Here is a 52,888-nt window from a genome sequence, read left to right as displayed (position 1 = left end):
ATATAAAAGTAAAATGATGTTGAATAGATACTGGGGAGTGGTAGTTCAGTTGGTTAGGCTTTTTATTGGAGAGCTTAGCGGCCAGTCACGCCGGGGACGTGTCGCTTTCAAGGTTAATAGAAAGTCCAGTTAACGTACCCACTATACTTTTTTACATATGTATAAAAGTTGAATGATGCTGAATAGACACTGCGAAGTGGTAGTTCAGTTGGTGAGGCTTTTTATTGGAAAACTTAGCGGCTAGTCAAGCCGGAGGACGTGTCGCTTTCAAGGTTGATAGAAAATCCCATTAACGCAGCCACGATTAAAAACTAATTAAAAGATTAGGGCTTCTTTACGTTGGTATAAAAGTAAATGATGCAGAATCGAAGTAAGCGCTCAATGAACTAGTGATGCTTTACTCTGCATCACTCATTTCAACGAGCCACGGCATAAGATCCGACATATCATCGGCTGGATCACGTTTAGGTAATTCCGTAAATAGATACTGGAAGTAATAATACGGGTTAATGTCATTGGCGCGGCACGTCATTACCAAGCTATACAAGTTAGCACTCGCCTTCGCACCCTCGACAGACGTCGAGAACATCCAGTTTTTTCTACCTGTGGTAAACGGCCTAATGTCTCTTTCTGTGACATTATTATCGATGCTGATATCACCATCCTCAAGATAGGTGAGTAATTTAGGCCATGGCTTTTGAGTGTAGGCGATAGCTTTACCTAATGCCCCTTTGGGTAAGACATTTTGAACATCAAGCCACTCTTTAAATTCATTCAATATTGGCTCAGCTTCCTGTTTTCTTATCTTCTGCCGTTCATTTGCAGATAATCCCTTTGCCTTTCTTTCTACGCCGTAAAGTTTGGCGATGAAGTTGAGCGCTTTTTCTGGTTTTCCCGCTTTTTTAGAGGGTGACGCTTTTTGTGCATCGGTGAACTTTCTACGAACGTGTGCCATACACGCGGCTTGGGTTACGGCATCTAATGTGTCGTATACGCTATAGCCATCAGAGAGTAAGTATCCTGAGTAATCACCTAAAAAATCTTTTGCACACGTTGCTGCACGGCTTGGGTGATAATCATAGATAACTACAGGGTTTTTAATGAATTCACCACTACGGTAAACCCACATATAAGATTTGGTTTGCGCTTTTCTATCTTCTTCGCGTAACACTTGTACTGTGGTTTCATCTGCGCAGATAAGTTTTTCATTAAGCAGTCTTGATTTCATTTCATCAATGACTGGTTTCACTTTGTTACCCAACTGAACACACCAATTGGCTAATGTCGCACGACTTATATCAATGCCTGAGCGATTTAATATGTCGACCTGACGATACAATGGCAAGGCATCCACGTATTTAGCAGTCACGACTGCCGCAAAGGCGTCAGCGCTTCCCATACTTTTTGGGATCATGCTAGCGGGCTTTGGTGCGGTGATAATGTTGGATTTGGTTTGTGTTTTTTCGCATTGGCGACAAGCGTATTTAGTGCGTTCGTGGCGAATGACAGTGACCTTTTGAGGAATGATTTTAAGCTCTTCTGAGGTTTTAACCCCACATTCATGCAATGGTTCATCACAACATTCACAATAAGGTGCATTGAGTTCATGCTTGTGTATCTCACGATCAAGCTCTTTTGGTAGAGGTTTACGACCTGTTTTTTTCTTCTCATCATTCGATTTAGGGAGCGAGTTTTGCTGTTCAGCCTCATTAAAAGTACCTTTTGGTACTTTTTCACTTTGCGATGAGAAGCGCTTGGATTTATTTAGGTTTAATTGCTCAACCAAGAGTGCAACTTGAGTTTTTAATTCAGCGACTTCTTCTTGCTTGGCAACAAGCAGCTTCTCTTTGGCTTCATTTTGATTATGAAGCTCAAGTAGCATCGCTTTTAGTTGCTCAATATCATTAGGAAGATCGGTCATGCTTTAGCTCAAGGTTGTTTAATTACCCTAAGTGTGACATCGAAAAAGGATCGTTCAAGTCCAATTTGATGATCATTATCAGCGATCACACTTCTAGGTTAAATAACGGCTTATGAGCTTTGGCATGATCTAAAGTCAGTCCAGATAAAAGCCAGTTGAGTTGTTGTCTGCTAATGTGGAGCGCACCATCAATATTGGGGGTTGGCCATTTGAAAGTCCCTTTTTCTAAGCGACGATAATAAAGCCAAAAACCATTGGTATCCCAAAACAAGATCTTGAGTTTATCTCGATTGCGGTTACAAAAAATAAACCAGGCTTCACTGAATGGGTCCATTTCCAGCGTTTCGGCGACAATGAGTGATAAGCCATCAATGGATTTTCTCATGTCGGTGACACTAACGACGAGGTAAACCTTTCCTGACTGTATCATTGCAATGCATCAACCCAATATTTTATTTGTTTGGAATTAAGATTTGCTGGTAACTCGGCACGAAGGCCATTATTACATGTCAGCACCACAATATTAGACTGCTCTTGTGTTGGCTCTGTCACGATAATGGGGTGAATTTTTGTTGTGACTTCTGACTCGCTGAGTTTCTTGGACCAGTAATAAAGGGTTTGGTAGCTGATTTCGTTATCAATACAAAATTGCTTGATAGATAGGTTACTCTCTTTCTGCTGCTCTAAAATATTAGCCCAATGATCGCGCTTACTTTGCTGATTCATAATACCTCCGATTAAAAAGATACTATGACAAAGCCTGCTTAATATTGATATGTGTGGTTAGTTAAGCGCTTACGAATCGACACGGTGAAGTGGTAGTTTAGTTAGTTAGGGTTTTTATTGAAGAGCTTACGGCCAGTTAGGTCGAGGGGATGTCGATCTCGAGGCTGGGGGCATAGATAGCTTATTAGCTATTAATAGTATAGATCTTTGTAAAGTATAAAGGGTGAGATTACGAGTTTGTAGCCATAGATATAAATAATGGAGATACATAAGATGCATCTCCATTAAGTAATATATGACGAAAAAGTTAAGTATCTTTTTCCAATTTCTTTGCTTTTTCAATCATTGTTGTAATGGTAGAACCTTGAATTAAAATAGAAAAGACAACTACAGAGTAAGTCATAACAAGTATAATTTCTCTCACATCAATATTTTTCTCTGGTATCACTAAAATACCAGCTGGGATAGCTAAAGCCATTGCTAAAGCTAATCCTCCTCGAAGTCCGCCCCAAGTTAGTATATTTACAGATAGTGGGTTATATATTCTGAATCTTCTAAATCCAACATATGACAAAAAGACACTTATATAGCGGCTTGCTAGTACTAGTGGAATAGAGATTGCCATTAATATCCAATCTTCTTGATGGAATTGGAATAGAAGCATCGACATACCAATAAGAAGAAACAATACGCCATTTAAAAATTCGTCAATCAGCTCCCAAAAATTATCCAAATGGTCTTCACTTTCCTTTGAAAACCCAATGTAACGTGTCCAGTTACCGATCATAATTCCAGATACAACCATTGCTAATGGGCCTGAAACTTCAAGGATCCCAGCAAAGGCATAACCTGATGTAGGAATACCTATAGTTAATAATAATTCCATTGAATGGTCATTTGTAGAGCTTATTAGATAATGAAAAATCAGACCTAAAACAAAACCATAAATAACACCGCCAATAGCTTCTTGTAAAAATAATGCGGTTACACTGCTGACTGTTGGCGCTTCTGAGCCAAAAGCAATCGTAAATAGCGTTACGAAGATAACTAAGCCAAAACCATCATTAAATAACGATTCACCTTCGATTTGAGTTGAAATACGTTGTGGAGCATTCAGTTTTTTTACAATAGCGAGAACAGCAATAGGATCAGTTGGAGAGATAAGGGAACCAAATAATAAGCAGTAGATTAAATCAAGATTAATACCAATGAGATTGCATATTCCCCATAACGCAAAACCAATAAAGAAGGTTGAAAATAGCGTTGCCCCTAAAGCAAGTACAGTTATTTCCCATTTTTGGTCTTTCAGGTTTTGTAATTTGATTCCTAGCCCACCGGCAAATAATAAGAAACCAAGTATTCCATTTAATAGGAAGTCTTCAAAATCTATCTCAGTTAAAGTTTCGGTTGCCACTTCTCTTAGGTTAAACCAATCATTTTGCCCCGCGATAATGATCCCTAGTGATAGAATCATTGAACCAGCAGTGATAGCGATCGTAGTTTGCATTTTTCCTATCTTGCTATTAATAAAAGCAATTAGCATAGCAGCAGCTGCTAGAAAACAGAGTGTGTTATACACAGACATGGTTAACCTCTAAATATGTCATTAATGTAACAAAATGTGATTAAGGTCATTTTCCGCTCTATTTGATAAATATCAAACTTTATTTCTAATTTGTGGAAATAAATCTATTTTGGACGTCTAGATTCCTATTCTATGTGTGATAGGATTGTAAAAGAAACGTATTATGGATGAGGCAGTACCGTGGCAGGAAGCAATAAAAAAACTCAAATAGAACAACAGTTATTAAAACGTATTCTTTTGATAGATGGTGGTATGGGTACCATGATCCAAGAGTATAAGTTTGAAGAGCAAGATTATCGTGGAGAGCGCTTTAGTGATTGGCATTGTGATTTAAAGGGTAACAATGACCTTTTAGTGCTTTCTCGTCCTCAAGTTATTAAGGATATTCATTCTGCTTATTTAGAGGCGGGTGCTGATATTTTAGAAACGAATACCTTTAACTCAACAACAATCGCAATGGCTGACTATGATATGGAAAGCCTGAGCGAAGAAATGAACTTCGAAGCTGCAAGGTTAGCAAGAGAAGTCGCTGATGAGTGGACATTAAAAACACCACATAAACCGCGTTATGTTGCAGGTGTTTTAGGCCCTACAAACCGAACGTGTTCTATTTCCCCGGATGTGAATGACCCTGGTTATCGAAATGTCTCTTTTGATGAATTAGTCGAAGCCTACTCAGAATCAACTCGTGCCTTAATTAGAGGTGGTTCTGATTTAATTCTTATCGAAACTATCTTTGATACCTTGAATGCAAAAGCCTGTTCTTTTGCAGTCGAATCTGTTTTTGAAGAAATGGGTATCATATTACCAGTGATGATTTCAGGTACGATAACCGATGCTTCAGGTCGTACGCTTTCAGGACAAACAACAGAAGCGTTCTATAATGCTTTGCGTCATGTTAAACCAATCTCATTTGGTTTGAACTGTGCATTAGGGCCTGATGAATTACGTGAGTATGTGAGTGAGTTGTCTCGTATTTCAGAGTGCAGTGTTTCAGCACACCCGAATGCTGGTTTGCCTAATGCCTTCGGTGAGTATGATCTTTCTCCAGAAGAAATGGCTGAGCACGTAAAAGAGTGGGCTGAAAGTGGTTTCTTAAATTTGATCGGTGGCTGTTGTGGCACAACACCTGAGCATATCCGTCAAATGGCACAAGTGGTTGAAGGTATTAAACCTCGTTCATTACCTACACTTCCGGTAGCTTGTCGCTTATCTGGTTTAGAGCCGTTAACAATATCTCAAGAATCCCTTTTTGTGAACGTAGGTGAAAGAACTAATGTCACCGGTTCTGCTCGTTTTAAACGTTTAATTAAAGAAGAGCTATACGATGAAGCATTGAGTGTCGCTCGTGAGCAAGTAGAAAACGGCGCTCAAATCATCGATATCAATATGGATGAAGGTATGCTTGATGCTGAAGCGTGTATGGTTAAATTCTTAAACCTATGTGCTTCAGAGCCAGAGATATCCAAAGTACCGGTGATGGTTGATTCTTCTAAGTGGGAAGTAATCGAAGCGGGTCTTAAATGTATTCAAGGTAAGGGTATTGTTAACTCAATATCACTTAAAGAAGGTAAGGAAAAATTCTTACAACAAGCTAAGCTAATCCGTCGCTATGGTGCGGCTGTAATTGTGATGGCCTTTGATGAAGTAGGTCAAGCGGATACGCGTGAGCGAAAAATAGAAATATGTACTAACGCTTATAACATCTTAGTAGATGAAGTTGGTTTCCCACCAGAAGACATTATTTTTGACCCAAATATCTTTGCTGTTGCAACAGGAATCGATGAGCATAACAACTACGCTGTTGATTTTATTGAAGCCGTTGCAGATATAAAAAGAACACTTCCCCATGCCATGATTTCAGGTGGCGTATCTAACGTATCATTCTCATTCCGAGGTAATAATTACGTACGTGAAGCGATTCACGCCGTGTTCTTATATCACTGTTTTAAGAACGGTATGGATATGGGGATCGTAAATGCAGGCCAATTAGAAATTTACGATAATGTACCTGAAGATTTACGTGAAGCGGTAGAAGATGTTGTACTTAACCGTCGTGATGATTCAACAGAACGTCTACTTGATATGGCAACAGAATATCTAGAACGAGCGGTCGGGAAGGTTGAAGATAAATCGGCTTTAGAATGGAGAACGTGGTCGGTAGAAAAGCGTCTTGAACATTCTTTAGTGAAAGGAATTACTGACTTCATTGTTGAAGATACGGAAGAAGCTCGGGTCAATGCCGCTCGCCCTATTGAAGTGATCGAAGGTCCTTTAATGGACGGCATGAACGTCGTGGGTGATTTATTTGGTGAAGGGAAAATGTTCCTTCCTCAAGTCGTAAAGTCAGCACGAGTGATGAAACAAGCCGTAGCGCATTTAGAACCTTTTATTAATGCCACGAAAGATGTAGGTTCAACCAATGGCAAAATCTTATTAGCAACTGTGAAAGGTGACGTTCACGATATCGGCAAGAATATTGTTGGGGTTGTTCTTCAATGTAATAACTATGAAATCATTGATCTTGGCGTGATGGTTTCTTGTGAGAAAATTCTAAAAGTTGCGAAAGAAGAGAACGTCGATATTATTGGACTTTCTGGCCTTATTACACCATCACTTGATGAGATGGTCCATGTGGCTAAAGAGATGGATCGTCAAGGCTTTGATTTGCCACTTTTGATTGGTGGAGCAACAACTTCTAAAGCACATACTGCCGTTAAGATAGAACAAAATTACTCTCAGCCTGTGGTTTATGTTAACAACGCTTCTCGTGCGGTTGGCGTATGTACCTCATTACTTTCTGATGAACTGAAACCTGCATTTGTTGAAAAGTTAGATTTAGATTACGAGCGAGTACGTGATCAACATAATCGTAAAAAACCACGAACAAAACCCGTGTCACTAGAAAGAGCGCGAGCAAACAAAGTCGATATTGATTGGATAAGCTATACGCCTCCGGCACCTGTAAAGCCGGGTGCGCATATTATTGATGATATGGATGTTGCGACGTTACGCCAATATATTGATTGGACACCTTTCTTTATGACATGGTCTTTAATGGGTAAATACCCTGCAATTTTAGATCATGAAGAAGTGGGTGAAGAAGCGCAGCGTTTATATAAAGATGCGAATGATCTGTTGGATCGTGTAGAAAAAGAAGGTTTACTAAAAGCGCGAGGAATGTGTGCTCTTTTTCCTGCCAACAGTGTCGATGATGATATTGAAGTATATACCGATGAATCACGTACTGAGGTATTGAAAGTACTGCATAATTTACGTCAACAAACAGAAAAACCAAAAGGGTTTAACTATTGTTTATCTGATTATATCGCACCGAAAAAGAGCGGAAAGGCCGATTGGATTGGTGGCTTTGCTGTGACTGGTGGCATTGGTGAAAGAGAGCTTGCTGATGACTATAAAGCCAAAGGTGATGATTATAATGCCATTATGATCCAAGCCGTTGCTGACCGTTTAGCTGAAGCGTTTGCCGAGTATTTGCATAAAGAAGTACGTAAAGGTATTTGGGGATATTCACCAGGCGAAGATCTTTCAAATGATGATCTTATCCGTGAAAAATATCAAGGTATTCGTCCTGCACCTGGATACCCTGCTTGCCCTGAGCATACAGAAAAAGGGACATTGTGGGAGTTGATGGGTGTTGAAGAAGCAATAGGAATGTCGTTGACTTCTAGCTACGCTATGTGGCCGGGAGCCTCTGTTTCTGGCATGTATTTCTCTCATCCTGATTCTCGTTATTTTGCGATAGCTCAGATCCAAAAAGATCAGGCGGAGAGTTACGCGGAAAGAAAAGGCTGGGACATGTTAGAGACTGAAAAATGGTTAGGTCCAAATTTAAACTAATTTCTTTTTAAATTAAAAATAAAAAATCCCATTAATAAATCTATTAATGGGATTTTTAGTTTATACACTTGATATCAATTCAAGTGTAAATGGTCTGGTCCTTATTTAAATTAGTTCTATTTATTCAAATATCTCTTTATGTAGAACTTGAACTGCACGTTTTGAGTCTGATTCATTCAATAAAAAGCATAAATTATGTTGGCTTGCACCATAACAAATCATACGTAAATTGAAATCCTCTAAAGTACCGAATACTTGTTTAGCTGAGCCTTTAGAGTGACTCATTTGATTACCAATGAGCGCAACTAAGCACAAATTGTGTTCTATTTCGATTGTGCAGAGTTCTTCAAGTTCTTGCTGTGCTTCTGGTGGCAATTCAGGTGCTTTGCCACTGGTGTTTGTTTGATCAAGAGTGAGAGCAACACTGACTTCGGAAGTTGTAATTAAATCTACAGATATTTGGTATTTTGCCAAAATTTTAAACACTTCGGCAAGGAAACCGTAAGCATGAAACATATTTGGGCTATGTAATGTTACCATGGTTTGATTGCAGCGTAGGGTTAATGCTCTAAATAGTGGAGAGCTATTTACCTGCTGTTTAATCCATGTGCCGCCTTTTTCGGGTTCTTTTGATGAACCAACAAATACCGGAATTTGATGGCGAAGTGCTGGTAATAGGGTTGATGGGTGCAATATTTTAGCCCCATAATTTGCCATTTCAGAGGCTTCGCTGAAACTGATTTCAGGGATTGGTGAGGCAGCAGAGGCAATACGTGGGTCGGTTGTATAAATACCCGGTACATCGGTCCAAATCTCTAATCCACACGCATTCACTGATTCTGCAATCAAAGCGGCACTGTAATCACTGCCTCCTCGACCTAATGTTGTTGTATTCCCTTGACTATCTGAGCCAACAAAGCCCTGTGTTACAACGATATGTTTTTGGCATAGAGGTATCAGTTTTTCTCTAGCTAAACGAGTAATTTCTTCACGTTGAGGTTCACCTTTACCAAACTTGGAATCGGTGCGTAGTACGGTTCGAATATCAAAGCGAACCGCAGAATTTCCACGTTCAATCAATAGTTGAGTAAAAAGGTGGGTAGACATTAACTCACCACACGCGACAAGGTGGTCAGTAAGTTTATCGCTAGGTTGGAAAGTTGCTGCGTCAGACGCTTTTTCTATATCATCAAGGATCTCAAGAATGGCTTTTTCAGGGTAAATAGGGTCAGAAAGTTGGTCTAATACAGAAAAATGAATGGATTTTAGTTCAGAGAGGATTACTTTTTTTCTTTGGTTATCTTGTGTGCCGTTGGCGAGTTCAACTAAAAGATTAGTGACACCCGAGCAAGCACTGATAACGACAAGGTGAGTATTTTTGTTCTGTTCTATGACATAAGCGCTGCGGCTCATTGCTTCAAAATTTGCAACACTTGTTCCGCCAAATTTAGCAACATTTATAGGGTTCACTTTCCTGTCTCCCGACTACATCCAATGTGGAAATAAATGTGAAGAGTCATAGCAAAAAATAAATAGCTGCTAGAAGCTCTCCACTTAAAATTAAGTGGCAATCGTAAGGATTCAGCCTGTACGATCGATAATCTTTTCCCAATCAAGATTATCTCGGCACTGCTCTCCCTCACTTATTTGTTTGGGAGTTTGGGCTCCACAAATAAAGCTACCTAGGCAGTGCTCCTCTTCTGTGTATGTTTTATATAACAAAACATATGTTAACAATGTGCTTTTTTATGAAACAAATGTCAATCAATAGTAATGGCTTTATTTGTATTTCTCCGATTTAAAGTAAATATAAGTGTTTTATGGCTATTTTCTATAGTTAAGTCACTCTAATTACTTCGTCTAATTGAGTTTAATTATTATTGTGTCTATTCTTTAAACACCCTATATTTCAAGGAGTGAATGATGCAAAGTTTTATCCCACCAAAAAGAACCCTTATGGGACCTGGACCTTCTGATATATCGCCACAAGTATTACAGGCATTAAGTCGCCCAACGATTGGTCACTTAGATCCTCTATTCATTAAAATGATGGATGAAGTAAAAGAGCTACTTAAGTATGCATTTAAAACAGAAAATGAGTTTACCATTGCGGTTTCTGCACCAGGAAGTGCAGGAATGGAAACCTGTTTTGTTAATCTCGTGGAAGAAGGCGAAAAAGTTTTAGTTTGTCGCAATGGTGTTTTTGGCGAGCGTATGCGTCAGAATGTTGAGCGATGTGGTGGAACTGCGATTGTTATCGATGATAAATGGGGTGAGCCAGTTTCACTAAATAAAGTTGAAGAGGCTTTACTGCAACATGCAGATATAAAGATCGTCGCTTTTGTGCATGCAGAGACATCAACCGGTGTATTAAGTGATGCTGAAGCCATTTCAACTCTTGCGCGCCAACATGGCTGCTTAACTATTGTTGATGCAGTAACGTCGTTGGGTGGTGTACCATTATTAGTTGATAAATGGCAATTAGATGCGGTTTATTCTGGTTCTCAAAAATGTTTATCTTGTACTCCTGGCTTATCTCCTGTGACGTTTTCTAAGCGAGCGGTCGATAAGATGAAATCAAGAACTAAAGCTGTGCAAAGCTGGTTCTTAGATCAAAGCTTAGTCCTGTCTTATTGGAGTGGTGAAGGAAAACGAAGTTATCACCATACTGCGCCTGTAAATAGTTTGTATGCATTGCACGAATCATTATTGATGCTTAAAAATGAAGGATTAGAAGCCGCGTGGAGTCGACATGCATTTTATCATCAAGAATTAAAAGAAGGATTAGAATCGCTAGGTATTCAGTTTATGGTTGATGAAGCATATCGTTTACCACAGCTTAATGCCGTTTATATTCCAGAAGGTGTTAGCGATGTAGAAGTTAGGAGTCGATTACTGAATGAGTATAATTTAGAAATTGGCGCAGGGCTGGGTGATTTAGCCGGAAAGACTTGGCGTATTGGTTTGATGGGGTATGCGGCTAAAAAAGAAAATGTCGCATTATGTTTAAAAGCATTATCTGACGTTCTTTAGGTTACAAATACAAAAGCCGCTAAAAACGTAGCGGCTTTTTACTGTGTCTTTATTTATGATTTTATTTTTGACGTAACTTTTCGTCGAGTTGTACCAATTCAAATTTGTTATTTGGAAAGAGAAAAATGGCTTCTCTTCTAATATCTTCTGCTCTTTTTTCTTCGCCTAAAGCTTGATAAGCAATGATTAGGTTTTGATAAAAGGCTGGTCTTGGCTTGGTTTTAATCAGTTCTTTTGACCAAGTAATATAAGGCGAGATCAGTTCTGGTTTTTTGTTCATTATCCCAATGGATAGCTGAGCAGATAACACATCCCAATTAAATCTGTCTTCCCAAATCACAGGGTTAGTTACTTGATTTAAAATATCAGGGTTCATTGGTCGAGTCGTTTCAAATTTAGTTAAAACCCAATTCGTGTGAAGTGTTGAAAGCATATAAAAAACAGTGACAATTGGCAGTACTAATGAGCTGACTCTTAATGTTATTTTACTGATATCACTAATGCGGTACTTTTTATATTTACAGCTTAGTTGATCTATCCAGAACAGAAGAATGATGAACGTAAACCAGTGCAGCATAGAGTGGTAAAACGGGTACTCTAGCTGACTATGAATAAAGATCGGAGCAATTAAAGCGAGCAAAGCAAATTGTGTATCTAGTTTGCTTTTTCGTATTTTGAGTAACACCCCTCCCGCTGCAATTAATAAACCCAATATTGCAACGATGCCACCTTCTACGCCCCAGTATAGTACTTCATTGTGAGGATGATCCATTGAAGGCAACCCCGGTTTGTAGCTTGATGAAATTTGGTGTTGTTTTGCTGTATATAGGGTGTAATCAGCCTCGAAATTACCATAACCATAACCGGTAATCGGCTTTTCTAAAAACATGTCTAGAGCTTGTGGAAAGGTATACCGTCTCGGGCTTTCTAGATCCGCTTTTTGACTAATTAATGATACTTTAGATAAATTATCTTGAGACAAGTTAAATAAAACAAAGCTACCACTAAAACCAATAATTAACGCTAATACCCAAGAAAAGAAACGTTGTTTTGTACAATATTTCCACATGTATGGCGTTAATAAAATAAGGCTGAAAGCCGTCGCTAGCCAACCTGTACGAGACGCTAATACGACGATCAGTGGTAAGGTAAATAAGATCGTTGCATAAAGTAGAGTGAGTGCAATAACATTTTCACGGTATTTAATTGGTTGTCTAGCAAGGAAGTAAGAGGCGATAGCGAGCCCTGTCGCTAGAAAACTTGCCATTACATTGGGTTGTTGAAAAATACCGTAAGGGCGATTTGCTATAACGTTATAACCGAAGTTGTTCCCTTCCTTTAGAAAAAGGTATTGGATATAGCCAAAAACTGCTTCGATTAACACTGAACCGATAATACACCACAAGAGCCACTGCTTCTGTTTATTTGAAAAGGCGAACTGTTGCAGAGTAATGAAGAAAAGTAATCCAGCCCATAAACCTAAAAACTTTCCTAAAGCTAATTGAGGAGAGGCATCGTGATAGAACAGAGGAAGGGAAAGTAAGCTAACAGCGAACAATAAAACCAGAGTTAAGGTGGAATATTTAATTAGTCCCTGTTTTGCTGTATGAAATAAGGCAATTGCGATTGCAATACTGGCAGGGATCCAAGAGGCGGCATTGAATGCTAGGTGTAGCCCTGAACCTCCAGGGTTGGGTTGGAAAAAGTGAGCACAAACAAAGAAAAGGACACTTAAGCTGAATAGATAGGATTTAGTTAATGGTTTTTTAATCTTTCTAGCTTCTAATAATGTTCCTTGAGTGAGTAGCGTTGCCATGTTTCATTAATTCCTTATTACGAGCATGAGAATAAAAGTAAAGCCAACAAAATGCTGGCTTTATTCTATCTGATCCAAGCAATAAAAGGCTTAATTTTATTACTTTAGCATTGGTTTTAAGAAGCGTGCCGTATGAGACCCCTCAACTAATACAACATCTTCAGGTGTTCCCTCTGCTATGATCTCTCCGCCTCCTTGTCCACCTTCTGGCCCCAAGTCGATAATCCAGTCAGCAGTTTTAACGACATCAAGGTTATGTTCGATCACGACAATGGTATTGCCTCGCTCACGTAAGCGATGCAAGACGTTCAATAGTTGCTGAATATCGTGAAAATGCAGACCAGTTGTCGGCTCATCTAGAATATAAAGCGTTTTCCCTGTATCTCGCTTTGATAGTTCTCGAGCTAATTTAACTCGTTGGGCTTCACCGCCAGATAGCGTTGTCGCAGCTTGCCCTAAACGAATATAAGACAGCCCTACATCCATTAAGGTTTGTAGCTTTCTAGCGATAACAGGCACTGGTTCAAAGAAAGTGTGAGCATCTTCAATTGTCATTTGAAGTACTTCATCAATACTCTTACCTTTGTATTTTACTTCTAACGTTTCGCGGTTATAGCGTTTACCTGTACATACGTCACAAGGTACATAAACATCAGGTAAGAAATGCATTTCTACTTTGATTACACCATCACCTTGGCAGGCTTCACAGCGACCGCCGCGGACATTAAAACTGAAGCGACCCGGCTTATACCCACGAGAACGAGATTCTGGCGTACCAGAAAATAGCTCACGAATAGGGGTAAAGATCCCTGTATAAGTTGCAGGATTTGATCGAGGCGTTCGTCCAATTGGACTTTGATCAATGTCGATAACCTTATCAAAATACTCGATCCCTTTGATCTTCTTATAGGGTGACGGTTCTGATGTGGTGGCTCCATTTAACTGAGTATGAGCAATTTTAAAGAACGTATCGTTAATCAGTGTCGATTTACCTGAACCAGAAACCCCTGTTACACAAGTAAAAAGACCGACAGGTAATTTTAATGTCACGTTTTTTAGGTTGTTGCCTGTCGCACCAATTAATTCGACCTGTTTTTTCGGATCGGCTTTGATGCGTTCTTTAGGCACAGCGATTTCTTTAGCTCCACTTAGGTATTGACCTGTTAGTGAATCTGAATTTGAAATAATATCTTGAAAGCTACCTTCTGCAACAATATGACCGCCATGAATTCCAGCCCCTGGACCAATATCAATAATATGATCGGCACTTCTTATTGCATCCTCATCATGTTCAACAACAATAACGGTATTACCAAGATCACGAAGGTGATTAAGGGTTTTTAAGAGACGTTCATTATCCCGTTGATGAAGACCAATGGAAGGCTCATCAAGAACGTACATAACACCAACTAAACCCGCACCAATTTGACTTGCCAGACGAATACGTTGAGCCTCGCCACCAGAAAGAGTATCAGCACTGCGTGATAAATTAAGATAATTTAAACCAACATTGATAAGGAAATGCAGGCGTTCATTAATCTCCTTCATTACTTTATCTGCTATTTGAGCTTTTTGTCCTTTCAGCTCTAGTGAACTAAAAAAGGCCATTGAATCTTGAATACTCATCTCACAGATTTCAGGTAATGTTGTGTCACCAACAAATACACTGCGTGCTTCTAAACGTAACCGAGTACCATGACAACTTGAACATGATTGAGTTGAAATGTACTTTGATAGGTCGTCACGAACAGAGCTTGATTCTGTTTCTTTATAACGACGATCAAGCGTGTTTAGTATTCCTTCAAAAGGATGACGTTTAACACGAAGATCTCCGCGATCATTACTGTATTGAAATTCAATTTCTTCTGAACCAGAGCCATTAAGAATGATGGTTTGGAATTTTTTTGATAGTGATTTAAATGGTGCGAAAAGATCAAATCCGTAATGCTTGGCTAATGAACCTAACATTTGGAAGTAATAATAGTTTTTTTGATCCCAACCTTTGATCGCTCCTTCAGCAATACTTAATTTATTATCTAGAACAATGCGGTCGGCATCGAAATATTGTTGAACGCCTAGACCATCACAAGTACCACAAGCTCCTGCAGGATTATTGAATGAGAATAAGCGAGGCTCAAGCTCTGACATGCTGTAACCACAATGTGGGCATGCAAAGTTAGCTGAGAAAATTAGAGGTTCGTCTTTGGTATCATCCATATAATCGACAACCGCAATACCACCTGTCAGTTCCAAAGCGGTTTCAAAAGATTCAGCAAGGCGCTGTTTTAGATCATCTCTAACTTTAAAGCGGTCAACAACAACTTCAATGGTGTGTTTTTTATGTAATTCCAACGTTGGTGGATCGGATAAATCGCAAACCTCGCCATCAATACGAGCACGAATAAACCCTTGCGCGGCTAAATTCTCTAACGTCTTAACATGTTCACCTTTACGTTCTTTCACAATAGGAGCTAATAGCATTAGCTTTGTGCCTTCAGGCAACTCTAGCGCTTTATCGACCATTTGACTGATAGTTTGTGCGGTTAGTTCTACATGATGCTCAGGGCAACGAGGCTCCCCAATACGTGCATACAAAAGACGTAAATAATCGTAAATCTCAGTAATCGTACCGACAGTAGAGCGAGGGTTATGAGACGTTGATTTTTGTTCGATAGAAATAGCAGGAGAAAGACCTTCTATGTGGTCAACATCTGGCTTTTCCATTAATGATAAGAACTGACGAGCGTATGCAGATAAAGACTCTACATAGCGTCGCTGACCTTCTGCATACAAAGTATCAAAGGCCAAAGAGGATTTGCCTGAACCAGATAAACCAGTAATAACCGTTAGCTTATCTCGTGGGATAGTTAAACTAATGTCTTTTAGGTTATGGGTTCTTGCCCCTCTAACTTCAATTTTATCCATGGAACGCTCTCTACTTAAAGAATAACTAGAGGATAAGTATTGCACAGAGTGTTAAAACAGCAAAGGGGTACTGGGTAAAAAAACAGTGGTTTTATTAGAGGAGAGATTCTATAGGGGATATAAAAATGCCCTGTAATGAATTACAAGGCATTATTCTAGCTAGCAAATTAAAGGTTATTTTTTACCTGTTTTTTGTTTTGCAAGTTCTGACGATTTTTTGTCTTTTAAATAAACATTCTCATAGCAGTAGTTGGTTGCTTCGATATAACCTTCAACGCTACCACAGTCAAAACGCTTACCTTTAAATTTATACGCAAGAACACAGCCTGATTGAGCTTGTTTTAGTAGTGCATCCGTAATTTGGATCTCACCGCCTTTGCCTGGTTCTGTTGTTTCTAGGATCTCAAAAATATCAGGAGTTAAGATGTAGCGACCAATAATAGCAAGGTTACTTGGTGCTGTGCCTGGTTCTGGTTTTTCAACCATGTTATCTACACGATATAAATCGTCTTTGATCATCTCACCAGCAATTACGCCGTATTTGTGAGTTTCGTTATCTGGCACTTCCTCTACTGCCACAATAGAGCAGCGGAATTGTTTATACAGCGCAACCATTTGAGAAAGAACACCTTGTTCTTCATTTACGCATAAATCATCAGCAAGTACGACCGCAAATGGTTCATCACCCACTAACTCACGGCCAGTAAGAATTGCATGACCTAAGCCTTTCATTTCACGCTGGCGGATATAGGTAAAGTTAGCCGCGTCGATCAGCTCACGCACATCTTCCAGTAACTCTTCTTTATTTGTGCCACTAATTTGATGTTCTAGCTCGTAGTTTTTATCAAAATGGTCCATTAAAGAGTGTTTACCACGACCTGTTACAACACAGATCCCGTCCATTCCAGCATTAATTGCTTCTTCTACACCATATTCAATCAGAGGTTTGTTTACGACTGGCATCATCTCTTTTGGCATTGATTTGGTTGCTGGTAAAAAGCGAGTGCCGTAGCCTGCGGCAGGGAAAAGACATTTTTTGATCATCATTGAGTCCTAGATAGACAATATTTTAAATTCGTTGAAAGCCCTTTGAGCTTCATCATTATGGATGCAGTTTAGCGATTAAACATAATGAAATGAAGCGCTTTGAGTAAAACAATCATCTCGTGTAGCCATTAATGCGATTCATCTATGAATAATTAGTTAAAACTAGGTTTAATATTAAGACTGAGGAGCTGTTTTACCCCTATTTCACATCTCGATGAGGCATTATAGAAAATATAAATGCTAATTGGTTGATTTGATTAAGTACAAAGCAAGAATAGCGAAATGAGTATATTAAGTATACCCATTGTAATTAAAAGAGTGCCCTGAACTTTTTAGCCGTGTGAGTAGTTAGAATTATTTAACTGTGTCTCTATTTTAGGAGGTTATGAAATGGATTCCATCTTTAGGGGTATCAGAAATAACCTTGAACGTGTTAGACTGAAGACTACTGTATATATAACCGGGTGATATGAATATTCACCTCTAATCTATCTGGAGCAAACTATGGCCAGCCGTGGTATTAATAAAGTTATTCTTGTGGGTAACTTAGGGCAAGATCCTGAAATCCGTTACATGCCAAGTGGCGGTGCGGTAGCAAACATTACAATTGCAACGTCTGAATCATGGCGTGACAAAGCAACTGGTGAACAACGTGAAAAAACTGAATGGCATCGCGTTGCTTTATTCGGAAAATTAGCAGAAGTAGCTGGTGAATATTTACGTAAAGGTTCTCAAGTTTATGTTGAAGGCCAACTTCAGACGCGTAAATGGCAAGATCAAAGTGGTCAAGACCGTTTTACTACAGAGGTTGTAGTTCAAGGTTTTAATGGCGTAATGCAGATGCTTGGTGGCCGTGGCCAAGGCGCACCTGCTGGTGGTCAACAGCAAGGTAACTGGGGCCAGCCTCAACAGCCTACTCAGCAGAATAATGTTGCACCTCAACAGCAGCAATATCAACAAGCGCCTCAGCAGCAAGCTCAACAAGCACCTCAACCTCAATACAATGAGCCGCCAATGGATTTTGATGATGACATTCCGTTTTAGTTCGCCAAAAAATTAAAGTGTATACTCATTTACTGTTTGATTTAAGCCTCTATTTTTAGAGGCTTTTTTATTATGAGTAATCTAATCAATGAGTGATATTTATTGTTAAGTCAGGAAGTTTATTACTAATTCAACGGTTTATTATAATGAGTAGAGTCATTCAACTCTTAGAGAAAGAAAGTGTTTTGTTTAATTGAATTCGATGTTCACGCCGTTACCTTAGTGAGCTAAAGGGCCTATAGTGATGTATAATTACTCTGTTACTGAAGCTTCGTATCATAAAGAACTTAAGTAAGGTCTTTGTATTACATCTAATACGGGCTTAGAGATAGCTCAAAAATTTACATTTTAAATTGTGGCATGATTCAAAGCCAACTTTTTCAAGGAAGAAAAGTTTAATGAGAAAAACCCCTAGTTTACGGTTGAGTAACCGATTAATTTCGTTTGTAACATTAATGGTTTCAGCCGCTATTTTTATTTTATTTATTGGTGGGACGATCTCATTTAAGCAGATAGGCAATGAATATCTTGAGCACTATTTAATTGGTGTCGTTAATGTTGTTGATGAAGAGCTTCTTCAGCCAGAGGAAGCAAAATCAATGACTAAATGGCTACCTAAATTATTAAAGGCAAGCAGTGTAGTAAGCATGGAGCTATCTTCACCCACCGGTGTCGTTTACTCTTTTCAAACCTTAGCGGTTATGCCTGATAATAATTTACTATATCAAAAAACACTGCCTTTAGAACAGAATAAAGGCTATTCCATTACTTTCAAATCCGTCCCTCCTTATAGTGCTTTTACTTATTCTTTAGGGGCGTTATTTTCAATTACAGCTGCGATTGCCGTCATTATCGTCTCATTATTGTGGGGCGTCGTCTGGTTAAGAAAACAACTGCATGGTTCAGAATTATTAGAAGAACGTGGGCGTATGCTACTGGCAGGAAAGCTAGATGATTACGCCATAGGTAATGAAGAAGAGTGGCCAGCAACAGCAAGCTTGGCTCTTGATAACGTGATTGCTGAGTTGAAAGATGCAAGAAAAGAGCGTAGCCGTTTTGATACATTTATACGCACGCATACCTTCCTTGATCAACTTACAGGTTCGGCAAATCGAGTGTTATTTGACAGCAAGTTAGAGTCAACTCTGCAAGAGTCAGAAAGCCAAGGGGTTCTGTTATTATTACGTATCAATGGTTGGGAAGAATTAATTGAAGAAAGTGGAAATGCAGCTGGAGATGAACTCATTGTCGAGATAGGGAAGCAATTAAACAATGTAATGCAACGTTACAATGACAGTGTTCTTTCTCGCTATTATCAATCTGATTTTGCGCTTCTTATTCCACAGCAATCACTAAAAGAAGCAAAAGTTTTAGCTTCACAATGTTTAAAAGTGATAGAAAAAATTATTCCACCTAAAAGCCTAGATATTGATAATTGGTGCCATATTGGTGTCAGTATGTATGTGAGTGGGGAGAGACGAGGTCGCTTGATGGATGAGCTTGATATGGCTCATCGTAGTGCATTATTACAAAACAATAATAGCTGGTCATTGTTTAAAAAACAGCAGCAACTGACTGAAAGTTTAGGAAGTGTGCGCTGGAGAAACTTGTTTGATGCTATTTTTTCTCAAGATCAATTAATTCTATATAAGCAATCAACATTCTTATTTGATGGTGCTGCTCTGAATCCGCTTCACTTAGAGCTTTTTTCTCGAATTAAAGATGAGAATGGTGTGCAGATCAAAGCGTCTCGATTTTTACCTGCGATCGCACAAGTAGGGTATCAAATTAAGCTAGATGCTGCCGTGTTAAAACAAGTTTTCCCTTTACTTAGTGATCCTGAATTTTCGCAGCATTCTTTTTCTGTACACTTGCATGTTAAAAGTTTACAAAATTCAGGATTTATTAGGCAGTTACGAAATCGACTATTACAAACACCTCGAGCTCAACTTCAGCGGTTAAGTTTTGAGTTAGTTGAAGGGCAAGTAGTTACTTACTTAGACGCGGTAAGACCAGTAGCAAAGTTAATAAAAAGCTTTGGTTGTCAGTTAATTGTAGAGCAAGCGGGAAGAACAATAGTGAGCACTCACTATATTAAGGATTTAAATGTTGATTACATTAAATTACACCGCAGTTTGATGAAGGATATCCCTCAACGATATGAAAACCAATTGTTTGTGAGAAGTTTATTAGGTGCTTGCGAAAATACAGGTTCACAAGTTCTTGCTGTGGGTATTGAAAATAAAAAAGAATTAAAAGTAATAAAAGAGCTTGGTGTTGAAGGTGCTCAAGGGCGAATTTTCGAAGCAGAAACGGCCTTGTTTCACCATAAAGAAAAGCTATCAATACCTAAAAGAAGAAGTCGTTGGGAAAAGTAAGTTTTTCGTGTTTTATGAAGTACAACATATCAGAAAAGAATAGAATGCTGTATTATCGCGAAAATTGCGCTTTTTTGAGAGCATAGTAAATAAAGTGAGAGATAAGAGACTAGCAGTAGATGAAGATAATGGATGCATTTAAAAAACTGAAGCTATCTCGTTCAGTCAATGTCACAGCATCAATTGTGATATTGCAAGGCGGTATTTACATTGCAAAAAGTGGTGGAAATAAAGCGCTTAAAGAGCAAGTTTTCATGCCTGTTAGTCAGCCTCAAGCGTGGAGAGATTCGCTTGTTAGCGCTTGCCAAAAGGTGGGTTTATCTGACTGCTGTGTAAATATTGTTATCGGTTCTCATTTATATCAATCCTTTCAAATAGAAACCCCAAATATCCCTAAAGAAGAGCTGCCAGGTGCATTGCCTTTTTTAGTGAAAGATTTAATTAGTGATAGAGTCTCTGACATTATTGCTGATGGTGTAGATATTACCAACGGGAAAATGCAGGTTTATATTTCTCAGGTTTCAGTAATAGAAACGATTCTTGAGTTATTAAAACCACTTTCAATTCAGATATCTAACGTGACGCCTGATGAATTAGTGTGGAAATACGCTAAACCAGAACAAAATAGCTTCATGTTATTAAGTCACAGTGCTTCTGCTGAATTTAAGTTGCTTGCTTTTAATGAAGGTAATTTACATTTAAACCGTTCATTACGTGGTATTACAGCCCCATTAACTGGCGAACTATCTAATAGCTTTCAGCTTGATAGTTTAGCTTTGGAATTACAGCGTTCTTTAGATTATTTAAGTGCACAACTGCATGGCGTTAATATTAATCACCTTTATTTCCGTTGTGATGATGAAGATGATGCTGACCTTTCTGCTGAACTACAAAAGCGTCTTGGTGTACAAGTCGCATCCTTATTGGTCGATGAGCCAAGAGTATTTTACTCTGGTGAAATACTAAGCTGGTTAGGATTATTTAACAAACCTGATATTAACTTATATAACGACAGACTGAAGCCTAAAGTCGATCACTTTACGTTACAAAATGTGATAATTAGTTGGGGAGTAGGTCTTGCTGTTGTAGGTATGATTACGGGCTATTATCAGTGGCAATTGAACCAGTTAGAAAGTCACCTCACTGTATTATCTTCGCAAGAGCAGAGTTATCAGCAAGAACTGGGTAGCTTGAACAAGCAGCTTGAAAGTCATAAACCATCCGCGGCAAAATTAGCTGCAATTAAGCGCTTACAAGAAGATATTGAATCTAAGAAGTCATCATTAAAAGTTATCGATAACTTTGATGAAGGAATGCAAATTGGTTATTCCGGTGTGATGAGTAGCTTAGCTCAGCTTGGTAAAGGGAACATATCGTTAACAAAAATTTATATTTCAGGAGAAGATGTAAATTTTGTTGGGTACGCTCGAACACCAGATGTGGTGCCACATTGGATACAGAGCTTTGAAAATGAATTGCATCTTATTGGCCGAACGTTTAATCAGTTAGACATAAAAACCGATGAGAAAGGATTGGTGTCGTTTGTTTTAAACACTAAAGCGGCAGAGGAAAAATAATGGAGAATTGGATTAAAGCCAAAGATGCATTTTTTGCACTTTCACAACGAGAAAAAATACTTATTACTCTGGTTGGTTGGTTCGCGGTCATTTTTATCTCATTTAGTCTGTTTATTGAGCCAGCGCTTGTTGCGAAACAGAAGACTGAGCGCGAAACTTATCAGGTAACTAATTCAATTACATCGTTAAAACAGCAAATTGAGTTAGCTCACTTTCGCTTACAAAAAGACCCAAATGTTGAAGTGGACAAGCAGTATCAAGATCTAACGTTACAAAGCCAAGATTTAGCTCAATTATTGTCTAATCGAGTTGCTGCATTGGTTTCTCCTACTCAGATGGCTCAGCTTTTAGAAACCGTATTACAGCAGTCGTCAAAGTTAACCTTGATCTCTATGAGTACGCAGCCTTCAGAGCGTTTACTTGATGAGAATAATAAAGCGGGTTATTACATTCACCCGGTTAAATTAGTGTTGTCAGGTAACTACTTTGATATAGAAATGTATTTATCAAGTTTAGAAGCGTTACCTGTTAAATATTATTGGAGAAACTTCCGCTATGAGGTTAAGACATACCCAACGGCAGAGCTAACGATTGAAGTATATACACTTGGTTCAAGTAAAGGATTTATCGGCGGTTAATATGAAGGTTTGTCTTATTTTATTGGCTTTATTTTCAAGCTTTACGTTTGCTTCAGATAGCACTGAAGGGCACGATCCAACTGAACCATTAAGTTGGACTAAGCCTGTAGCTAAAAAGAAAGTGGTGACTAAAAAACGTCATTACTTCCCATCTCTGCAAGCGATTAGTTGCAGTGGTACAAATGATTGTTATGCCGTATTAGATGATAAATCAATGAAAAAAGGCGACAAAGTATCAGGATATACCTTATTAGCGGTTCGTGAAGATAGCGTTTCTATTGGTCGTTCTGGTAAAACGTGGCAACTTTCTCTATTTTCACAAAATATTAAGAATTAAGGTTTGCAGTAATGAAAGTATGTAATGTCATCATTGGATTAATGGTTGCATCATTAACAGGATGCTCAATGGGTCATCGAGATCCTGTTGAAATTAAACAAACCTTAGATAAGTCTATTAATGATAATGGCAGTCAGTTACTTGTCGATTTACCTGCATCTGTCCAGGCAGATCTGATGCCTGAGCTCAACGCAAAATCGGTTGAAATTGAAGATCCAGTGAAGCGCTTTAGAGTTAAGGCGAATGGTGTTAATGCAAAGGCTTTCTTTACCAGTTTAGTGAAAGGGACGGAATACAGTGTAGTAATACATCCTGCAGTTTCTGGTCGTATTACGATGAATGTTAACGATGTCACTCTAGATGAAGTACTTTCTTCTGTTGAAGACTTATATGGCTATGAAATTGTAAAGTCAGATAAGATACTGCAAGTTTACCCTGCGGCTATCCGCACAGAAACAATCCCTGTTGACTATTTACAGCTTACTCGTAAAGGCCGTTCACTAACGACAATAACAACCGGCTCTATCACAAATTCTGATAATGCTTCTTCCTCAGGAAACAACGACAATTTAAGTTCAAGCAGTAGCTCTTCATCTTCAGCTACAGGTGGAACAGAAATTGAAACCACTAGTGAAAGTGATTTCTGGAAAGAGTTAGAGAAAGCGGTTTCAGTGATGATCGGTAATGGTTCTGGTCGTAGTGTCGTAGTTTCACCGCAAGCCAGCGTTGTAACGATTACCGCTTCTCCAGATGAATTACGTAAGGTCAGAGCATTTTTATCAACCTCACACAAACGTTTACAGCGCCAAGTGATTTTAGAAGCAAAATTATTAGAAGTAACTTTAAGTGATGGCTATCAACAAGGCATTAATTGGACTAATTTAAGCGCATCAATTGGTGGTACTGATATTTCTCTGAGCCAAACGGCGGGTACTACCGCGGGGGTTTTACCCGGAATGGATGCGATTGGAACACTGCTTGGGGGGCAAACCAATATTAAGATTTCTGATGGTAACTTTGATGCTGTTTTAAGCTTCATGGATACTCAAGGTGATTTGAACGTTCTTTCAAGCCCTAGAGTGACAGCGGCAAATAACCAAAAAGCCGTTATTAAAGTGGGTCGTGATGAATATTTTGTTACTGAAGTATCAAGCGTAACAGGCAGTGGTGATAATTCAAATGCGTCGCCAGAAGTTACTCTGACGCCATTTTTCTCTGGTATTTCATTAGATGTGACCCCTCAAATCGATGATAAAGGCAATGTAATGTTGCATGTACATCCTTCTGTTATTGATGTTGAAACAGAAATTAAAGAGATAGATCTTGGCGATGTAGGTGGCGTACTTCAATTACCATTGGCGAAAAGTTCAATTCGTGAATCAGATTCGGTTATTCGTGCTAAAAGTGGGGATGTGGTGGTTATTGGTGGTTTGATGAAATCCCAAATCGTTGACCAAGTATCTAAAGTTCCATTCTTGGGAGATATTCCAGCATTAGGCCATTTATTCCGTAATGTAAGTAAGTTAACTCAGAAGACCGAGTTAGTTATTTTATTAAAACCAACGGTGGTTGGCGTGGATACTTGGCAAGAAGAGTTAGAGCGTTCTCGTGATTTATTACAAGAATGGTTCCCTGACGAGTAGCGACTACTGTTATGTACGAGCAACATTTTGGCTTAAAACAACTTCCCTTTACGTTAACGCCAAATACCTCTCTTTTTCATGGATTACCGCCTCATTATGAGGCGATTCAAACCGTTTTGTCAGCCATTTCAATGGGAGAAGGCGTCATTAAGGTGACAGGTGAAATTGGGACTGGGAAGACGCTTGTTTGCCGAATGTTGATGAGCCAACTCCCTATGAATGTCGAATTACTTTACTTACCTAATCCTGTTATGAATGGTCGAGAGTTACGGCAAGCATTAGCCAAAGAGCTCTGGCTAGAACAAGAAGGAGATGGCACTGCTTTAACTGAGCTTATCCATGAAAAATTGATTGATATTCAAGCGGAAGGAAAAAGTGCAGTAGTGTTCATCGATGAAGCGCAAGCCTTGAGTGATGAAGCGCTAGAAACCCTACGCTTATTTGGTAATTTAGAAACGGATTACACTAAGTTACTTCAGATTGTACTATTTGGGCAGCCTGAATTAGATGATCGTTTGCAGCAGCATCATCTACGACAATTAAGACAACGAATTACTTTTTCAGCAAAATTACGCTCACTTAATGTAAATGAAGCGGTCGCTTATATTACTTATCGAATGAAAGAGTCTGGGGCTCAAGTCAATCCATTTACCCTAGCTCAAATGAAAGCGGTTTGGCGTGCGAGTAGTGGCGTTCCTCGATTGATTAATCAAATATGCCATAAAGCGTTACTTATTTCTTTTGCTGAACAATTGGATAACGTATCGAAAAAAGCGGTATTTAATGCAATTATAGATACAACTGATACCATCAAACCCAAGCACTATTTTCCCAAGTTTTGGGGTTGGAGAGCCTTGTGAGTGCCACAAATAAAGCCCTGTTAAACATAACAAAACAAGATACAGACATAGAGAAGAAAACATCTCTCTCTCAAGCTGACGTACCTAATATTGAATCAAAATTTAAAGCACCTTTCTTTTTTGCTATTGGTGTAATAAGTTCATTGTGTTTAATTGGGTGGGCAACACTGAGCAATACTCCAAATGCCATTAATAATGAACATCAAGTACCAGAGGTGATTGTAGAGGACGTTGTTGATCATTCAGAACTTTCTAAAGGCTCTTATTTACCTGTCAATTCACCAACGGCAAAAATTGTTACCTCAGAAGTTAGTCGTATATATTTGAATAAAAATATTGATGAGAAACCCTCAAGCCATCATATCGAATTACCGAAAGTAGAAGAAAGTTCGGTACGTGTTGTAAATAGCGACACAACGCCAACGAAAGCTAAAGAGGTGTCTATTGTTCCAGATACACCTCGCGAACACGCTATTAATCAGACTGAACCTCAAGAGCAATTACACGTTGAAGAAGTAGAGGTTCTGCCTTCCGAACTGGCTCAGAGAAATCGTGACGCAGCAAAAAAAGCCCTAGATAACTCTGATTTTAATACAGCGATGAAAGCTTATTATAGAGTATTGAAATACCAACCTAGTGATGAAGGTTCTCGTAAAAAACTAGCGGCTTTGCTTTATGGTAAACGTGAGGTTCAGGAATCAGCAGCCATCTTACAACAAGGCATAAGGTTAAATAATGACAGTATTGACTTACGTTTAGCTTTAGCCAGTTTATTGCAAAAAGAGGAGCAGCCAGAAGCCGCACTCTCTGCATTAGAATATATACCTTTAGGGGCGTCTGTCGATTATTTAGCTACGCGTGGTGGCTTAGCTCAAAAATTAAAATTGATGGATTTAGCTGAAGAAAGTTACCAAATGTTGGTAGCGAAAGATCCAGATAATGGTCGTTGGTGGCTAGGGTTAGCTATTGTATATGAGAGAAATGCACAAGTTAAAGAGGCACTGAAAACTTATAAAGTGGCATTAACAACACCTGGTTTATCACGATCTTCTCAGGTGTTCGTTCGAGATAGAATTAAGTTATTAGAAACAATGGAAGGTAATGAATAATGCGTCTTCAGTTAAGAAAAAGACTTGGTGATTTATTAGTCGAAGAAAACATTGTTACTGAACAACAGATTGAACAGGCGCTAGCGGCACAGAAAACAACTGGCCGCAAGCTGGGCGCAACACTTATTCAGCTTGGTTTCTTAACCGAAAAACAAATGCTAACTTTCTTATCTCAGCAATTAGATGTGCCTTTGGTGGATCTAAGCCGTGCAGATATTGATGCCGCAGCAGTGCAACTACTGCCAGAGGTTCATGCGCGTCGCTTAAGAGCATTAGTACTTAGCCAGCATGGCAATACTATTCGTGTTGCGATGAGTGATCCAGCCGATCTTTCTGCTCAAGAAGCTCTATTCTCTCAGCTTCAACAATATCAAATAGAGATGGTTATCGCTTCAGAAAGACAATTAGTCGATAGCTTTGATCGTTTTTATCGCCGAACTAAAGAGATAGCTTCATTTGCAGAGCAGTTGCATTCAGAGCACCAAGAAACGGACGACTTTAACTTTGGAATATCAGACAGTGATAATGACGAAGTTACCGTTGTAAAGTTGATTAACTCATTGTTTGAAGATGCGATCCAAGTTGGAGCTTCAGATATTCATATTGAACCAGATGATAAAGTATTACGACTTCGTCAGCGTATTGATGGCATATTGCACGAAACCCTACTTAATGAAGTCAACATTGCGCCAGCATTAGTATTGCGTCTAAAACTAATGGCGAATCTTGATATCTCTGAAAAGCGTTTGCCTCAAGATGGGCGATTTAATATTAAATCTCGTGGTCAGTCAGTGGATATTCGTTTGTCTACTATGCCTGTGCAATACGGTGAATCGGTCGTTATGCGTCTGCTTAACCAAACCTCTGGGATCCGAGAGTTAGAATATTCAGGAATTCCTGATCATCTTTTGGTTCGTTTACGTAAGCAGTTAGGCCGCCCTCATGGCATGATCTTAGTAACCGGTCCTACTGGTTCAGGTAAAACGACAACATTGTATGGTGCATTAAGTGAGCTTAATAAACCAAGTAAAAAGATCATCACCGCTGAAGACCCAGTAGAATATCGATTACCACGTATCAATCAAGTTCAGGTAAACAGCAAGATAGATTTAACCTTCTCTAAAATTTTAAGAACCTTCCTACGTCAGGATCCTGATATCATTCTTATCGGTGAAATGCGTGATCAGGAAACGGTTGAGATTGGTTTGCGAGCAGCATTAACAGGCCACTTAGTATTATCAACGTTACACACTAATGACTCTGTTGATAGTGCGCTTCGTATGATGGATATGGGGGCGCCTGGCTATCTTGTTGCTAGTGCCGTTCGTGCGGTATTGGCCCAACGCTTGGTAAGAAAAGTGTGTACAGAATGCTCAGTGCCTGATCCTTTAGATGAATCACGTTTGCAATGGGTGCAAAGTCGCTTTCCAAATCAAGCCTCGGTTCCATTTAGAAAAGGCGCTGGTTGTCAAAGTTGCAACTTAACAGGCTACAGTGGTCGAATTGGTGTCTTTGAATTATTAGAATTAGACCAACCCATGATGGATGCACTGCGTGGAAATAATGCGGTAGAATTTGCTCAAAAAGCACGAGAAAACCCAGATTACAAACCCTTACTAGCCTCAGCAATGGAGTTAGCAATGAATGGCATTATTAGTCTCAATGAAGTGATGGTCTTGGGTGAAGGCGATAGCTCCTCCTCTCATCAACCAATATGGTTATAGGCTGTTAAACCATGACCATATATAAATATACAGGGCGAAATGCCAAGGGTGCATCGGTATCAGGAAAGATTGAAGCACCGTCACAAGAGAGTGCTGCAGAGCAGTTAATGAATGAAAGTATTATTCCTATTTCAATTCAGTCTGGTGGAAAATTAAAAGGTTCGGCACCCTCTGTTGATTGGAGGGCGTGGTTTCAGCCCTCTATCCCACTTGAAGTGTTAGTGATCTTTTGTCGCCAAATGTACAGCTTAACGAAAGCTGGCGTGCCTTTGTTAAGAGCCATGAATGGATTGACACAAAACAGCAATAATAAATTGTTAAAGCAATCACTTGAAGAGGTTACTGCGGATCTAACTAATGGTCGAAGTTTATCTGTCGCAATGAAGCAGCACCCTAGGGTGTTTAGCTCTTTGTTCGTTTCAATGATCCATGTAGGTGAAAACACCGGTCGTTTAGATCAGGCCTTACTTCAATTGGCTAATTATTACGAACAAGAGATGGAAACTCGTAAGCGAATCAAGTCAGCAATGCGTTACCCAATTTTTGTGTTGAGCTTTATTTTCATCGCCATGTTAGTGCTTAACGTTAAAGTGATCCCACAATTCACTTCAATGTTTGCTCGTTTTGGTGTTGAGTTACCGCTACCGACACGGATATTGATGGCAACCTCAAGTTTTTCTGTTAACTACTGGCACTTTATTTTAGGTGGTATGGCTGGCATGTTTGTTGCTTTCCAATCATGGGTTAGTGGTGACGTAGGACGAGAAAAGTGGGATAAATTTCGACTTAGGCTCCCTATTGTTGGTGATATTGTTACCCGAGCTCAAATGTCTCGTTTTTCAAGAACTTTTGCGTTAATGCTGAAATCAGGTGTGCCATTAAATCAATCGTTAGCACTCTCTGCCGAGGCTCTTGGTAATAAGTATTTAGAAAACCGATTGTTAGAGATGAAAAGTGGCATCGAGTCGGGGACCAGTATGTCAGCCACAGCTGCTCAAAGTGGAATTTTTACGCCTTTAGTGCAACAAATGATTGCGGTAGGTGAAGAGACTGGGCAAATTGATGATTTGCTATTAGAAGTCTCTGATTTTTATGATCGTGAAGTTGATTATGATTTAAAAACATTAACAGCGAGAATTGAACCTCTGTTATTGGTTATTGTATCAGGCATGGTACTCATATTAGCATTAGGTATTTTCTTACCAATGTGGAATATGTTGGATGTAGTAAAAGGAAGTTGATGATGAGAGTAACCCGTATTACGTGGGGGGCTTTATTCATTATCTTACTGGCTGTTATTTTGGTTCAGTGGGATAAAATGGAACCAGAAGTCGAAGATACTGCATTGATGATGGCAAGTCGCGAAATCTTATCATCTGCAAATGAGTTTAAAAATTATTGGGTGGTTAATGGGCAACCCGCAAGTATGAATAAAGACAATATTGAGGTCACCTTCAGCAAATCAGGTTGGCCATTAGTATTGGATGATAACAAGCTAGATTGTGAGCAATGGCTGGATTTACTGCTACCAAGAAAAGAAAAAATTTATACAGATACTATAAAAGTACATGATAATGCAACAAAAAAAGAACAACATCAATGTTCTTACGGTGCGTCGAATGGTAAAATGATTTCAGTTATGCTCATCAATGGCGTATTTAAAGTCAGTGTCGGTTTTTTGGATGAAGGTTAAGTTGTCGTTTTTTTGACGAACAGCGTGTTTTTTTTTACAAAATCCCTTACAATCCAGAACGAAATAAGAAATAGAGAGAAGCATTACGATGAAACACCAAAAAGGTTTCTCACTGGTTGAGCTAGTGATTGTGATTGTGGTTATAGGCTTACTGGCAACCGTCGCATTACCTCGATTTTTAGATGTTAGCCTTGAAGCAAAAAAAGCCAGTATTGAAGGTGTTGCAGGTGGTTATGCAACGGCGGTGCTTTCGGCAAGAGCACAATGGGAAGCAGAAGCTCGTCCTAAAACTGATGGCAGTAATGCGGTTAGTTATGATGGCACTGAATTTTGGTTAACCGACCCATCAAAAAACAATCAATCAGATTTTCGTCCTGGTTACCCAATTTCACCACGTGAAGATTTAGATGGTAATGATACGGGGGATTACCCAGGATCATTAACGGCAAAAGAATGTATCTTGCTAATGGAAATGTTATTGCAAAATGCGCCATACGTGACAGATGACAGCAATGATAATAAAGCCAAATATTTAGCAGAAGTGATTAGTGAAAACAGTCGCAATCAATGCAAATACACACAACAAGAAAATGAAGGGCACTTTTTCACTTATGAGCCAGAATCTGGCCGTGTGGTAGTGACTTTGCAATAAAGATTAATACCTTGGTAATAACGGTGATTATGCAAGGTACTAAATGAAAAGCGCTTAAACCAATGGTGTTATAGCGGCAACTGTTTTAACAATAATGGTGGTAACTAATGCGTGCCATCACTTTTATTATAAAGAGAGAAGTAAGATGAAAAGACAAGGTGGTTTCACCCTTATTGAGTTAGTAGTAGTCATTGTTATTTTAGGTATTCTTGCAGTAACTGCGGCCCCTAAATTCCTTAACCTACAATCAGATGCGCGTGCATCATCACTGCAAGGCCTAAAAGGCGCAATGGCTGGTGCAGCTGGTATCGTTTACGGTAAAGCGGCGATTGAAGGTGTTGAGCGTTCAGAAAATGCTGTTGAAGTTGACGGTATTCAAGCTATTCATGGTTATCCAACTGCCGCAGCGAATGGTATTGGAGCTGCAGTAGTTGGTTTAGCTGATGACGCTGAATGGGAGGTTGTATCTGCAGCAGTAACAGTGCCACCAACTATTTCATATAAGTTTGCTAATAATGGTTCAGATACGTGTATCGTTACTTATAAAGAAGCAACATCAGTTGCTGCACCAGTTATTACTGCTGCTGATGCTGAAAAGTGTTAATAACTAACGCTTAATACTCAAAAAAGCCAGCGATCTCCGCTGGCTTTTTTGTATCTAAAATTAACAATCCCTCGCTATCTCTATAATTTCCGTTATCCTAATAACAGCAAGCAATAAGGTAACGGCTGATGACCCCTTTTCTCATAAAAAAACACTCAAAAAAAACAGTAATGCACATGGGTTTTACCTTAGTAGAACTGATTGTCGTGATCTTGATATTAGCCATTATTGGTGTCTATGCCTCGAGTAAATACATGGGAGCGAGCCGTTTTTCTTCAGCGGCTGCACAAGAGCAAGTACTCTCTATTCTGCGTCAAGTTCAAATCACCGCGATGCAAGTAAATGGTTCAAATGACCACGATGACTGTCGGTTGATTGTCATGAGAAAAACTCAATTTGGTGTTAGCCAGTCATGCCCAAGTCGAGATATGAGCAGCGCGGTATTATCCGATTACTCTAAAGATAGCAATCAACAGCAACTAGAGCAGATCCAACTTAATTATGCGTTTAACAGTGCTAGTGGAGTGATCTCTGTTTCTGAATTGACCTTCGATTTATTAGGCCGGCCCATAATGGCTACCTCATCTGCAGCCACCTCTCTTTGTACTATCAGTGATTGTCGAATCACCATTAATACGCCCTCTGTCAACGAAAGCCGCTCAGTATGTATTAATAGCGAAGGGTTTATTTATCGCTCACGACTAGCGAGCGGGTGCGGATTATGAATAAAGTAATTAACCACCCAAAGGGCTTTACCTTAATCGAATCGATAATTGGTATTATTATTCTGGGCTTTGCGCTATTGATTTTAGTGACGGGCGTGTTTAGTTCAGCCTCTAAATCACATCAAGCCACCTATCAATCTCAAGCAGCAACGCTTGGACATTCGATCATGACTGACATCCTCAGTCGCCAATTTGATGAGCATAGTGATCCTAACGGCGGGCAATATCGCTGTGGGGAAATGATTTCAAATATTGTCATCTCTGATTGCTCGACTAACTTAGGATCTGATACTGGCGAAACGAGTGCAGACACCTTTAATGATGTTGATGACTTTATTGGTTGTTGGGGAGATACGACTCAATGCACTTCTGGACTGGCTCATTATCCGTTAAATCAGTTAATAGAACCAAGCAGTGCGGATGAATATAAAAATTTCACGGTTGAAATTACAGTGGCCTATGCTGATGTTGATGGCAGTGGTGACGCAATAACACCATATAAAAAAATAGAGATCACCTTATTTGCGGGTAATCATGCTCAATATACCTTTAGTGCTTATCGAGGGAATTATTAATGAAGCGTATTAGTGGATTTACCCTTATCGAGTTGATCTTAACCATTGTGGTGGTCGGGGTTATTGCTATCGCAGCAAGCAACACCCTAGTGCTTGGTTTTCAAAGCTACAACGACAGTATTGATCGTCAAGATAACCAAATGCAGGCAAAGTTTGTGATAGAAAAACTCAGCAGAGAATTGCGTCATGCCGTGCCAAATAGCGCGGAGGTGGTCAGTAGCCAATGTGTTAGCTTTATCCCTCTTAAGGTCAGTGCTTTTTATCTTGAATTGCCTCAATTTAATCAAAAACAAATAGATGTTGTTTTGCTCTCTAATAATACAGTGACGCTTGATAACTTTAGGTTAGTGATTAATCCGAGTTCCCAATCTGATTTATTGGATGAAACTCATAATAGGTTTATTACTATAGAGTCAATGACACAATCGGGAGCTATTTCTACCATCCACTTCCCAAACACTACGAATAATCCTGCATTTATTTCAAGCTCTGTTTCTGAGCGTGCCTTTATTTATCGACCAAGTGTCGTTGAGTATTGTATACAGGCTGGCGGGGTGTTTCGTGATGGAATGCAAATTGCTAACCACGTTATCTCTGGTGGATTCTCTATTGATAACGCGTCGCTCAATCGTAATAGCATGATTAAGATGGTCTTAACGCTTGAAAATGATCTTGGTGAGGCAACTCAATATCAACATGATGTGCAGGTGATGAATGTACCATAATCAATCAAAGCAAAAAGGTAACCTATTGATCATGTCTGTGGTCATTATGGTTGCTGTTGGCTATTTATCATTGAATTTATTGAAAGTAGAAACCAGCAATCACGACACGGTTTCTAGTGAAATATTAGGTACACAAGCATGGCTTTTAGCTCACTCAGGGGCGGAGTGGGGGTTAGTGCAGTTGTTTCCATTAAACCAATCCGGGGCTGATGATTCGATTTGTGATGGCAATACTTACACTCCTAATATGAAACCCGATGACAGCGGTTGTCGTACTAAACCGCAAGTGAAATGTGACATGACATCAGTAAACTACAAAGGCAATGCTATTCGATATTTTCAGATTATAAGCACCGCAAATTGTGGAACAGGGATAAACCAAGTGACGCGAGTTCAAGAAGTATGGGCGAAGGAAATTAATTAATGAAAATAGTATGGCAATTAATTTTTATCTACTTATCTTTGAATTCTTTACCTTCTTTGGCCCAAAAAGCTGAAATAGGTTCGCTTTCTCAACATTTTACTGTACCACCTCAACAATGTGATGCATTTAATGGAATGCAGACATGGAGAAATAACTCGGTAAATTTAATTACTATGGAAAATCATGCATTAGTTTCTGGGGGAGGAAGCATTAAAGGGCAGGTAAGGTTTACCAATGAGATTGTTAATCAATACCCTGGATTTATCCCAGAAACGCCTATAGAGCATGGATTATGTGATGGGGAAAGCTGCTCTTTAGCTAATGATAGTGATTTGCCTGATCTTTTGAGTTTTAGTTGGCAAATTTCTTCAGAAGCTCGAATTATCAATGGATACGATTCAAATTGGGATGAACAAAAAGTTTTTCAAAGATCTACATATTTTAAGAATCCTTACGGTATAGGAAGTCATACAGGGTTTAGCGTTAAATCATCACATACAGTGTTATTCAAATCAGGAGAATACTGGTTTGATGATATGAGAGTTCTAGGTAATATTGAAATTGAAGGAGATGTTATTTTTCATGTTCAAGATAAGATTGATTTTGCTAGAAATGTAAATGCCAATAGTGGTGGAACCCTTTTTATCTACTCCTATAAAGACAGCGGGTGTGAATCAACGATTGATATATCGCCGAGCCAGCCTTTAGTTAATCAAGATTATAGTGTGAATTTAAATACTGATGCCTATGTCAATGGTTATATATATACCAAAGGTTCCATGACGTTAACTAACGGTGCAAAAGTTAGAGGTGCGGTTACAGCCTGTCAGATTGCCATGAGTAATGATTCTGAATTTATTCATGAACCTCTTACAAATTGTGGATCAAATAGTTATCAACTCGTCATCTCGCCAACGTCAGGTAAAGGCCTTGCTTGTGATGGTATAGAAATTGATTTCTCCCTTGTTGATTCTAATGGCAATGTGGTTGAAGGTAAGGGGCAGAAATTACAAGTAAGCAGTACTCCAGTTGCTGTTGGAGATAGAAACTCAGCGTGTTGGAGTGAAGACGGAAACATTACAACACCCGAGTGTAATCATGCTGATGACAGTCGTTTCGATACGGTATTTCCATCAAGTGGCCCGGCGGTGGTTACTCGATATATTCATAGTAAATTTTTAAACTCTTATAACGTATCAGCCAGTGTCAGTAGTGACTATTTAACGACAACAGAAGGACCGTATGAGTTTATTGCTAAAGTGATAAGTATTGTCCCATCTGAGGGGGTTGATGGCTCTGATAGTAATCAAGTAGCAGGGCGACCTTATCCATTTAGATTAAAAATCCGTGGTAAAGAAAATGGAAATGGCAATATGCTAAATTGCCATATTATTAAAGAAACCGCAGACATTGATGTCACATTCTCGAACTCAGTCTTGCCTGTGACCAGCAATGAGAATATTGAAATTAGCCAAGAAGGTAGCAGTTGGACTGAAGCAAATAAAACGTTATCGGTTTCGTTTGTGAATGGTGTTGCTGGCGGAGATGAGAGTCAGGCTGATGGCTCATTGAAAGCGCGTTTGAATGACGCTGGTAAAGCAAGATTAACGGTTAGTGCAAATATTCAAGGCAATACGTTTACTACCTCGGAGCAATTTTATTTTCGTCCTTTTACCGCTGCATTGTGTGACCAATCATCAGCATTACCATCTTATACCGATGAGCTTAATGGCGCTTACTTGGCTTCGGGCACCGATTTTAATGCTTATTTAAAAGCAGTTAATTGGATAAAAGGATTAGATAAAGGACTCTATGGCGATGGCGTCCCTGATTATGACAATCCATCGTTAGTGTGCAGTAAGGCCGTGACACCAAGCTATGTTACTCACAGCGAGGGGGTGGCTCAGTTAAGCTTAGCGGCTCAATTAAACTACCCACTATCAGGGATGATAGGAGTGATTACCGCAGATGGTCACCCTATTGCTAATTTTAGTAAAGAGGTAACCCGTGAGAATAAAAGCGCTTCTACACAAATGAACTGGAATGAAGTAGGCACTCTGGGTTTTGATGTATTCCAGAATAATTACTTTAATCGCTCTGGGTTTACTATCCCGTCAACTTTCGCTAAGGTCGGGCGTTTTTATCCTGCGTTTTTTTCTATAACTAATACGGAATGGGATTATCCAGAAGAGCAAGGTTCTACTGATGGAACCTATGTTTATATGGGACAAAACTTTACCAATGTTGATTTTCAGGTAATGTCTTATAGTGCTTCAGGTACTAACACTATAAATTATGGTGGTTTTGATGAATCACTAAAAGCGTGGTTTTCTTTGGTTGGTGAGTATGCAGCTCGTTTAAATATTACAAATGCTGATTTAGATGCATCTCATTGGGGAAATGGTGCTCTTTGGCAGGTAAGTAACTTAAATGATGCCGTTGTATGGTCTCGTTTAAATGATTCGACACTTGCTGGAAACATCACTACAAAGCCTGATGGGCCATTTAATATGAATGGTAATACAAGCTCAATAACAACGACTCTTGGGCTGGAAATCAGTGGTGCCGATCCTGTTTCTTTTGATGCTACCTTTTTTGATCCTGCAGTAATAGAGCAAGAATTGCTGTCGCAGCCTGATGTTCGTTATGGTCGAATGGTATTAGATAGTGTGGGAACCGCTGTAGGGCAAAGTATGAGTGTTCCACTGCGCGTTGAGTACTGGTCTGGTAACGCCTTCGTTCTGAGTAATACAGATAATGCGAGTAAGTTTGAAGGTGAAAAGCATTGCAAGCAAACAGTATGGTCAGATCCAACGCAATCAACTAATGTAATATTAAAAGGCTCAAATACGGTAATTCAGGGCAGTGACGTTACTCATTTAATTGCAGATGCAAGTAATAGTACATTACGAGAGCAGGTACGTTTTTGGGTAAGACTAGCAAGTACTTCCTCACAAATAGGTGAAGCGAATGTCGATTGTGAATCTGACTACCTAGATCAACCCTGGCTGCAATTTAACTGGCGAGGTCAAGGCGATGAAGATCCGTCAACCGTAGTGACCTTTGGTATTTACCGTGGTAATGATCGCGTCATATTCCGCGGTGAAAGTAACATTATTGGTACTTCTAACTAAAAATTGAATAAAAATCCTGATTTGCTTCAGGATTCTGTACCAATGCCTTGCTGATTAGGCTAGGCATTGGTACATTTAGTAAAATTTATCTCATTCTCACGTTTTCAGGAAATACGAAGATTATGTTTAAAAAACTTCGTGGCATGTTTTCAAACGATCTTTCGATCGATCTAGGTACTGCCAACACACTTATCTATGTAAAAGGTCAAGGTATTGTTCTTGATGAACCGTCAGTTGTTGCTATCCGTCAAGACCGTGGTGGCGCAACAAAAAGTGTTGCGGCTGTAGGTCACGATGCAAAGCAAATGCTAGGTCGTACTCCTGGTAACATTTCAGCTATCCGTCCAATGAAAGACGGCGTTATTGCTGACTTCTATGTAACTGAAAAAATGTTACAACACTTTATCAAGCAAGTGCATGACAATAGCGTATTACGTCCAAGTCCTCGTGTATTGGTTTGTGTTCCTTGTGGTTCTACACAAGTTGAGCGTCGTGCTATTCGTGAATCTGCACAAGGTGCGGGTGCTCGTGAAGTTTACCTTATCGATGAGCCTATGGCGGCGGCAATTGGTGCGGGCTTACCTGTATCTGAAGCAACAGGTTCTATGGTGATCGATATTGGTGGTGGTACGACAGAAGTTGCTGTTATCTCACTAAATGGTGTGGTTTACTCTTCTTCAGTTCGCATCGGTGGTGACCGTTTTGATGAAGCGATCATTAACTATGTTCGTCGTAACTACGGCAGCTTAATTGGTGAAGCAACCGCTGAGCGCATCAAGCATGAAATCGGTTCTGCATACCCTGGTGATGATGTTTGTGAGATTGAAGTTCGTGGTCGTAACCTTGCAGAAGGTGTTCCTCGTAGCTTTACGCTCAATTCAAATGAAATCTTAGAAGCACTTCAAGAGCCTCTATCAGGTATCGTTTCTGCGGTAATGGTTGCTTTAGAACAATGTCCGCCTGAGTTAGCGTCTGATATTTCAGAGCACGGTATGGTTCTAACTGGTGGTGGTGCACTACTTCGTGATTTAGACCGTCTTCTAACTGAAGAGACAGGCATTCCAGTTGTTGTTGCAGAAGAACCACTGACTTGTGTGGCTCGTGGCGGCGGTAAAGCATTAGAAATGATCGACATGCACGGTGGCGATCTCTTTAGTGAAGAGTAATAATTAATAACGGGTGAGTGGACATGACTCCAATCTTTGGTAGAGGCCCCTCTCTACAGTTTCGCCTGTTTATTGCTGTAATGATATCGGCTAGCCTTATGCTGGCCGATAGTCGTTTAAATGCATTTTCTGAGATACGTTACCTACTTAATAGCTTTGTTGCCCCTATTCATTATGCAGCAAACCTTCCTCGTACGATGTTTGATGGTATGTATGAACGGTTTAATAGCCGAAATACACTCATGCTTGAAAATCAGAAGCTTAAGCAAGATATTTTTATTCAAAACAGTAATTTATTGTTGTTGGAACAGCTAAAACAAGAGAATAGCCGTTTACGTGATCTTCTTGGTTCCCCTTTTATTCGAGATGAAAAGAAGATGGTTACCGAGGTGATGGCTGTTGATTCGGCACCTTATACTCATCAAGTCATGATAGATAAAGGCTTGATCGATGGTGTGTATGAAGGGCAACCAGTGATCAACGATAAAGGCATTGTTGGCCAAATTAACTATGTTGGAGCACATAATAGCCGAGTGTTGCTATTAACGGATCCAAACAATGCGATTCCTGTTCAAATTGTTCGGAATGATATTCGTGTTATTGCGTCAGGTAAAGGCCATTTAGATACCATGCAACTTGAACATATTCCGACGAATACCGATATTGAAATTGGTGATTTATTGGTGAGTTCAGGTCTGGGCGGTCGTTACCCTGAAGGATACCCTGTTGGGTATATTTCCAGTATTGATAATGATAATAAGCGCCCATTTGCTTCGATTGAATTAGCTACAACCGTTGAATTTGATAAATTGCGTTATTTATTATTAGTTTGGCCAACAGAAACAGAAGTAAAAGCCAAGGAGATATCGGATGGCGAGTAGTCATTTAATGCGTGGTCGAATCATTATTTGGCTCTCTTTTTTAATCGCATTAATTTTGCAAGCTGCACCTTGGCCAGGAACGCTAGAAGTATTGAGACCTTCTTGGATTATCTTAGTCACGTTTTATTGGGTACTCGCATTACCACATCGAGTGAATGTGGGTACAGCAATGATTTTGGGTATCTTATGGGATCTCTTATTAGGGACGACATTAGGTATTCGTGGTATGACGATGGCAATTTTAATCTACCTTGTTGCTGCTAATTTTAAGTTATTGAGAAATTTGGCATTATGGCAACAAGCCGCTATTTTTTCAGGATTAACGCTTTTAGGTAAAATAATTGAGTTTATGGGCGAATTTTTAGTTCATGATGTGTCCTTTAACGCACACTTTTTATGGGCTGGCGTGTTAAACTTTCTTTTATGGCCATGGTTATTTTTATTGATGCGTAGAGTACGTCGTCATTGGTCAATTCGATAAGGACAGGGAATGGCAGCTCAAGTTTTTTTAGCTTCTGGCTCACCGCGTAGAAAAGAGCTGCTAGCTCAATTAGGTTACCAATTTGAGGTGTTATCTGTAGATGTTGAAGAGGTGCATCAAGCGCATGAGACACCTCTTATGTATGTAGAGCGTCTTTCTAAAGATAAAGCTCAGGCAGGCATAAAAGCACTAGCAGAAGGCAACACAATAGAACATATTGAGAAAAAAACAGTCCCAGTATTGGGCTCTGACACCATCGTAGTTATCGATGGTGTTATTTTAGAAAAACCAAAAGATTTTAAAGATGCTAAGAGAATGCTCTTAGCACTGTCTGGTCGTCAACATCAAGTAATGACTGCTGTAACACTAGCGACACCTGAAACAACAAAAACCAAAACAGTAATAACACAGGTGTGGTTTAGACCACTTTCAGAACAAGAGATAGAACAATATTGGGAAAGTGGTGAACCTTGCGATAAAGCGGGTTCATACGGAATTCAAGGTAGTGGTGGGCGATTTGTCTCGCGTATTGATGGTAGCTATCACGCTGTCATGGGACTGCCTTTGATGGAAACAGATCAGCTCTTACACCAATTTTTGTAAAAATTAGTGAGGTGCTCCAATGAGTACAGAGTTGTTAATAAACGTAACACCGAGTGAAACTCGTGTTGCGATGATTGAAGCAGGCGTGCTTCAAGAGATCCATGTAGAAAGAGAAGCACGACGTGGTATTGTGGGTAATATTTATAAAGGCCGAGTAAGCCGAGTATTACCGGGGATGCAAGCCGCATTTATAGATATCGGTTTAGATAAAGCCGCCTTTCTTCACGCCTCGGATATTGTCCCTCATACCGAGTGTGTCTCTGAGAATGAAAAACGTCAATTCCAAGTAAGAGACATTTCTCAACTTGTTCATCAAGGACAAGATTTGGTTGTTCAAGTGGTAAAAGATCCGCTTGGGACCAAAGGCGCTCGTTTGACGACAGATATAACCCTTCCTTCTCGTTACTTGGTTTTTATGCCGGGGGCGAGTCATGTTGGCGTATCTCAACGTATTGAAAGTGAGAAAGAACGTAACCGCTTAAAGAATACCGTCTCTGATTACTGTGATGAGTTTGGTGGATTCATCATTCGAACTGCTGCGGAAGGCGCCAGTGAAGCAGAAATCTCACAAGATGCCGCTTTCTTAAAGCGTTTATGGCATAAAGTTATTGAACGACGTAAAAAGAGTAAAACGAAGTCAATGCTTTATGGCGAGTTAGGGTTAGACCAACGTATTTTGCGTGATTTTGTCGGCACCGAATTGGATTTAATTCGCGTTGATTCAAAATTGGCTTTTGAAAAGTTAAAAGAATTTACCACAGAATTTGTCCCAGAACTGACTAAGAAACTTGAATATTATGCTGGTGATAAACCGATTTTCGATATGTACGAAACGGAAAATGAAATTCAGCGCGCGCTTGATCGTAAGGTTGAATTGAAGTCGGGTGGTTACTTAATTATCGACCAAACCGAAGCCATGACAACGGTTGATATTAATACCGGTGCTTTTGTTGGGCGTCGTAATTTAGAAGAAACCATTTTCAACACCAATATTGAAGCGACTCAAGCCATTGCTCGTCAGCTGCGTTTACGCAATTTAGGTGGGATCATCATTATTGATTTCATTGATATGTTGAGTGAAGAGCATCGCCGTCGAGTACTCCACTCTTTAGGTATGGCACTAGAGAAAGATCGAGTAAAAACCAATATCAATGGGTTCACTCAACTTGGTCTTGTTGAAATGACTCGAAAACGCACTCGAGAAAGTATTGAACATATTCTATGTGGCCAGTGTCCTACGTGTGAAGGACGTGGTGCCGTTAAGACGGTTGAGAGTGTGTGCTATGAGATATTGCGTGAAATCACACGAGTAAACCGAGCTTATGATTCTGATAAGTTTGTTGTTTATGCCTCAGTAGCCGTCGCTGATGCACTTGAGGGAGAAGAATCTCATGCATTAGCAGAGCTCGAACTCTTTATTGGTAAGCAGGTCAAAATTCAAGCGGAGCCTTTGTATATTCAAGAGCAGTTTGATGTTGTAATGATGTAGAGAATAATAATACGTGACCACTAAGTTAATTCGTTTTGAACGTTGCTTGATGGGATTATTGCTGCTGGTATTTTTGCTAGCAGCATTAGTCATAACCAGCTTGCGTCTGTTTCTTCCCTCTTTGAATCAATATCAACCTGAAATTGAAGCATTTCTTTCTAAAGCGACTGGTTTTTCTATCTCTATTGGTGAGTTAGATGGCCGTTGGCGAAATACCAATCCTTCATTAAACCTTCAAAAACTGAAAGCGATTGACCCTGTCTCTGGTGATGAAATTATTTCAGTTAAAGAAGTCGAAATTCAATTAAATATCCTCTCTTCTCTATGGGCAAGACAGCCACAATTTGCAGATTTACGCATTGATAAACTTAATGCGGATCTGACGTCATTAGGGAATAGTTCTACTGACTCGAATAGCCTAAAAGATGAGGCGGAAGCTAAGGACGATAATTCATTAGCGAAACGATTAGAGGATATCTTTTTAGTTCGTTTAAATCATTTCTCAGTGAAAAACTCACGAGTTGCGTTTGTTGCATTGGATGGGACAGATAAAACGGTACAAATTGACTCGCTACAGTGGCGGAATGAGCGCAGAAAGCATTTAGCTGAAGGCGTCGTTAGTGTTGTGGGAAGTGAGATAAATCAACTTAAAATCATTGCGAATTTTAAAGAAAAAGGCACATTTAAAAGTTTAGATGGCCATTTCTACATTGAAGCAAAAAATATTCAAGTAACACCATGGATCACGGAAGAAATTAAAAAAGAATATGGGATTACTCAAGGTGAAATATCGGCTAATGCATGGCTATCATTTAAAAACGGCCAACCTATAGATGCATTAGTTGAAGCCTCGCCTTCTTATCTTAATTGGATTGAAGATAAAGAGGTTCACCAAGCAAGCGTCGAAGGGGGCGTTTTTGAACTTCAGCCTGATAAGCAAGGATGGAAGGTATTTGCATCAGATGTTCAGATAAAGCATCAATCAAGCTTATGGCCTAAGATTTCAGGTAGATTTACATGGCAGCCTGAAAAGTGGATTTTAAACCTTATTCACATTGATCTTAAAAGTGTATTAAGTTTAAAAACATTGTTACCTGCTTCTCAAGATAATATTACCGATCTTCTCACGAGTTTAGATCCAAAAGGCAGCGTTAATGATATCCGTGTTGAATTTGATCATACCGCAGGATTAAGTTATTCCGCATCAATACATGCCGCTGGAATGCAGCAGTGGGAGTTACTGCCAGGCTTCCATAAGTTAGATGTACTTATTGCTGGTGATGCTGAAAAAGGTGAAGCAAAGTTATCATTGGTAGACGATATCTTGCCTTATGGTGATGCATTCCAAGCGCCTTTAAATATAACTCATGGTGATGTGAGTATTTATTGGGATGTGAATAATGAAGGGTGGCGTTTGTGGTCAGATTACATCAATGTAGCAACGCCTGATCTACAAGTTAAAGGGGAGTTTCGTTTAGACTTCCCTAAAGAAAAGCCTTCTGTACTTTCTTTTTATGCTGAGGCAGATGCCTTTAATGCGGATCAAACGTGGCGCTATTTACCAACGTTGGCATTAGGACAAGACTTAACGGATTATCTCTCTGCAGCAGTACAAGGCGGCAGTGCTAAGACGGCGCAATTATTGTGGTATGGTGAATTAGGTGATTTCCCATATACAAAATATGACGGTATTTTCCAAGTCAAAGTGGGGTTGAAAAATGCTAAGTTTTCGTTTGATACGGCCTGGCCTCCACTAACAAATTTACAGTTAGATTTACTGTTTCAAAACGCCTCAATGTTCTTAAGCTCACATTCTGCCGACTTAATGGACGTTCATGCCACCCGTGTGACAGGGCGTATTACTAATTTATCCGAAGATGGAAAGCTTACCATTCGTGCGACTGCTAATGGGTCTGGTAAAGCGGTACGCGAATATATGACAGCGACACCACTGGTTGATTCTGTGGGAGCTGCATTAAACAGTATTCATGTAAATAACCGAGTTGATGCTTTACTGCAACTGGATATTCCTTTTACCGGTGAAGAAGTTAGAGCTTGGGGTTATGCAGATTTAGCCGATAACCACATTGAGCTTCAATCCCCAAATATAGTATTAACAGACGTTAAGGGGCGAATTGAGTTTGATAATGACGTGGTTAAATCATCAGGAATTAAAGCGTCATTATTGGGACAACCAGTCACCTTATCATTTGATGGTGAAGCACAATCTGATTTTTATAGTGTTGCGATTGAAACAAAAGGAAAGTGGAAGGTATCCCCGTTAAAAGACTACATAGATTCTCCAATGATGCAGAAAGTCAGTGGGGTATCTTCATGGAGTTCAAACATTAATTTGCAAGTGGCTGATGTCGGTTTCACTTATCAAATTGGCGTTAATGCGGCGTTAGGAGAGATGTCATCAACATTGCCGTATCCATTAATGCTGGAAAAAGGAACAGCGGAACAAGCATTATTACAAGTGTCTGGTAACTCAGAAAAAATTTCTGGTCGCTTAACGCTACCGAATGCTAAATACCAAGCAGAAGTAAATATCTCAAGTTCAGAGCCGGTTATTACTGCCAGTCATGTCATCGTTGGTAGAGGTAACTTTAAGGTGAGTCCTATTGTGGGACAATCTGCTTCCATTAATACCAAGACATTTGATTTAGATACTTGGTTATCTGAACCTATTTTGGCAAAAGAAAAAGCACAAAGTGCATCGAAATCATCATCGGTCAGTCATTTCCCTACGATTCCGACACCGACTCGGATTGATGCAAAAGTGAAGTCATTACGAGTAGCGAGTTTAGATTGGAATGATGTCAGTATTGATGCGCGTAAGAAGTCTCAAGGCTGGTATGCACAAGTGCAAAGCCAAGAAGTCGATGGCAAAGCCAGTTGGAAAGGAAATGACGATTTATTAGTGCAATTAGATAACCTACATATTTTTATTCCTAGTCTAGATAAGCCTGAAAATCAAAGAGGCTTGAATCGAGCAAAAGTAGACGACCCACTTATTTCTGAGTTTGATCGTGAGTTTTTTCGTTTAATGCCTAATCTAGAGTTAACGATTAGAGATTCGTGGATTCAAGGATACAAGCTTGGAAAGGTAGATACAAAGCTGTATAAAAAAGGTGATGCTTTTTACCTAGATAAGTTAAATGTCACTAGTGGTGAGGATAAGTTTTCGATGTCTGGTAATTGGGAGCTAAATAAGGAGAGAAGCCATTCTGCCTTTAAACTGACAGCATCAGGAAAGAATAACTCTGAATTACTGGCTCGATTTGGGATAAGTTCTGGTGTTCAAAAAGCCAGCTACAGTATGGATGCGGATCTTAATTGGGATGGTGCGCCTTGGAGCATTCAAGTTCATACCTTATCTGGAGAGTTAGCGTCAACGCTCGGTGAGGGCGTGATTACTGACGTCAAAGGGGCGGCTCGTTTTCTTGGGCTATTTAGTATTGATTCCATCATTCGTAAAATGAAATTGGACTTTAGAGACGTCTTTGATGATGGTATGGCGTTTAATTCGATCACAGGCAGCGGCAAAATGCGCGAAGGTATCTTTGTGAGTAATAACCTAACGATGGATGCTGTTGCAGGTGAAATGAATATTAAAGGCAAAGCCGACTTAAATACTCGTCTCGTTGATGCAGAAGTGAAATTCACCCCTGATTTGACCTCTGGGATACCTATTATTACCGCCTTTGCGGTAGCTCCTCAGACGGCGATTATTGTGCTTGCAGTAGCTACTGCCATTGCACCTGTTATTGATGTTATTACTCAAGTTAATTACAAGGTGGAAGGACCGTTGGAATCACCAACAGTTAAAGAGCTTTCGCGTAGTCAAGGTGAATATCAATTACCTGAGAAAACAGGAAAATAATAACCAGGTCAATAGAGGGGTTTTTCTGGGTAGTAGTCAAAGATTTATCTGAATTGGTATTACTTATCATTATAGATACAGCATCAGTGTAAGGATATGTGATGAAGAAAATTGGCGTAGTACAGATGAATTCAGGTTCAGATCCTGAAGTGAATATGAAGCAATTAAATCTCAAGCTGAAAGGGTTGCAACAGCAAGGGGTAAAACTTGCTTTAACGCCAGAAAATAGCATCGTCTTTGGTCAGAAAGAAGATTATGAGCGCCATGCAGAACCGCTAGGTACGGGGATTTTACAGCAAGAGCTATCTGTTCTAGCGAAGCGTTATCAGCTTTGGCTTATTGTTGGTTCTTTTCCTGTTCGTAATCCTGATGGTAGCTTGTCGACGACGTGCTTAGTGTTTAATGATAATGGCGAACTTATCGAGCACTATAATAAATTGCATATGTTTGATGTTGAAATCGAAGATGGTCACCATAGCTATCGAGAGTCAGATACATTTACTCCCGGGAATGAAGTCAAAGTGGTAGAGACGCCGTTTGGCAAGGTAGGCCTATCCATTTGCTATGATGTACGCTTTCCACAGTTATATAGTGAGCTTCGTCAGCAGGGCGCTGAAATTATTGTTGTTCCTGCTGCGTTTACTAAAATAACAGGTTACGCCCATTGGGATGTTTTATTGCGCTCAAGAGCTATAGAGACGCAATGTTGGGTCCTTGCTGCAGGCCAATGGGGCAATCATGGGGCAGGTCGTGAAACTTGGGGTCACTCAATGGTTGTTGATCCTTGGGGAAATAAAGTGGCAGTCCAAAAAGAAGGCACTGGAGTGATTACTGCAGAGCTTGATCTTTCGCATTTAAGAGCGATACGTAGAAAAATGCCAGTTATTGAGCATTCGAGGTTGCATAGCCAGCTTAGCTAATCGCGATAGTTACCGTTTTATTCAATAAAAGAGTGAGTTTCACTATAAAAGCCATTCTTTTTTATTCATAATTAGATCCTAGATCTTAAATTCTTAACAAGAGTACCTCGAATGAGTTTGCAAGAAGTAGAACAATCCTTATTGAGTCAAGCAGGGATCGGTCAGCAAGAACTGTCTCAGACCTTAAGTACCATCGCAAAAAGAGACGTAGACTATGCTGATATCTATTTTCAATCTTGCTGGCATGAATCGTTAGTACTCGAAGACAGCATTATTAAAGATGGATCGTTTAATATTGACCGTGGTGTTGGTATTCGTGCCGTTGCCGGTGAAAAAACAGGCTTTGCGTATTCAGATCAAATTAATCTTGAAGCATTAACTCAAAGCGCTAAAGCGGCTCGTGGTATTGTGCAACAAGGTGGAGAAGGCAGAGTTAAGGCGTTTTCAGCGCAAACTACTCCTCAGTTTTATGCGCCAATCAATCCACTGAACAGCTTGGATAAGCAACAAAAAATTGCCCTACTTGAAGAGGTAGATGCGTACATTCGAGCAAAAGAACCACTTGTTCAAGAAGTATCAGCAAGCATCACTGGTGTTTACGAACAAATGTTGGTTGCTGCTTTAGATGGGACGTATGCTGCGGATATTCGCCCATTGGTACGTTTATCTATTAGCGTATTAGTTCAGCGTGGTGATAAGCGTGAACGTGGTAGTGCGGGTGGTGGTGGCCGTTATGGTTATGACTATTTCTTAACTGAAGTAAATGGTAAATCTATCGCGTTAGAATTTGCTGATGAAGCGATCCGTCAAGCTCTTGTGAACCTTGAGGCTGATGCAGCACCTGCGGGCATGATGCCTGTAGTACTTGGTTCTGGTTGGCCGGGTGTTTTATTGCATGAAGCGGTTGGGCATGGCCTTGAAGGTGATTTTAACCGTAAAGGGTCATCGGTATTTTCAGGTAAGCTTGGTGAACAAGTTACCTCTTCGGTATGTACTATCGTTGATGATGGCACCATGGCAGATCGCCGTGGTTCATTAAATGTGGATGATGAAGGTGTAGCGGGTCAATATAATACGTTAATTGAAAACGGTGTATTAAAAGGCTACATGCAAGATAAGCTGAATGCACGTTTAATGGGCGTAGCACCAACGGGTAATGGTCGTCGTGAATCGTACGCTCATTTACCTATGCCACGTATGACAAATACTTATATGCTACCGGGTGAACATACACCAGAAGAGATTATCGCAACGGTTAAAAATGGTATTTACGCACCAAACTTTGGCGGTGGTCAGGTTGATATTACGTCAGGTAAATTTGTATTCTCTGCATCAGAAGCATACTTAATTGAAAATGGTAAAATTACTCGCCCAGTTAAAGGCGCTACCTTAATTGGTTCTGGGATTGAAGCAATGCAGCAGATCTCAATGGTTGGTAATGATTTATCACTCGATCGCGGTGTTGGTGTTTGTGGTAAAGCAGGACAAAGCGTACCTGTTGGTGTTGGTCAACCGACATTAAAACTGGATGCCTTAACGGTTGGCGGTACTGAGTAACAGCCAGTTAAAATTATGCAGTATCTATAAGAAAGGGCCACGTATTAAAAAATACATGGCCCTTTTTAGTATTATAAATCTTCGTCTAAGTATAGATCTTTTAATACTTGGAAAATTTCTCGATACGCTTTTGGCGGCTTTTTCGATGCTTTTTCTTTTTGTGCTTGGCGAGCAAGTTGGCGGAAGCGTTGGCGATCTGCTTCTGGGTATCTCACCATAACTTCTTCAATTACCACATCTGGTGTTTCGATCATACGGTCACGTAGGATCTCTAATTTTTGAAGTGCAATTGTAGTTTGTGAGTGCTTATTACGAATTTTATCTAGAGCTAATTGAATTGGCTCAGGATCTTCAAGACGCATTAATTTACCAATGTATTGTAATTGGCGGCGTTTTGCTTCGTTCTTAAAGCGTTGCGCATCAGCGATTGCGACTTGCAAGTCTTCTGATAATGGGAACTTAGCAAGAACAGATGGTTTTAAACCCACCAATTCTTCGCCTAGCTTTTGTAAGTCTTCCATGTCGTTTTTCATCTCGGTTCTGCTTACCCAGATGATCTCTTCTTCTTCTTCCCAAGGTGCTTTTTGATTTTTACGTGCCATGATATTCATTCTTTAATGGGTGATTCTCTCTATTTTAGCAAGATAAATGGAGAATTGGGCGCAAATTTATCACATAGAGTGTTATTCTAGTAAAAATGTATATATTCAGTCTGATGTTATGGATGCAAAAGCCCAAATGATGAATCAAAAAATAGAACTTGAAGCAGCAGTAGCCAAAGCGCTAGAAATGGCGACAAAGCACGCAAGCGCTGCAGAAGTAGCAATCACTAAAACGACAGGTATTAGCGTATCAACTTTAATGGGAGAGGTTGAAAACGTTGAATTTAATCGTGATGGTGCATTAGGTATTACCGTTTATCGTGGTCACCGTAAAGGCAGTGCATCGACGTCTGATCTTAGTGATAAAGCGATTCAGCAGACGGTTGCGGCAGCGCTAGATATTGCAAACTATACGTCTGAAGACCCATTTTCTGGACCTGCGCCAAAAGAGCTAATGGCTCAAAATATTCCTGATTTAGATTTGTTTCATCCAGACGACCCTGAGCCGGATTATGCAGCACAAAAAGCTATTGAAGCAGAACAAGCAGCATTAGAGTACCACTCTTCAATTAAACAGAGTGATGGCGCAAGTTACGATAGCCACTATGGTATTAAGGTCTATGGTAATAGCCATGGCATGTTAGCAAGTTACCCATCAAGCCGTCATAGCATCAGTTGTAGTGTGATTGGTGTCGATAAAAATGGTGACATGGAACGCGATTATAGCTATACCGTAGCTCGTCATCGTGATGATTTATGGGATGCGAAAAAGGTTGGTTTAGAAGCTGCTGAACGTACAGTGAGTCGTTTAGATGCTAAAAAGCTAGAGACGATGAGAGTTCCTGTTATGTTTGCAGCAGATGTTGCGACAGGCTTATTAGGACATCTTGTTATGGCGATCAGTGGTGCTAACTTATATCGTAAATCGACGTTTATGCTTGATAAGCTAAATGAGAAGATTTTGCCTGAATGGTTTAATGTGAGTGAGCGCCCACATATTCTAAAAGGATTAGCAAGTAGCCCGTTTGATAGCGAAGGTCTATATACGCAAGATCGTGAGATTATTACTGATGGTGTGCTAGCAACGTATTTATTAACAAGTTATGCGGCACGAAAATTACATATGACGCCAACAGGTCACGCTGGTGGTATCCATAACTGGTTTGTTAAATCTACAGGGCAAAGCTTCGAGCAAATGCTAAAAACCATGGGCACTGGCCTTTTAGTGACAGAGCTTATGGGGCAAGGTGTTAATACAGTAACAGGTGATTACTCTCGTGGTGCGGCGGGTTTCTGGGTTGAGAATGGTGAGATCCAATATCCAGTTTCTGAAATTACCATTGCAGGTAACCTTGCTGATATGTACCACAATATTGTTGCTGTAGGTAATGATGTAGAAACACGTTCACAAATTCAAACCGGTTCTATCTTAATTGAATCAATGAAAATTGCTGGTCAGTAGTCGTAACACAAATAAATTATAAACAAAAAAGCGCGCAATCATTAAATGAGAGCGCGCTTTTTAATAAGGATTGTTCGAACTACATTAAAATAGTAGCCAAACCTAGGAAAGCAAATAGGCCGATAACATCGGTAATGGTGGTTAATGCCATACCACCAGCTAAGGCAGGATCGATATTCATCTTTTTAAGAATTAAAGGAATCGATACGCCAGCAACTCCGGCAATGGTCAAGTTAACTAACATGGCTGCGGAGATAATCGCGCCAAGCATGATATCGCCTTTCCAAACCATCACAATACCACCAATAATCGCAGCCCAAAGAACACCATTAAGTACCCCAATTCCAGCTTCCTTCATCAGCAGTTCTTTTTTGTTACTGTCACCAATATGACCAACCGCAAGACCTCGAATAACCAGAGCAACGGTTTGGTTACCTGCTACTCCACCCATTGAAGGTACAATGGTCATAAGTACAGCGATGGATGCCATTTGCGCTAAAGTGGCTTCAAACATATTTGAAACAGAAGCAGCCGCAAGGGCCGCAAGTACATTCATACCGAGCCAAACACTACGACGGCGAGCTGACTTTACTACGGGTGCAAAGGTGTCTTCTTCGTCATCCATACCGGCCATGCTCATCATTGAGTGTTCGGCATCTTCACGAATAACATCGACAACGTCATCAATAGTAATGCGGCCTAAAAGTAGGCTATTTTCATCAACCACGGGTGCCGATATCCAATTACGACGTTCAAATAAGTTAGCCACTTCGCCATCGTCGGTATTTACTGGGATCGCTTCATCGGCATCATCCATTACATCGCTAACCAGGACATCAGGTTGTGCAGTAAGAATGGTGGTTAAGGATAAGTGGCCAATTAAACGGCTTTCTTCATCCAATACATACAGAGCATCGGTTGCTTCTGGCAATTCGCCTTTCATGCGAAGATAGCGAAGGACAACATCGATCTCTACATCAGCACGAATGGTAATGAAGTCGGTATTCATCATACCGCCAGCGGTGTCTTCTGGATAAGATAGAGCGGTTTCAACGCGGAAGCGATCAACCGTATCCATCTGACTTAATACTTCGCGCGAGAGGTCGTTAGGCAAGCTACGAAGAACGTAGGCAACATCATCTGTCTCCATGCCTTCGGTTGCTTCGACGATGCTCTCAAGTGCCATTTGAGAGACGATACCATCTTTTACGCCTTCTGATAGCTCATCAAGGATTTCACCGTAATCTTCAGGATCGGTTAATTGCCATAATACGTTACGGCTTTTTCTGGGCGAGGCTTCTAATAGATGGGCAATATCCTCGGGTTCCATGTCTTGTAATAAACGACGAACATGGACAAACATCCCACTATCAAGCGCATTAGATACTTCTTGAAGAGTTTGATGGGTTTGATCGAAATCTTGAAGCTCTTGCATACTCTCCCCCATAGAAAACCGATTTCTAACTCGAATAATGAGTATAGACAATCTAGATTAGATAATGGGCTGAATAGTAACGCAATTTGGAGAGCGCGATAAGTGAATTTTGTAAGGATTGGGTTAAACAGGTGTTGAGATGAGTATTATCTACTCATCTTCGTCAAAACCCGCTTCAATCAGTTCGCAAATAGCATTGAGTGCTTGCTCAGCATCAGGTCCATCGGCAGAAACATCCACATACTGCCCTTGTGCTGAGTCCAGCATTAGCAGTCCCATGACACCATCAGCGGTTGCCTGTTTTTTCTCGTCATTGGTTAGAGTGATTACTGCATCAAAGCTTTGTGCCATTTCAACTAATTTGATGGCTGCTCTAGCATGTAACCCAAGCCGATTTTTTATCAATAGGTGACGGGATGAAATTGGCATTGTTAGTGCCTCTCTAGTGTTTTATGACGAATTTGCACTTGTTGCCCTTGCTGTTTAAAGTACTCACCAAGCTGCTGGGTTATATAGACAGAACGGTGTTGCCCACCAGTACAACCAATCGCAACGGTTAAATAACTGCGGTTATTTTTTTCTAGTGCGGGTAACCAAGTGGTTAAAAATTGCTGAATTTGTTCTTTAAGTTGAATGACTTCATCATACCCAGCTAGAAAGTCGGCAACGGGTTTATCTAATCCTGTCATTGCTCTTAGGTTTGGTTCCCAATGAGGATTAGGTAAAAATCGGACATCAAAAACATAATCCGCATCGGTGGGTAAGCCGTGCTTAAAGCCAAAAGATTCAAACACCATAACTAATTCTTTTGATTCTCGACCTAGAATACGGGAACGTAAAGTTTCACTTAAGTCATGAATGGATTTAGTCGTGGTATCAAGAACCAAATCAGCACCTTCTTTAAAGTTACATAGAATATTTTTTTCTAATGCGACGGCTTGCTCTAGTGAACATTGTTCGCCAGTTAAAGAGAGTGGATGCAAGCGACGAGTTTCACTATAACGCTTAATCAATTCTTTATTTTCAGCGTCTAAGAAAACGACAGTTACATCATGATTTTTTTTCAGTTCAGTTAAGGTATTGGTCAGTAATAGCGGATCTTTTGGTAGATTTCGAATATCGATGCTTACGGCCACATTTTGAGTGGTGTGTTGAATGGACTCGACAAACTGAGTAAGAAGATCAATAGGGAGGTTATCGACACAATAATACCCTAAATCTTCTAATACTCGAAGTGCAACGGATTTACCCGCACCAGAGTTACCACTAACTACCATGAGTTTCATTATGTGACCTTTGCGTATATTAAGATGTGAAAATTTGATATAGGTCTTGATCACTCTCGGCATGACGAAGTTGACGTAAGACGTGCTTATCATTGAGTTTTTCAGCAACACAAGAGAGTGTTTGTAGGTGAAATTTACATTGCTCATCAGGGACAAGTAAGGCAAAGAGTACATCGACAGGACGATTATCTATGGCATCAAATTCGATCGGTTCTTGGCACTGAAGTAAGACAGCAACGGCATTATCACAGTTAAAAATTCGACCGTGTGGAATGGCAATACCATTGCCAATTCCTGTACTGCCCATTTTTTCTCGACTGAGTAAACTTTCGAATAACTCTTGAGGGTTTTGCCCAATTTTGGG

At 39.9% G+C, this 52,888-nt stretch carries 42 protein-coding genes and 1 riboswitch (1 of these 43 cut by a window edge); of the genes, 29 read left to right on the top strand and 13 right to left on the bottom strand.

The features are described from left to right. Positions 1–397: 397 nt before the first annotated feature. The 4 genes from tnpC to F8B77_RS12360 all read right to left on the bottom strand — a co-directional run bounded on the left by tnpC (position 398) and on the right by F8B77_RS12360 (position 4,232). Positions 398–1,921, bottom strand: coding sequence for an IS66 family transposase (gene tnpC / locus F8B77_RS12375; RefSeq protein WP_151655564.1), 1,524 nt, complete (start codon positions 1,919–1,921; stop codon positions 398–400). Positions 1,922–2,006: 85 nt separating this feature from the next. After that, a complete protein-coding gene (gene tnpB, locus F8B77_RS12370; protein ID WP_151655563.1) occupies positions 2,007–2,351 on the bottom strand; it encodes an IS66 family insertion sequence element accessory protein TnpB in 345 nt (114 codons plus the stop codon). Continuing rightward, a complete protein-coding gene (tnpA, locus tag F8B77_RS12365) occupies positions 2,348–2,647 on the bottom strand; it encodes an IS66 family insertion sequence element accessory protein TnpA (RefSeq protein ID WP_151655562.1) in 300 nt (99 codons plus the stop codon). Before tnpA ends, tnpB begins: the two co-directional genes overlap by 4 nt. Positions 2,648–2,954: 307 nt before the next feature. Then, positions 2,955–4,232 (bottom strand): cation:proton antiporter, encoded by a 1,278-nt coding sequence (locus tag F8B77_RS12360; RefSeq protein ID WP_151655561.1) that lies wholly within the window; start codon positions 4,230–4,232, stop codon positions 2,955–2,957. 180 nt (positions 4,233–4,412) lie between these two features. Here F8B77_RS12360 and metH point away from each other — a divergent pair, with 180 nt between their 5' ends. Beyond that, a complete protein-coding gene (gene metH / locus F8B77_RS12355) occupies positions 4,413–8,093 on the top strand; it encodes a methionine synthase (protein ID WP_151655560.1) in 3,681 nt (1,226 codons plus the stop codon). 120 nt (positions 8,094–8,213) lie between these two features. Here the strand turns inward: metH and lysC are convergent, their stop codons facing one another. Next, the gene (gene lysC / locus F8B77_RS12350) at positions 8,214–9,563 is read right to left on the bottom strand and encodes a lysine-sensitive aspartokinase 3 (RefSeq protein ID WP_151655559.1); all 1,350 of its coding nucleotides are present in this window, start codon (positions 9,561–9,563) and stop codon (positions 8,214–8,216) included. 65 nt (positions 9,564–9,628) lie between these two features. Continuing rightward, positions 9,629–9,801, bottom strand: a riboswitch (Lysine riboswitch). A 215-nt stretch (positions 9,802–10,016) separates the two neighbouring features. Here lysC and F8B77_RS12345 point away from each other — a divergent pair. Then, on the top strand, positions 10,017–11,126 hold the full coding sequence (locus F8B77_RS12345; protein ID WP_151655558.1) for a pyridoxal-phosphate-dependent aminotransferase family protein: 1,110 nt from the start codon (positions 10,017–10,019) through the stop codon (positions 11,124–11,126). Positions 11,127–11,187: 61 nt separating this feature from the next. Here F8B77_RS12345 and F8B77_RS12340 read toward each other — a convergent pair whose 3' ends face one another. From F8B77_RS12340 to galU, 3 genes are all read right to left on the bottom strand, one after another. Beyond that, the gene (locus tag F8B77_RS12340) at positions 11,188–12,942 is read right to left on the bottom strand and encodes a PglL family O-oligosaccharyltransferase (protein ID WP_151655557.1); all 1,755 of its coding nucleotides are present in this window, start codon (positions 12,940–12,942) and stop codon (positions 11,188–11,190) included. Positions 12,943–13,041: 99 nt separating this feature from the next. Continuing rightward, the gene (gene uvrA, locus F8B77_RS12335; protein ID WP_151655556.1) at positions 13,042–15,867 is read right to left on the bottom strand and encodes an excinuclease ABC subunit UvrA; all 2,826 of its coding nucleotides are present in this window, start codon (positions 15,865–15,867) and stop codon (positions 13,042–13,044) included. Between the two features lie 174 nt (positions 15,868–16,041). After that, the gene (galU, locus tag F8B77_RS12330; RefSeq protein ID WP_151655568.1) at positions 16,042–16,911 is read right to left on the bottom strand and encodes a UTP--glucose-1-phosphate uridylyltransferase GalU; all 870 of its coding nucleotides are present in this window, start codon (positions 16,909–16,911) and stop codon (positions 16,042–16,044) included. Positions 16,912–17,418: 507 nt separating this feature from the next. On the opposite strand from galU, the gene F8B77_RS12325 reads away from it, so the two are divergent. The 26 genes from F8B77_RS12325 to tldD all read left to right on the top strand — a co-directional run bounded on the left by F8B77_RS12325 (position 17,419) and on the right by tldD (position 47,739). After that, positions 17,419–17,958 carry a single-stranded DNA-binding protein gene (locus F8B77_RS12325; protein ID WP_151655555.1) on the top strand — a complete coding sequence of 180 codons (540 nt, stop codon included), beginning with the start codon at positions 17,419–17,421 and terminating at the stop codon, positions 17,956–17,958. A 398-nt stretch (positions 17,959–18,356) separates the two neighbouring features. Next, positions 18,357–20,336: an RNase E specificity factor CsrD gene (gene csrD / locus F8B77_RS12320; RefSeq protein ID WP_151655554.1), complete on the top strand. Its 1,980-nt coding sequence runs from the start codon at positions 18,357–18,359 to the stop codon at positions 20,334–20,336. 128 nt (positions 20,337–20,464) lie between these two features. Continuing rightward, a complete protein-coding gene (locus F8B77_RS12315) occupies positions 20,465–21,913 on the top strand; it encodes an MSHA biogenesis protein MshI (protein ID WP_244298259.1) in 1,449 nt (482 codons plus the stop codon). Further along, a complete protein-coding gene (pilO, locus tag F8B77_RS12310; RefSeq protein WP_151655552.1) occupies positions 21,913–22,551 on the top strand; it encodes a type 4a pilus biogenesis protein PilO in 639 nt (212 codons plus the stop codon). The genes F8B77_RS12315 and pilO overlap by 1 nt, the downstream gene beginning before the upstream one ends. Before the next feature lies 1 nt (position 22,552). Then, positions 22,553–22,888 carry a type IV pilus, mannose-sensitive hemagglutinin D (MSHK) gene (locus F8B77_RS12305; RefSeq protein ID WP_151655551.1) on the top strand — a complete coding sequence of 112 codons (336 nt, stop codon included), beginning with the start codon at positions 22,553–22,555 and terminating at the stop codon, positions 22,886–22,888. Between the two features lie 11 nt (positions 22,889–22,899). Further along, a complete protein-coding gene (gene mshL / locus F8B77_RS12300; RefSeq protein WP_151655550.1) occupies positions 22,900–24,531 on the top strand; it encodes a pilus (MSHA type) biogenesis protein MshL in 1,632 nt (543 codons plus the stop codon). An 11-nt stretch (positions 24,532–24,542) separates the two neighbouring features. Beyond that, a complete protein-coding gene (locus F8B77_RS12295) occupies positions 24,543–25,391 on the top strand; it encodes an ExeA family protein (protein WP_151655549.1) in 849 nt (282 codons plus the stop codon). Then, positions 25,388–26,500, top strand: coding sequence for a tetratricopeptide repeat protein (locus F8B77_RS12290; RefSeq protein ID WP_167512815.1), 1,113 nt, complete (start codon positions 25,388–25,390; stop codon positions 26,498–26,500). Before F8B77_RS12295 ends, F8B77_RS12290 begins: the two co-directional genes overlap by 4 nt. Then, positions 26,500–28,224 carry a GspE/PulE family protein gene (locus F8B77_RS12285; protein ID WP_151655547.1) on the top strand — a complete coding sequence of 575 codons (1,725 nt, stop codon included), beginning with the start codon at positions 26,500–26,502 and terminating at the stop codon, positions 28,222–28,224. Before F8B77_RS12290 ends, F8B77_RS12285 begins: the two co-directional genes overlap by 1 nt. A gap of 11 nt (positions 28,225–28,235) precedes the next feature. Then, positions 28,236–29,465 carry a type II secretion system F family protein gene (locus tag F8B77_RS12280; RefSeq protein WP_151655546.1) on the top strand — a complete coding sequence of 410 codons (1,230 nt, stop codon included), beginning with the start codon at positions 28,236–28,238 and terminating at the stop codon, positions 29,463–29,465. Next, on the top strand, positions 29,465–29,917 hold the full coding sequence (locus tag F8B77_RS12275) for a type IV pilus, mannose-sensitive hemagglutinin protein MshF (protein ID WP_244298258.1): 453 nt from the start codon (positions 29,465–29,467) through the stop codon (positions 29,915–29,917). Before F8B77_RS12280 ends, F8B77_RS12275 begins: the two co-directional genes overlap by 1 nt. A gap of 88 nt (positions 29,918–30,005) precedes the next feature. Beyond that, positions 30,006–30,569 (top strand): prepilin-type N-terminal cleavage/methylation domain-containing protein, encoded by a 564-nt coding sequence (locus F8B77_RS12270; RefSeq protein WP_130046936.1) that lies wholly within the window; start codon positions 30,006–30,008, stop codon positions 30,567–30,569. 145 nt (positions 30,570–30,714) lie between these two features. Next, on the top strand, positions 30,715–31,173 hold the full coding sequence (locus F8B77_RS12265; RefSeq protein WP_151655545.1) for a type II secretion system protein: 459 nt from the start codon (positions 30,715–30,717) through the stop codon (positions 31,171–31,173). A 128-nt stretch (positions 31,174–31,301) separates the two neighbouring features. Then, positions 31,302–31,898, top strand: coding sequence for a prepilin-type N-terminal cleavage/methylation domain-containing protein (locus F8B77_RS12260; protein ID WP_151655544.1), 597 nt, complete (start codon positions 31,302–31,304; stop codon positions 31,896–31,898). Next, positions 31,895–32,473, top strand: a complete 579-nt coding sequence (locus F8B77_RS12255) for a prepilin-type N-terminal cleavage/methylation domain-containing protein (protein ID WP_151655543.1) — start codon at positions 31,895–31,897, stop codon at positions 32,471–32,473. Before F8B77_RS12260 ends, F8B77_RS12255 begins: the two co-directional genes overlap by 4 nt. Next, on the top strand, positions 32,473–33,198 hold the full coding sequence (locus tag F8B77_RS12250) for a PulJ/GspJ family protein (protein WP_151655542.1): 726 nt from the start codon (positions 32,473–32,475) through the stop codon (positions 33,196–33,198). Before F8B77_RS12255 ends, F8B77_RS12250 begins: the two co-directional genes overlap by 1 nt. Next, a complete protein-coding gene (locus tag F8B77_RS12245) occupies positions 33,188–33,622 on the top strand; it encodes an MSHA biogenesis protein MshP (RefSeq protein ID WP_151655541.1) in 435 nt (144 codons plus the stop codon). The genes F8B77_RS12250 and F8B77_RS12245 overlap by 11 nt, the downstream gene beginning before the upstream one ends. Then, positions 33,622–36,756 (top strand): DUF6701 domain-containing protein, encoded by a 3,135-nt coding sequence (locus tag F8B77_RS17545; protein WP_167512814.1) that lies wholly within the window; start codon positions 33,622–33,624, stop codon positions 36,754–36,756. The genes F8B77_RS12245 and F8B77_RS17545 overlap by 1 nt, the downstream gene beginning before the upstream one ends. Before the next feature lie 122 nt (positions 36,757–36,878). Continuing rightward, positions 36,879–37,922: a rod shape-determining protein gene (locus F8B77_RS12235; protein ID WP_130044409.1), complete on the top strand. Its 1,044-nt coding sequence runs from the start codon at positions 36,879–36,881 to the stop codon at positions 37,920–37,922. A gap of 23 nt (positions 37,923–37,945) precedes the next feature. Further along, on the top strand, positions 37,946–38,803 hold the full coding sequence (gene mreC / locus F8B77_RS12230) for a rod shape-determining protein MreC (RefSeq protein WP_151655540.1): 858 nt from the start codon (positions 37,946–37,948) through the stop codon (positions 38,801–38,803). Further along, positions 38,793–39,284, top strand: coding sequence for a rod shape-determining protein MreD (gene mreD, locus F8B77_RS12225; RefSeq protein WP_130044407.1), 492 nt, complete (start codon positions 38,793–38,795; stop codon positions 39,282–39,284). Before mreC ends, mreD begins: the two co-directional genes overlap by 11 nt. A gap of 9 nt (positions 39,285–39,293) precedes the next feature. Beyond that, positions 39,294–39,887: a Maf family protein gene (locus F8B77_RS12220; RefSeq protein ID WP_151655539.1), complete on the top strand. Its 594-nt coding sequence runs from the start codon at positions 39,294–39,296 to the stop codon at positions 39,885–39,887. Positions 39,888–39,906: 19 nt separating this feature from the next. Further along, a complete protein-coding gene (gene rng / locus F8B77_RS12215; RefSeq protein WP_151655538.1) occupies positions 39,907–41,376 on the top strand; it encodes a ribonuclease G in 1,470 nt (489 codons plus the stop codon). A gap of 13 nt (positions 41,377–41,389) precedes the next feature. Beyond that, entirely contained in the window at positions 41,390–45,262 is a 3,873-nt protein-coding gene (locus tag F8B77_RS12210) for a YhdP family protein (RefSeq protein ID WP_151655537.1), read from the top strand. 101 nt (positions 45,263–45,363) lie between these two features. Next, the gene (locus tag F8B77_RS12205; RefSeq protein ID WP_151655536.1) at positions 45,364–46,182 is read left to right on the top strand and encodes a carbon-nitrogen hydrolase family protein; all 819 of its coding nucleotides are present in this window, start codon (positions 45,364–45,366) and stop codon (positions 46,180–46,182) included. Positions 46,183–46,293: 111 nt separating this feature from the next. Then, on the top strand, positions 46,294–47,739 hold the full coding sequence (gene tldD, locus F8B77_RS12200) for a metalloprotease TldD (RefSeq protein ID WP_151655535.1): 1,446 nt from the start codon (positions 46,294–46,296) through the stop codon (positions 47,737–47,739). A 71-nt stretch (positions 47,740–47,810) separates the two neighbouring features. On the opposite strand, the gene yjgA is transcribed toward tldD, so the two are convergent. Beyond that, the gene (gene yjgA, locus F8B77_RS12195) at positions 47,811–48,341 is read right to left on the bottom strand and encodes a ribosome biogenesis factor YjgA (protein WP_165367117.1); all 531 of its coding nucleotides are present in this window, start codon (positions 48,339–48,341) and stop codon (positions 47,811–47,813) included. Positions 48,342–48,459: 118 nt separating this feature from the next. Between yjgA and pmbA the strand changes: the two genes are divergently transcribed. Continuing rightward, the gene (gene pmbA / locus F8B77_RS12190; RefSeq protein ID WP_151655565.1) at positions 48,460–49,803 is read left to right on the top strand and encodes a metalloprotease PmbA; all 1,344 of its coding nucleotides are present in this window, start codon (positions 48,460–48,462) and stop codon (positions 49,801–49,803) included. 79 nt (positions 49,804–49,882) lie between these two features. Here the strand turns inward: pmbA and mgtE are convergent, their stop codons facing one another. From mgtE to ptsN, 4 genes are all read right to left on the bottom strand, one after another. Beyond that, positions 49,883–51,238, bottom strand: a complete 1,356-nt coding sequence (gene mgtE, locus F8B77_RS12185) for a magnesium transporter (RefSeq protein ID WP_151655534.1) — start codon at positions 51,236–51,238, stop codon at positions 49,883–49,885. A gap of 150 nt (positions 51,239–51,388) precedes the next feature. Continuing rightward, positions 51,389–51,667 carry an HPr family phosphocarrier protein gene (locus tag F8B77_RS12180; protein WP_130046924.1) on the bottom strand — a complete coding sequence of 93 codons (279 nt, stop codon included), beginning with the start codon at positions 51,665–51,667 and terminating at the stop codon, positions 51,389–51,391. A gap of 2 nt (positions 51,668–51,669) precedes the next feature. Beyond that, positions 51,670–52,524, bottom strand: coding sequence for an RNase adapter RapZ (rapZ, locus tag F8B77_RS12175; protein ID WP_151655533.1), 855 nt, complete (start codon positions 52,522–52,524; stop codon positions 51,670–51,672). Between the two features lie 19 nt (positions 52,525–52,543). Beyond that, positions 52,544–52,888 carry the 3' portion of a PTS IIA-like nitrogen regulatory protein PtsN gene (ptsN, locus tag F8B77_RS12170; protein WP_151655532.1) on the bottom strand. 99 nt of this gene lie beyond the right edge of the window, so only the last 345 of its 444 coding nucleotides appear in the window; the start codon falls outside the window, past its right edge — the gene reads right to left on this strand; its stop codon occupies positions 52,544–52,546.

Source organism: Aliivibrio finisterrensis, assembly GCF_008933155.1.
GTDB lineage: Bacteria > Pseudomonadota > Gammaproteobacteria > Enterobacterales > Vibrionaceae > Aliivibrio > Aliivibrio finisterrensis.
This window is presented reverse-complemented; position numbering and strand designations above follow the sequence as displayed.

Coding starts and splice junctions, on each gene's coding strand:
- mreD (WP_130044407.1), top strand. CDS start 38,793: ATGGCGAGTAGTCATTTAATGCGTGGTCGAATCATTATTTGGCTCTCT.
- mshL (WP_151655550.1), top strand. CDS start 22,900: ATGAAAGTATGTAATGTCATCATTGGATTAATGGTTGCATCATTAACA.
- pilO (WP_151655552.1), top strand. CDS start 21,913: ATGGAGAATTGGATTAAAGCCAAAGATGCATTTTTTGCACTTTCACAA.
- F8B77_RS12360 (WP_151655561.1), bottom strand. CDS start 4,232: ATGTCTGTGTATAACACACTCTGTTTTCTAGCAGCTGCTGCTATGCTA.
- uvrA (WP_151655556.1), bottom strand. CDS start 15,867: ATGGATAAAATTGAAGTTAGAGGGGCAAGAACCCATAACCTAAAAGAC.
- galU (WP_151655568.1), bottom strand. CDS start 16,911: ATGATCAAAAAATGTCTTTTCCCTGCCGCAGGCTACGGCACTCGCTTT.
- tnpC (WP_151655564.1), bottom strand. CDS start 1,921: ATGACCGATCTTCCTAATGATATTGAGCAACTAAAAGCGATGCTACTT.
- rapZ (WP_151655533.1), bottom strand. CDS start 52,524: ATGAAACTCATGGTAGTTAGTGGTAACTCTGGTGCGGGTAAATCCGTT.
- F8B77_RS12205 (WP_151655536.1), top strand. CDS start 45,364: ATGAAGAAAATTGGCGTAGTACAGATGAATTCAGGTTCAGATCCTGAA.
- F8B77_RS12235 (WP_130044409.1), top strand. CDS start 36,879: ATGTTTAAAAAACTTCGTGGCATGTTTTCAAACGATCTTTCGATCGAT.
- rng (WP_151655538.1), top strand. CDS start 39,907: ATGAGTACAGAGTTGTTAATAAACGTAACACCGAGTGAAACTCGTGTT.
- F8B77_RS12245 (WP_151655541.1), top strand. CDS start 33,188: ATGTACCATAATCAATCAAAGCAAAAAGGTAACCTATTGATCATGTCT.
- F8B77_RS12305 (WP_151655551.1), top strand. CDS start 22,553: ATGAAGGTTTGTCTTATTTTATTGGCTTTATTTTCAAGCTTTACGTTT.
- F8B77_RS12270 (WP_130046936.1), top strand. CDS start 30,006: ATGAAACACCAAAAAGGTTTCTCACTGGTTGAGCTAGTGATTGTGATT.
- F8B77_RS12345 (WP_151655558.1), top strand. CDS start 10,017: ATGCAAAGTTTTATCCCACCAAAAAGAACCCTTATGGGACCTGGACCT.
- F8B77_RS12315 (WP_244298259.1), top strand. CDS start 20,465: ATGGATGCATTTAAAAAACTGAAGCTATCTCGTTCAGTCAATGTCACA.
- F8B77_RS12220 (WP_151655539.1), top strand. CDS start 39,294: ATGGCAGCTCAAGTTTTTTTAGCTTCTGGCTCACCGCGTAGAAAAGAG.
- F8B77_RS12295 (WP_151655549.1), top strand. CDS start 24,543: ATGTACGAGCAACATTTTGGCTTAAAACAACTTCCCTTTACGTTAACG.
- F8B77_RS12280 (WP_151655546.1), top strand. CDS start 28,236: ATGACCATATATAAATATACAGGGCGAAATGCCAAGGGTGCATCGGTA.
- F8B77_RS12325 (WP_151655555.1), top strand. CDS start 17,419: ATGGCCAGCCGTGGTATTAATAAAGTTATTCTTGTGGGTAACTTAGGG.
- F8B77_RS12260 (WP_151655544.1), top strand. CDS start 31,302: ATGACCCCTTTTCTCATAAAAAAACACTCAAAAAAAACAGTAATGCAC.
- pmbA (WP_151655565.1), top strand. CDS start 48,460: ATGGATGCAAAAGCCCAAATGATGAATCAAAAAATAGAACTTGAAGCA.
- F8B77_RS12250 (WP_151655542.1), top strand. CDS start 32,473: ATGAAGCGTATTAGTGGATTTACCCTTATCGAGTTGATCTTAACCATT.
- F8B77_RS12275 (WP_244298258.1), top strand. CDS start 29,465: ATGATGAGAGTAACCCGTATTACGTGGGGGGCTTTATTCATTATCTTA.
- tnpB (WP_151655563.1), bottom strand. CDS start 2,351: ATGATACAGTCAGGAAAGGTTTACCTCGTCGTTAGTGTCACCGACATG.
- F8B77_RS12255 (WP_151655543.1), top strand. CDS start 31,895: ATGAATAAAGTAATTAACCACCCAAAGGGCTTTACCTTAATCGAATCG.
- F8B77_RS17545 (WP_167512814.1), top strand. CDS start 33,622: ATGAAAATAGTATGGCAATTAATTTTTATCTACTTATCTTTGAATTCT.
- F8B77_RS12180 (WP_130046924.1), bottom strand. CDS start 51,667: ATGCCAATTTCATCCCGTCACCTATTGATAAAAAATCGGCTTGGGTTA.
- mreC (WP_151655540.1), top strand. CDS start 37,946: ATGACTCCAATCTTTGGTAGAGGCCCCTCTCTACAGTTTCGCCTGTTT.
- F8B77_RS12340 (WP_151655557.1), bottom strand. CDS start 12,942: ATGGCAACGCTACTCACTCAAGGAACATTATTAGAAGCTAGAAAGATT.
- mgtE (WP_151655534.1), bottom strand. CDS start 51,238: ATGCAAGAGCTTCAAGATTTCGATCAAACCCATCAAACTCTTCAAGAA.
- tnpA (WP_151655562.1), bottom strand. CDS start 2,647: ATGAATCAGCAAAGTAAGCGCGATCATTGGGCTAATATTTTAGAGCAG.
- F8B77_RS12265 (WP_151655545.1), top strand. CDS start 30,715: ATGAAAAGACAAGGTGGTTTCACCCTTATTGAGTTAGTAGTAGTCATT.
- csrD (WP_151655554.1), top strand. CDS start 18,357: ATGAGAAAAACCCCTAGTTTACGGTTGAGTAACCGATTAATTTCGTTT.
- yjgA (WP_165367117.1), bottom strand. CDS start 48,341: ATGGCACGTAAAAATCAAAAAGCACCTTGGGAAGAAGAAGAAGAGATC.
- tldD (WP_151655535.1), top strand. CDS start 46,294: ATGAGTTTGCAAGAAGTAGAACAATCCTTATTGAGTCAAGCAGGGATC.
- F8B77_RS12285 (WP_151655547.1), top strand. CDS start 26,500: ATGCGTCTTCAGTTAAGAAAAAGACTTGGTGATTTATTAGTCGAAGAA.